The 57,671-nt window shown below is 35.7% G+C and carries 55 protein-coding genes, 2 pseudogenes and 1 other annotated feature (1 of these 58 cut by a window edge); of the genes and pseudogenes, 27 read left to right on the top strand and 30 right to left on the bottom strand.

Annotated features, from left to right (window positions below):
• Together ACMZ42_RS12085 and ACMZ42_RS12090 are read right to left on the bottom strand one after the other, a co-directional pair.
• Positions 1–3,843, bottom strand: a 3,843-nt coding sequence (locus ACMZ42_RS12085; protein ID WP_415731623.1) for a S8 family serine peptidase, incomplete at its 3' end; no start/stop codon positions are given.
• A 347-nt stretch (positions 3,844–4,190) separates the two neighbouring features.
• The gene (locus ACMZ42_RS12090; RefSeq protein ID WP_415731624.1) at positions 4,191–5,657 is read right to left on the bottom strand and encodes an amidase; all 1,467 of its coding nucleotides are present in this window, start codon (positions 5,655–5,657) and stop codon (positions 4,191–4,193) included.
• 131 nt (positions 5,658–5,788) lie between these two features.
• On the opposite strand from ACMZ42_RS12090, the gene ACMZ42_RS12095 reads away from it, so the two are divergent.
• From ACMZ42_RS12095 to ACMZ42_RS12105, 3 genes and pseudogenes are all read left to right on the top strand, one after another.
• Complete coding sequence (locus ACMZ42_RS12095; protein ID WP_415731625.1) at positions 5,789–6,523, top strand: response regulator transcription factor; 735 nt, start codon at positions 5,789–5,791, stop codon at positions 6,521–6,523.
• Between the two features lie 302 nt (positions 6,524–6,825).
• Positions 6,826–7,551, top strand: coding sequence for a Fic family protein (locus tag ACMZ42_RS12100; RefSeq protein ID WP_402869902.1), 726 nt, complete (start codon positions 6,826–6,828; stop codon positions 7,549–7,551).
• Positions 7,552–7,759: 208 nt separating this feature from the next.
• Positions 7,760–7,879 (top strand): annotated as a pseudogene (locus tag ACMZ42_RS12105) (LysR family transcriptional regulator); the annotation flags it as partial.
• Between the two features lie 203 nt (positions 7,880–8,082).
• Here ACMZ42_RS12105 and ACMZ42_RS12110 read toward each other — a convergent pair.
• Complete coding sequence (locus tag ACMZ42_RS12110) at positions 8,083–8,505, bottom strand: exosporium protein C (protein ID WP_370077891.1); 423 nt, start codon at positions 8,503–8,505, stop codon at positions 8,083–8,085.
• Positions 8,506–8,812: 307 nt separating this feature from the next.
• The gene (locus tag ACMZ42_RS12115) at positions 8,813–9,130 is read right to left on the bottom strand and encodes a BRCT domain-containing protein (protein WP_415731626.1); all 318 of its coding nucleotides are present in this window, start codon (positions 9,128–9,130) and stop codon (positions 8,813–8,815) included.
• Positions 9,131–9,772: 642 nt separating this feature from the next.
• Here ACMZ42_RS12115 and ACMZ42_RS12120 point away from each other — a divergent pair.
• Positions 9,773–10,042, top strand: a complete 270-nt coding sequence (locus tag ACMZ42_RS12120) for a hypothetical protein (RefSeq protein ID WP_142510053.1) — start codon at positions 9,773–9,775, stop codon at positions 10,040–10,042.
• Positions 10,043–10,301: 259 nt separating this feature from the next.
• On the opposite strand, the gene ACMZ42_RS12125 is transcribed toward ACMZ42_RS12120, so the two are convergent.
• Positions 10,302–10,793, bottom strand: a complete 492-nt coding sequence (locus tag ACMZ42_RS12125; protein ID WP_415731627.1) for a hypothetical protein — start codon at positions 10,791–10,793, stop codon at positions 10,302–10,304.
• A 270-nt stretch (positions 10,794–11,063) separates the two neighbouring features.
• Between ACMZ42_RS12125 and ACMZ42_RS12130 the strand changes: the two genes are divergently transcribed.
• The 4 genes from ACMZ42_RS12130 to ACMZ42_RS12145 all read left to right on the top strand — a co-directional run bounded on the left by ACMZ42_RS12130 (position 11,064) and on the right by ACMZ42_RS12145 (position 15,115).
• Positions 11,064–11,213, top strand: a complete 150-nt coding sequence (locus ACMZ42_RS12130; protein WP_415731628.1) for a hypothetical protein — start codon at positions 11,064–11,066, stop codon at positions 11,211–11,213.
• Positions 11,214–11,739: 526 nt separating this feature from the next.
• A complete protein-coding gene (locus tag ACMZ42_RS12135) occupies positions 11,740–12,135 on the top strand; it encodes a MerR family transcriptional regulator (protein ID WP_415731629.1) in 396 nt (131 codons plus the stop codon).
• A 262-nt stretch (positions 12,136–12,397) separates the two neighbouring features.
• Positions 12,398–13,165, top strand: coding sequence for a nucleotidyltransferase domain-containing protein (locus tag ACMZ42_RS12140; protein WP_415731630.1), 768 nt, complete (start codon positions 12,398–12,400; stop codon positions 13,163–13,165).
• Between the two features lie 468 nt (positions 13,166–13,633).
• Positions 13,634–15,115, top strand: a complete 1,482-nt coding sequence (locus tag ACMZ42_RS12145; protein WP_370077875.1) for a malate:quinone oxidoreductase — start codon at positions 13,634–13,636, stop codon at positions 15,113–15,115.
• A gap of 424 nt (positions 15,116–15,539) precedes the next feature.
• Here ACMZ42_RS12145 and ACMZ42_RS12150 read toward each other — a convergent pair whose 3' ends face one another.
• The 6 genes from ACMZ42_RS12150 to ACMZ42_RS12175 form a co-directional block, all read right to left on the bottom strand.
• Positions 15,540–15,821 carry a hypothetical protein gene (locus ACMZ42_RS12150; RefSeq protein WP_370043957.1) on the bottom strand — a complete coding sequence of 94 codons (282 nt, stop codon included), beginning with the start codon at positions 15,819–15,821 and terminating at the stop codon, positions 15,540–15,542.
• Entirely contained in the window at positions 15,818–16,474 is a 657-nt protein-coding gene (locus ACMZ42_RS12155) for a hypothetical protein (protein ID WP_370077869.1), read from the bottom strand. The genes ACMZ42_RS12150 and ACMZ42_RS12155 overlap by 4 nt, the downstream gene beginning before the upstream one ends.
• Before the next feature lie 162 nt (positions 16,475–16,636).
• The gene (locus ACMZ42_RS12160) at positions 16,637–17,050 is read right to left on the bottom strand and encodes a MarR family transcriptional regulator (protein WP_370077867.1); all 414 of its coding nucleotides are present in this window, start codon (positions 17,048–17,050) and stop codon (positions 16,637–16,639) included.
• Between the two features lie 186 nt (positions 17,051–17,236).
• Positions 17,237–18,271, bottom strand: a complete 1,035-nt coding sequence (locus ACMZ42_RS12165) for an alpha/beta fold hydrolase (RefSeq protein WP_415731631.1) — start codon at positions 18,269–18,271, stop codon at positions 17,237–17,239.
• A 422-nt stretch (positions 18,272–18,693) separates the two neighbouring features.
• Complete coding sequence (locus ACMZ42_RS12170; RefSeq protein ID WP_415731632.1) at positions 18,694–19,425, bottom strand: response regulator; 732 nt, start codon at positions 19,423–19,425, stop codon at positions 18,694–18,696.
• Positions 19,395–20,564 carry a sensor histidine kinase gene (locus ACMZ42_RS12175; RefSeq protein ID WP_415731634.1) on the bottom strand — a complete coding sequence of 390 codons (1,170 nt, stop codon included), beginning with the start codon at positions 20,562–20,564 and terminating at the stop codon, positions 19,395–19,397. Before ACMZ42_RS12175 ends, ACMZ42_RS12170 begins: the two co-directional genes overlap by 31 nt.
• 784 nt (positions 20,565–21,348) lie before the next feature.
• On the opposite strand from ACMZ42_RS12175, the gene ACMZ42_RS12180 reads away from it, so the two are divergent.
• Together ACMZ42_RS12180 and ACMZ42_RS12185 are read left to right on the top strand one after the other, a co-directional pair.
• On the top strand, positions 21,349–22,479 hold the full coding sequence (locus ACMZ42_RS12180) for a CamS family sex pheromone protein (protein ID WP_370080880.1): 1,131 nt from the start codon (positions 21,349–21,351) through the stop codon (positions 22,477–22,479).
• A gap of 149 nt (positions 22,480–22,628) precedes the next feature.
• A complete protein-coding gene (locus tag ACMZ42_RS12185) occupies positions 22,629–23,084 on the top strand; it encodes a hypothetical protein (protein ID WP_415731635.1) in 456 nt (151 codons plus the stop codon).
• A 167-nt stretch (positions 23,085–23,251) separates the two neighbouring features.
• Here the strand turns inward: ACMZ42_RS12185 and ACMZ42_RS12190 are convergent, their stop codons facing one another.
• The 4 genes from ACMZ42_RS12190 to ACMZ42_RS12205 all read right to left on the bottom strand — a co-directional run bounded on the left by ACMZ42_RS12190 (position 23,252) and on the right by ACMZ42_RS12205 (position 26,396).
• Positions 23,252–23,665 (bottom strand): VOC family protein, encoded by a 414-nt coding sequence (locus tag ACMZ42_RS12190; RefSeq protein ID WP_415731636.1) that lies wholly within the window; start codon positions 23,663–23,665, stop codon positions 23,252–23,254.
• A gap of 396 nt (positions 23,666–24,061) precedes the next feature.
• Positions 24,062–24,703, bottom strand: a complete 642-nt coding sequence (locus ACMZ42_RS12195) for a 3-oxoacid CoA-transferase subunit B (protein ID WP_370080874.1) — start codon at positions 24,701–24,703, stop codon at positions 24,062–24,064.
• Entirely contained in the window at positions 24,703–25,410 is a 708-nt protein-coding gene (locus ACMZ42_RS12200; protein ID WP_415731637.1) for a CoA transferase subunit A, read from the bottom strand. Before ACMZ42_RS12200 ends, ACMZ42_RS12195 begins: the two co-directional genes overlap by 1 nt.
• 107 nt (positions 25,411–25,517) lie before the next feature.
• Complete coding sequence (locus ACMZ42_RS12205; RefSeq protein ID WP_370080870.1) at positions 25,518–26,396, bottom strand: LysR family transcriptional regulator; 879 nt, start codon at positions 26,394–26,396, stop codon at positions 25,518–25,520.
• A gap of 297 nt (positions 26,397–26,693) precedes the next feature.
• Between ACMZ42_RS12205 and ACMZ42_RS12210 the strand changes: the two genes are divergently transcribed.
• On the top strand, positions 26,694–28,007 hold the full coding sequence (locus ACMZ42_RS12210; RefSeq protein WP_415731638.1) for a short-chain fatty acid transporter: 1,314 nt from the start codon (positions 26,694–26,696) through the stop codon (positions 28,005–28,007).
• A gap of 200 nt (positions 28,008–28,207) precedes the next feature.
• Positions 28,208–28,294, top strand: a pseudogene (locus ACMZ42_RS12215) (hypothetical protein); the annotation flags it as partial.
• A gap of 289 nt (positions 28,295–28,583) precedes the next feature.
• Here ACMZ42_RS12215 and ACMZ42_RS12220 read toward each other — a convergent pair.
• The 3 genes from ACMZ42_RS12220 to ACMZ42_RS12230 form a co-directional block, all read right to left on the bottom strand.
• On the bottom strand, positions 28,584–28,805 hold the full coding sequence (locus ACMZ42_RS12220; protein ID WP_415731639.1) for a TM2 domain-containing protein: 222 nt from the start codon (positions 28,803–28,805) through the stop codon (positions 28,584–28,586).
• Between the two features lie 205 nt (positions 28,806–29,010).
• Positions 29,011–29,142, bottom strand: coding sequence for an NINE protein (locus ACMZ42_RS12225; protein WP_415731640.1), 132 nt, complete (start codon positions 29,140–29,142; stop codon positions 29,011–29,013).
• 287 nt (positions 29,143–29,429) lie between these two features.
• Complete coding sequence (locus ACMZ42_RS12230; protein WP_415731641.1) at positions 29,430–30,068, bottom strand: LysE family translocator; 639 nt, start codon at positions 30,066–30,068, stop codon at positions 29,430–29,432.
• Between the two features lie 173 nt (positions 30,069–30,241).
• Between ACMZ42_RS12230 and ACMZ42_RS12235 the strand changes: the two genes are divergently transcribed.
• Positions 30,242–30,667, top strand: coding sequence for an SRPBCC family protein (locus tag ACMZ42_RS12235; RefSeq protein WP_415731642.1), 426 nt, complete (start codon positions 30,242–30,244; stop codon positions 30,665–30,667).
• On the top strand, positions 30,664–30,984 hold the full coding sequence (locus tag ACMZ42_RS12240; protein WP_415731643.1) for an ArsR/SmtB family transcription factor: 321 nt from the start codon (positions 30,664–30,666) through the stop codon (positions 30,982–30,984). Before ACMZ42_RS12235 ends, ACMZ42_RS12240 begins: the two co-directional genes overlap by 4 nt.
• A gap of 38 nt (positions 30,985–31,022) precedes the next feature.
• On the opposite strand, the gene ACMZ42_RS12245 is transcribed toward ACMZ42_RS12240, so the two are convergent.
• A complete protein-coding gene (locus tag ACMZ42_RS12245; protein WP_415731644.1) occupies positions 31,023–31,802 on the bottom strand; it encodes a YqhG family protein in 780 nt (259 codons plus the stop codon).
• A 17-nt stretch (positions 31,803–31,819) separates the two neighbouring features.
• Complete coding sequence (locus ACMZ42_RS12250; RefSeq protein ID WP_415731645.1) at positions 31,820–33,334, bottom strand: DEAD/DEAH box helicase; 1,515 nt, start codon at positions 33,332–33,334, stop codon at positions 31,820–31,822.
• Between the two features lie 680 nt (positions 33,335–34,014).
• On the opposite strand from ACMZ42_RS12250, the gene ACMZ42_RS12255 reads away from it, so the two are divergent.
• From ACMZ42_RS12255 to ACMZ42_RS12280, 6 genes are all read left to right on the top strand, one after another.
• Positions 34,015–34,677: a hypothetical protein gene (locus ACMZ42_RS12255; protein ID WP_415731646.1), complete on the top strand. Its 663-nt coding sequence runs from the start codon at positions 34,015–34,017 to the stop codon at positions 34,675–34,677.
• A gap of 332 nt (positions 34,678–35,009) precedes the next feature.
• The gene (locus tag ACMZ42_RS12260) at positions 35,010–35,834 is read left to right on the top strand and encodes a methyl-accepting chemotaxis protein (protein ID WP_415731647.1); all 825 of its coding nucleotides are present in this window, start codon (positions 35,010–35,012) and stop codon (positions 35,832–35,834) included.
• Positions 35,835–36,029: 195 nt separating this feature from the next.
• On the top strand, positions 36,030–36,617 hold the full coding sequence (locus ACMZ42_RS12265) for a dienelactone hydrolase family protein (RefSeq protein WP_415731648.1): 588 nt from the start codon (positions 36,030–36,032) through the stop codon (positions 36,615–36,617).
• Between the two features lie 3 nt (positions 36,618–36,620).
• The gene (locus tag ACMZ42_RS12270) at positions 36,621–37,577 is read left to right on the top strand and encodes a LytTR family transcriptional regulator DNA-binding domain-containing protein (protein ID WP_415731649.1); all 957 of its coding nucleotides are present in this window, start codon (positions 36,621–36,623) and stop codon (positions 37,575–37,577) included.
• Between the two features lie 148 nt (positions 37,578–37,725).
• A complete protein-coding gene (locus tag ACMZ42_RS12275; RefSeq protein WP_415731650.1) occupies positions 37,726–38,574 on the top strand; it encodes an ABC transporter ATP-binding protein in 849 nt (282 codons plus the stop codon).
• Positions 38,571–39,278, top strand: a complete 708-nt coding sequence (locus ACMZ42_RS12280; protein WP_415731651.1) for an ABC transporter permease — start codon at positions 38,571–38,573, stop codon at positions 39,276–39,278. Before ACMZ42_RS12275 ends, ACMZ42_RS12280 begins: the two co-directional genes overlap by 4 nt.
• A gap of 30 nt (positions 39,279–39,308) precedes the next feature.
• Here ACMZ42_RS12280 and ACMZ42_RS12285 read toward each other — a convergent pair whose 3' ends face one another.
• Positions 39,309–39,905 carry a GNAT family N-acetyltransferase gene (locus tag ACMZ42_RS12285; RefSeq protein ID WP_415731652.1) on the bottom strand — a complete coding sequence of 199 codons (597 nt, stop codon included), beginning with the start codon at positions 39,903–39,905 and terminating at the stop codon, positions 39,309–39,311.
• 96 nt (positions 39,906–40,001) lie between these two features.
• On the opposite strand from ACMZ42_RS12285, the gene ACMZ42_RS12290 reads away from it, so the two are divergent.
• Positions 40,002–41,378, top strand: coding sequence for a PLP-dependent aminotransferase family protein (locus ACMZ42_RS12290; RefSeq protein ID WP_415731653.1), 1,377 nt, complete (start codon positions 40,002–40,004; stop codon positions 41,376–41,378).
• Between the two features lie 113 nt (positions 41,379–41,491).
• On the opposite strand, the gene ACMZ42_RS12295 is transcribed toward ACMZ42_RS12290, so the two are convergent.
• The 3 genes from ACMZ42_RS12295 to ACMZ42_RS12305 all read right to left on the bottom strand — a co-directional run bounded on the left by ACMZ42_RS12295 (position 41,492) and on the right by ACMZ42_RS12305 (position 45,636).
• Positions 41,492–42,529: a hypothetical protein gene (locus ACMZ42_RS12295; RefSeq protein ID WP_415731654.1), complete on the bottom strand. Its 1,038-nt coding sequence runs from the start codon at positions 42,527–42,529 to the stop codon at positions 41,492–41,494.
• A gap of 18 nt (positions 42,530–42,547) precedes the next feature.
• Complete coding sequence (locus ACMZ42_RS12300; RefSeq protein ID WP_415731655.1) at positions 42,548–44,005, bottom strand: MBOAT family O-acyltransferase; 1,458 nt, start codon at positions 44,003–44,005, stop codon at positions 42,548–42,550.
• Positions 44,006–44,667: 662 nt separating this feature from the next.
• Positions 44,668–45,636 (bottom strand): quinone oxidoreductase family protein, encoded by a 969-nt coding sequence (locus ACMZ42_RS12305; RefSeq protein ID WP_415731656.1) that lies wholly within the window; start codon positions 45,634–45,636, stop codon positions 44,668–44,670.
• Between the two features lie 76 nt (positions 45,637–45,712).
• Here ACMZ42_RS12305 and ACMZ42_RS12310 point away from each other — a divergent pair, with 76 nt between their 5' ends.
• From ACMZ42_RS12310 to ACMZ42_RS12330, 5 genes are all read left to right on the top strand, one after another.
• Positions 45,713–47,347 carry an ABC transporter substrate-binding protein gene (locus ACMZ42_RS12310; RefSeq protein ID WP_415731657.1) on the top strand — a complete coding sequence of 545 codons (1,635 nt, stop codon included), beginning with the start codon at positions 45,713–45,715 and terminating at the stop codon, positions 47,345–47,347.
• Positions 47,347–47,997 carry a hypothetical protein gene (locus ACMZ42_RS12315; protein ID WP_415731658.1) on the top strand — a complete coding sequence of 217 codons (651 nt, stop codon included), beginning with the start codon at positions 47,347–47,349 and terminating at the stop codon, positions 47,995–47,997. Before ACMZ42_RS12310 ends, ACMZ42_RS12315 begins: the two co-directional genes overlap by 1 nt.
• Before the next feature lie 51 nt (positions 47,998–48,048).
• Positions 48,049–48,312, top strand: a binding site (T-box leader).
• A gap of 67 nt (positions 48,313–48,379) precedes the next feature.
• The gene (locus ACMZ42_RS12320; protein WP_370080805.1) at positions 48,380–49,627 is read left to right on the top strand and encodes an MFS transporter; all 1,248 of its coding nucleotides are present in this window, start codon (positions 48,380–48,382) and stop codon (positions 49,625–49,627) included.
• A 120-nt stretch (positions 49,628–49,747) separates the two neighbouring features.
• Positions 49,748–50,464 (top strand): hypothetical protein, encoded by a 717-nt coding sequence (locus ACMZ42_RS12325; protein ID WP_415731659.1) that lies wholly within the window; start codon positions 49,748–49,750, stop codon positions 50,462–50,464.
• Between the two features lie 17 nt (positions 50,465–50,481).
• Positions 50,482–50,712: a hypothetical protein gene (locus ACMZ42_RS12330; RefSeq protein WP_415731660.1), complete on the top strand. Its 231-nt coding sequence runs from the start codon at positions 50,482–50,484 to the stop codon at positions 50,710–50,712.
• Positions 50,713–50,716: 4 nt separating this feature from the next.
• On the opposite strand, the gene ACMZ42_RS12335 is transcribed toward ACMZ42_RS12330, so the two are convergent.
• From ACMZ42_RS12335 to ACMZ42_RS12350, 4 genes are all read right to left on the bottom strand, one after another.
• Complete coding sequence (locus ACMZ42_RS12335; RefSeq protein ID WP_370080798.1) at positions 50,717–51,901, bottom strand: NAD(P)/FAD-dependent oxidoreductase; 1,185 nt, start codon at positions 51,899–51,901, stop codon at positions 50,717–50,719.
• A gap of 50 nt (positions 51,902–51,951) precedes the next feature.
• Complete coding sequence (locus ACMZ42_RS12340) at positions 51,952–52,380, bottom strand: DUF1641 domain-containing protein (RefSeq protein WP_079563022.1); 429 nt, start codon at positions 52,378–52,380, stop codon at positions 51,952–51,954.
• 853 nt (positions 52,381–53,233) lie between these two features.
• Complete coding sequence (locus tag ACMZ42_RS12345) at positions 53,234–53,872, bottom strand: hypothetical protein (protein ID WP_415731661.1); 639 nt, start codon at positions 53,870–53,872, stop codon at positions 53,234–53,236.
• 550 nt (positions 53,873–54,422) lie between these two features.
• The gene (locus tag ACMZ42_RS12350; protein WP_415731663.1) at positions 54,423–55,937 is read right to left on the bottom strand and encodes a DHA2 family efflux MFS transporter permease subunit; all 1,515 of its coding nucleotides are present in this window, start codon (positions 55,935–55,937) and stop codon (positions 54,423–54,425) included.
• 157 nt (positions 55,938–56,094) lie between these two features.
• Between ACMZ42_RS12350 and ACMZ42_RS12355 the strand changes: the two genes are divergently transcribed.
• Entirely contained in the window at positions 56,095–57,000 is a 906-nt protein-coding gene (locus ACMZ42_RS12355; protein ID WP_370080794.1) for a TetR/AcrR family transcriptional regulator, read from the top strand.
• A 132-nt stretch (positions 57,001–57,132) separates the two neighbouring features.
• Here the strand turns inward: ACMZ42_RS12355 and cydS are convergent, their stop codons facing one another.
• Both cydS and ACMZ42_RS12365 read right to left on the bottom strand, forming a co-directional pair.
• Positions 57,133–57,231: a cytochrome bd oxidase small subunit CydS gene (gene cydS, locus ACMZ42_RS12360; protein ID WP_376077107.1), complete on the bottom strand. Its 99-nt coding sequence runs from the start codon at positions 57,229–57,231 to the stop codon at positions 57,133–57,135.
• Positions 57,232–57,242: 11 nt separating this feature from the next.
• Positions 57,243–57,671, bottom strand: the 3' portion of a protein-coding gene (locus tag ACMZ42_RS12365; RefSeq protein ID WP_415731664.1) for a cytochrome d ubiquinol oxidase subunit II. 600 nt of this gene lie beyond the right edge of the window; the window shows 429 of its 1,029 coding nt (coding positions 601–1,029); its start codon lies beyond the right edge, outside the window; its stop codon occupies positions 57,243–57,245.

Raw genomic sequence — 57,671 nt, forward strand, 5'->3', positions numbered from 1 at the left:
ATTGCCATTGCCATTGCCATTGCCATTGCCGTTGCCATTACCATTACCATTGCCATTGCCATTGCCATTGCCATTGCCATTGCCATTGCCGTTGCCATTACCATTACCATTGCCATTGCCATTGCCATTGCCATTGCCATTGCCATTGCCGTTGCCGTTGCCATTACCGTTGCCATTACCATTGCCGTTGCCATTACCATTGCCGTTGCCATTACCATTGCCATTCCCATTCCCTGGCTTTACAACCAACACATCAAATGTTAGTGTATGCTCACCATACGTTACCGTAATCGTCGTTTTACCTTGACCTTTTCCTTTTACAGCCCCCGCTTTTATAGTAGCTATTTTATCATTCGCTACTTCGTAGGTTGCAAGCTTTGTAACATCTTTTTCTGTTGTTTTACCATCAAAAATAGTTACTTCAGTAATCTTAACTGTAACTTCTTTACCTATTCTAGTTTCAACCTGAGCTTGGTCAATTTCTAGTGTTACTATTGGTTCTTTTACAACAGATGCTTTAACTGTCACATTTACAGTAACTTTATTATCACCGTATGAAATAGTAATTGTAGTCGTGCCCTCACCTACTGCAGTTACTAAGCCATCTACTATTGTTGCAATATTTTCATCTCCAACAACATAAGTAGCTTTTGAAGTTACGTCTTCCTCTGTTGCCTCACCTACTGCAGGCGTTGACGTTTCTGTTACCGTAAGTTGTGCAGTTTCTCCAGCTGTTAGGTCTAGCTTAGTTGGATTTACAGAAAGTGCTACTACTGGTTCTACTACTTCTTTTTCATATATCAATGCTTCACCAACATTCCCGGCAGCGTCATTAATTATTACTGATACAGCATTAGTTTCTGCTGTTACTGGGAATGTGAAGCTACCGTCTTGATTTAATTCAAAAGCAACTGGCGCTTGTACTTCGCCATTTACCGTCGAAATATAGGAAGCTTTTAATTTATCATTTAAATTGTAATTTAAACCGTATAAATATAACTCTTCATTGTAGTCGATATACTTATCTGTTACCTGTCCTGTAGCGACACCTTTAGCTACTGAACCAGTAATTTCTGGTTTAGTTGTTTTCACGAAAATTGGTCCAACATAACCGGAAACTACTCCTGATGCTGCAAGACCGGTGAAGTCAATTGTATACAGGCCATCTGGAATCGTTGTGGCAGGTTCTGATCCCCATGGTTTGTACTGCCCACCAACATTCAGCGTATAAGAGCCTTTTCCTAGCGCAGTACCTGCATGTAGATAACCAATGTAGCCGTCTCCGTATTCGCCACCTTCAGGATTCATAATATCCCAAAGCTCGATATAGTTAGTTGTTACATCTCCAGTTAATGTGAATGAAAGTACAGCTGAGTCTTTCACTCCATCTCCGTTAAAGGATAGGTCTGTTTCTGTAATCTTAAAATCTTTAAGTTCAGTTACTGCTGCGCCACCAAAGTCAGCTGCAAATGGCAATGAAATTTCTGTATCTCCACCGCTGATGTAAATATACCCTAGTATTTCAGAGCCTTTTGGTGCCGTAGCTTGTGAAGCAGTTAATGTAATATTTAAAACTTGCTCACCAACTAGATTAAATGTCGGCTGATCTACTGTAACAGTTGCATCACCAAATGTTTTTGTCACATCAATTGATACGTTATAATTGCCGCCGTTCCCTTTAATATCTTTTACTAAAACTTGTTTCGTTACAGAAATATCCCGGTCTTTAAGTGATTGTGGACCGAAAGTAACTGTACCTTTCAAGTTTTCTGTAACTGCACCAGTTCCATCTAAAATTGCGCTATCAAGTGCATAGGCAAGAATTTCTGGATGAACTGCTGCATAAGCATTTACACGCCCTGCCCCCTGAGAAAACACATCGTATGTTGTTTTATCTAAAACCTTTGCGGTGTTAGAAAGCGCCACTTTTACATCGAACGCGTTCCAATCAGGGTTTGCTTGTTTAATTAATGCAGCAATACCTGTAATATGTGGTGTTGCCATAGAAGTTCCTGTTTTACGATCATATGCTTCCCCATAATCTGCATCAGGGAAATCTTTTTTATACATTGGAATCGTTGACATAATGTTTGTTCCAGGTGCACTTACATCTGGTTTAATATCAAAGTTTGGTGTAGATGGTCCACGTGAACTTGAAGAGTTTACATCATCTCCTAGTGTCTTTGTGGAAGCAAATTTACTAAAGCTTACTTTTCCGATTCCGCCTGCTAATGCAGCGCGAATTGCATCGCCATCTGTTTGGGACATATCAAATGTTGGCAGAAAATCAAATGAATCACCAAGGAATGTGCCTGAAATGTTCGGTGCATTCGTTCCACCAGCAAAGTTATGAATAATTGTTGCGACTGCTCCATTTGCCTTTGCATTCGCAATTTTATCAACGAATGCGATACTGCCACGAGAAATCAATGCCACTTTACCTTTTACATCAATTCCTTCAAAGTCTTTTATTTCCCCGTTTCCAGGAACAGCAACTAGGTCAAATTCTCCTTGAAGCTGTGTTGCTAAATTTTTCGCAAAAGTGGTTCCCATTAATGGAAGCTGTTTTGTTAAGTTGTAGTTGCCAACTGTAACATTCACTTCCCCGTTATACATTGTTTCAGGATTTGATGTGTTACCAACAGCAATTCCTAAACGAGCGGTTGCAGGCGTGCCCATTGTTCCGCGATTTGGACCATCGTTCCCTGTTGCAATTACTCCGATTGTTCCAGCCATCATTGCATTATTAATAGCAAATGAACCAGCATCCGTTTCAGAGTTAGCTCCCCCGCCAAGTGAAAGGTTGATAACGTCCATTTTTTCTATTACAGCAGTTTCAATTGCTTTAACAATACCAGATGTAGCTCCACTTCCGTACGCCCCAAGAACACGGTAAGCATAAAGGTCTACTTTTGGAGCTATTCCTTTAATACCGAATTCGTTAGCTCCGATTGCTGCAATTATTCCAGCAACATGTGTACCGTGAGAAGTATAGAAAGAGCTTCCCTTTTCATTAAATTCAGGTGTCCCTACTGGACGCTCCGAGGGCAATGTTTCCGATGCATCGTTATCTGCCCGAGGCTTCGTGTAAGTTGCTGAATATGGAATGAAGTTTTTCCCACCCTTGTAAACCCCAGCAAACTCAGGGTGATCTGCATCAATACCAGTATCTAATACTGCTACTTTTATTCCTTGTCCTTCAATACCTTCCTTCCAAAGCTGTTCGATGCCGAGGAAAGAATTACTTGTATTCATTTGAGCTTCTAATTGATCTTCCTTAATAAGTTCCGATGATTTCATCGTATTATCTTCTGATGCATAAACAATTGCATCAGGTTCGATTAATGTAATTCCTTCTACTGTAAGCAGTTTCGGGAGATCATTTGCTTTCACAGTTGCCGCAAAACCGTTTAAAACAGTATCAAATGTGTATCCTTGAGTCATCTGAACTTTTTTAGTAGCTAACTCTTTTTTAACTTTTGCTTGTTGTGCTTTTACGTTTGAACGAACTTCATTTGCGCGGGCATTAGAGAATTTTTGGCCTTTGACTTGGCTCATTCCTTGCTCTAGTGCCACAGGCTTTTCAGATAAATGAATGATGACTGCAACATCTTGATTGCCTGATACATTTTGTAAGCTTTCGTGAAGAGTTGGACCATCTTTAGACAAGCTTAGCTGTTCAGCGATAGCAGCCTTTAGTTGAATTATACTTTCACTTTGACTATCCTGCTTGAATGGTTTCGATTCTTCAGCACTAGCACTCGACAATGGAACCAATAGAGAAAGCACCATAACGAAAGTTAGAATACTACTTAAGAACTTCGTAAAATTAAACTTTTTCAAATCTCATTTCCCCCTCTGCTTTTAGTTGTCACACTTTTGGATTTAGTGTGATATTTCCAATTTATCACAAGGGGACCAATCCGAATATCCTAATATTTAAATATTCTGAATTATTGATAATTAGTATCAGGTTATCAAAGATAGATTAAATCTATCTTCCTAGTAATTTAATAAAAAAGTAGAACTTTCAAATGAGAAATGACTTATAGGAATTCATTAATTTTTTCAATTAATCCTATCAAGGCAGCAGTTTAGGTACAGTCGGTGGTGTAGTTGCTTATAGAAAATTCATGTCCGTAAACTAGCAAAAAAGAAGGTACAAGAAAAAATCCTGTACCTTCTTTTTTTTATGTTGTCGCGATTTCCGCAATTTCTGCACCCACATGTACGGGTGGTTTACGATCTTTCCATGGAGCAGATTCTTCTAATTGTTTCCCAAGCTGTAGAAGGGTTAACTCATCTGCGAAGCGTCCTGTAAATTGTAGCCCGATAGGTAAGCCAGACGCACTCATCGCAAGTGGCAATGATAACGATGGTTGACCTGTTGCGTTAAACAAATTGGTAAACGGCGCGTATGTGAATAGTTGCTCTGTCCATTCAATCGCCGAGATGTTTGGATTATTCGCATTTAGCTCACCAATTTTCGCTGGTAATGTGCCGATTGTTGGGCTTAAAAGCACATCATAATCTGCAAAGAATGTCGCTACTTGACGTGATACAAGTGCATTCGTATTAATGGCTTCTAAAAGTGCGCTAGCTTTTAAGTCTTTGCCATATTCATAGCATTGCCAAATGGCTGCTTCGATATTATCGCGTGAAGGTGTTTTACCTGTTAATTCCGCTGCCCCCACAATCATTTTATAAATATTCGCTGTCCAAATATCTACCGTTGCACGTGAAAATGGTGCTTGGTCGTAAACTGGTCGAGCTTCGACTACTTCATGCCCTAATTCTTCTAATAATTTTACGGCCTTATGTACGGCCTCGATACATTCCGGATCAACGAATGCACCAGAATTTGTTTCTGTTGTCCAGGCGATCTTCAGTGGAAGTACCTTTTGCTGAATTGCTTTACTGTACGGCATTTCTGGACTTTGAATAATCGAGTAGCATCCTAAGTCTGGTCCAGCTACTTGGTCCAGTAATGTAGCGGTATCACGAATGGTTTTTGTCAACGCAAATTCAATGGCTAGTCCATTTAATGCCTCACTATTATAAGGCCCCATTGGCACGCGACCACGTGAAGGCTTTAAGCCAACGACACCACTGCATGATGCAGGAATTCGAATGGATCCGCCTCCATCATTACCATGTGCGATTGGGACGATACCACTTGCGACAGAAGCACCTGCACCGCCACTTGAACCACCAGGGCTATGGTTTAGATTCCATGGGTTACGTGTTGGACCATAAATGACAGCTTCCGTTGCTGCATTATAGCCGAACTCTGGTGTTGTGGTAGTACCGCTTAACACAAAACCAGCGTTTTTAAAACGTTTCATTAATTCACTATCGACAGACATTACAGCATTTTCTGCAACACGACTGCCCATACTATGTGGCACACCTTCTGCATGGAGTACAACTTCTTTAATTAAAAATGGGACACCTGCAAATGGTTGATTATCATTTAAAGTTGAAATTGCTTTTTCAGCTTGTTCCTCTAACACGCTAACAACGGCATTAATCGAAGGGTTAACCTTATCAATACCTTGTAGCGCTAATTTTGTAAGTTCTTGTGGTGTCACTTGCTTTGTTTTTACTAACTCCGCTAATCCAAGACCGTCATATGAAGCATATTCTTGTAATTTCATCTGATCACCTCATTATAGTTTTGACTTACAAATTCATTTTAAATTGAGATGAAAAGAATTGATATTACCCGAAAGGATAATTTGTTTTTAACGAGAATATATGGATTTAAAATAAGGAATTGGAGGAATTGATGTTGTGTGAGCAAAAAGAGGTGAAGTATTTATTAGAAGCAACGTTTAAGATTTCGAATATGAATATGCAACAAACAAGTGAAGACTTTAAATTGAATATGTTGCAAGTATTGAGTGAATGTTTTCAATATGAGCATACGGTATTTTGGGAAGTTACGGATGGGGAGTTAAATGAACAGCCTATCTGTTTCAATGTAGAAACAGATACGGTACAAAATTATCTACATGAATATAAATATTATGATCCTTTACACCCAGTGAATATGCGAAACCAACCCGATATTCAATTAATGCAACGAAATGAAGTAATATCGATGAAGAAAAAGCGGTATTATGTTGAACGCTTTTTACAATTAAATGATTTTATAGATGAAATGGTTATGTATTTGTACAATCAGCAAAAGCCAACAGCGGCTATTGGCTTTTTGCGAAAAAAAGGGGAAACACCATTTACAGAGCAGGATAGTCAAAAGCTATTGTATGTAAAACGGACGATTGAAAATGTATATTTATTACATCAATATGTTCAGCCAGACGAGTCATTGCAAACTACACAACGTGAAAAAGAGTTGTTAATGTATTTATGTAAAGGATTTAAAAATGCAGAAATCGCCAATTATTTATATGTCAGCGAAAATACAGTAAAGAAGCATTTGCAAAATTTGTATCGAAAATTTCAAGTAACTTCCCGAACGCAGCTTGCATTAAAATACACAGAAAGCTTTCGAGCATAAAAATAAGATGTTGCCAATCGATAAAAACCAAGTGCTATTTTAACCCGAACAATCCACCACTTTATTTAGCAGATTTTTCGCATCCTATGTTAGAAAAATTTAAAATGATTATTTATAGCCCTATCCTGATATACTATCGAATTACACGAAAGATTGTTCAGCCCGTTCCAATTTAGTTATCTCCTTTAATGTTATTTAACCGACCGTTTACTTAAATGAAGTGAAAATGTAAATAGGGTTTAAACTATAATAAATTTAACTTTTCAAGTAAGATTTAATTAACAAGAAAAGGTGGTGAGCTTGTGTTTGAAAGAATAGATGAAAAGAAGGCGGCATTGGATGCTAAGCGACCATTACCGAAATATACGGTGCAAAGTTTGCGTGAAAAGTTGTTTTTAGAATGGACGTATAACTCCAATGCAATCGAGGGTAATACGCTAACGATAAACGAAACTAAGGTAGTGCTTGAGGGGATTACTGTCGGAGGCAAAACGATGCGAGAGCATTTAGAAGTAATTAACCATCGAGATGCAATATCGTATGTTGAGGATATTGTGCGAAAAGAAGAGCCATTTTCAGAGTGGCAAATAAAAAATTTACATCGATTAGTGTTAAAGAGAATTGATGATGAGTATGCGGGCGTGTACCGAAATCAGCAAGTATTTATTTCGGGGGCAGTCCATACACCACCAGAGGCGATTAAGATTCAAGAACAGATGGATCAATTAATGAAATGGTATGAAGGGGATGCGCAAAGTTTACATCCAATAGAACGTGGTGCGATGCTGCATGCGATTTTTGTCGGTATCCATCCATTTATTGATGGTAACGGTCGAACTTCTAGATTGTTGTTAAACCTAGAGTTAATGAAATCAGGATATCCGCCAATTATTATTAAAGTAGAAAACCGACTAGCTTATTATAATGCTTTAGATAAAGCACATACGACTAAAGATTATCGTGATTTTATTGAACTAGTAGCTACGGAAGTAGAATCTTCATTAAACCTATATCTAAGCGCAGTATAAAAATAGAGCACTTTCATTTTATAGAGTAGACGATGTTATACAAAAAAACACGGAAATAAGAAAGGAGTCTTTCTAAAAAGTATGTACTTATTAGACAGATGGATCTTTATGCTGGATATGACTTGAAATCCAGCCGACGATGAGAGCGAGTAAAAGGTAAATGAGTAAAAACAATCCTTGTGCGGCTAAGTTTGACCAGCCCCCAAGGGAACCAGCTTGTCAACGAACTATTGGGTTAACCTGGTCCGAAAAACGCTACTTTACACCAATTGCTAAGCAGTTTCGCCAATTTGTTGTAGAATACTTTTTAACAATTTCTCAAAATTGATGAAATGACCTCTAATATAAAAGAAAAAATAAGCTGTATAGAAAGTTTGATTTTTAATAACTTCTATACAGCTTATTTTTTTAAATCTTTATATAAAACATGCATCTCATTCATCGATCAACACGCTAAAAAAATGATCGTGTATGCCACAAACTTTTACTGGGCATAAACATAATCAAGATGCATGGTAAGAGCTATTATCGTTAACTTTTTATTGCTAAGCCACTAAAAGAAATCGGTCCAACAATATTTGCTTGTGTGTTAGGTGTAATGTTCTCAACAAAAACCTGATAGAAGCTAGTGCCAGCTGGTAAGTTGGAATCAATAGCTTGGAATGTAAAGATATAGTTTTGTTCTGAACCAGCTGATTCTGCGCCATTTTGAGTATTATAGATTTCTTTCCCGTTACGGAAGATTCTAAATACAAGTTGAGAAATATTTGTAACTCCCGTCACACCAACGCTTGCAAGTAGCTCAACGTTATTATTTCTTGAAGCGGTGCCTGGGATGTTTATTTGAATCGAAGCTAAAAGAACTCTAAATGGAGCCTGTGGAATTGGAAAAGCAGTTTCTGGGTTAAACGTACTTAGAGGTTCAGTTGCTTGGTAATCAAGAACTTGCGCCATTTTATCACCTCCTTTTGCTAGGATACTATAAGATATGTTCTATATTAGAGCTCCGATTGTGTAGTAAACTAAGCCGTGCTATTTTTTTAAACTTTGTTTAGTTAATCCGTTTTAGCCCTACTGAAATTTGTTGTGTGTAAGCTCTCAAATTAAACTCATGTAGATTTATTAGGGAGAGTTTTTCATAAGTTTGAGGAATAAAATATGTGAAAAGGTATGTGAACATAGTTGTTTTGCATACCTTTTTAGATGAGATGAATTTATATTTGAGGCAAATCTTCTTTGAAAGATGTGGTAGATATTCTTTTTACATTGAAATGAGCCAAATAAAATCATCCTCAATAATAATCTGAACGTCTAGACCAAGGCTAATCAATTTCTCAGCTTTTAATTGTTTCGTACTTATACCGCGACGTTTGTCCCCAAGAATAAGGAAATCTGTATCTTGCGTAACTGCCCCTTGCATAATCCCTCCATAAGCTCGTACTTTTTTCGCAGCTTCTGAACGTGTCATAGTGGAAAGGGCACCAGTAAAGACGATTTGTTTATTATAAAACGGATGCATCAAGCATTCGGATGGGTCAGAAAGTAAGATGACTTCTGTGTTGTCCTTATTGTTGTTCATGTTTACTCTCCTTAATTGAAATGAAAGATTTTTACCTGAATTCTAGGTGAGTTTGATTGATAGGATGTAGGTAACAAAGGAATGTCTCTCTACATTTAAACTATTCATGAAGAATAGTATCATATAGATCCGTTCTTCATGAATATTTGTACCAATAGATAAAAAAAGGTATGTGAATTTAAATTGATTTCGCACACTTTTTTTCCAAAAGAAGGATTTTATAAATATTGCCCGTACTAAGGAATAGAGAGAGAAAAGTTCTTGTCCAAAAAGCTAGCCTATTAGCAAAGGAAAAATAAGGGCAAAAGGATGGAAAGCAATCATACTGCCAATAAAAAGATGGCTAAAGAAAATTTGTAGTCGATACGCTTTAGAGGAAATGTACTTGAAGGACCGTATCGAGTGCGATTAACTCTAGAAAGTGAAGTAAAAGGCTTTATTAAAGGAGACTGATCATTTTAGACGGTCTCCTTTTCCTTAAACTTGTTCTTCACTCATTAATGCATGAGTATTACTTTCTAAAAGGGGAGCATTCATTTGATTACATAGATATTCATTAACTTTTCCGTACATATTTTCTGCACATTTTCCAATACTATATCTAGATTATTTATCAAATTAGCACGAAGGGAAGAGGCAAAATTGGCTAAGCACTCAGATATGAGCTGGAAACAGGATCATCCAAGCACTTTGTTTGGGAACTCTGTCCAAAAGGCAGAGCGTTTGTTGAAGCATGCAAAGTCACATCCGGAGGAGATAGCGATTGAGCATGCTTTCAATCAAATCGAACATGCAGAAAATGCATTCATGAATGCAAAGCAATTTGGTGAGCATTTGGATACAGTCCAACAAAATAAAGAATACTTAGAGCAAATCAAGCAGCAATTACACGAAATGCAAGGCAAACAGTAGATAGCAGAAATAAAAATATTGCTTTAAGCAGTTTAAGCCCTATAATCTAAAGGACTTAAGCTGCTTAATTTTATTCCTTTTGTTTGCTTACATATAATGCACTGTTGGTCAATTTTATATGTGAAATGTTGTACAGATGAGGAAACATAATGTTTTGAATAACAGAATGTAATCCGTCGATTTGAAAAAGTATAGTTAGTAAAGAGCGTAACGTGGAAGATTGAATCCTTTCCTGGGAAATATTTTCTATTGTTTTTAGTTAACACCAAACAATTATTGTATACGGTGTAGTTTGTGCAGGAATGCTTCTTGTAGTAGGGCCATAGATAACAATTAGGTTTCGATTTGCCGGGCTTTTTGAAAAAGGTTGCCCATTTTTAAGCAAGATAGGCGTATAAGTAGAAAGATTTAGTTGTAATTGGCCATCACTACTCACTAATTGGCTATTAAAAAAGTCGACTTTGACATTTTGATAGTTATTTTCCTTTACGACGACGAGTGCTCGATATTGAGGCGGATATATCAAAGGGACAGGCGCATCTCCATCATAATATCCAGTAATCTGATCACCGATTGTTACAATTTCTTGGTTTACAAAATAAGTAGAAGGTGAGATGACAAAATTGACGATGCCACGAGTACTATCTTCTATCGTCATTAGTTTATAACAACCTTCCTTTTCTCCGTTTTGTCCGATTGGAAAATCATCCATCTGAGTGACGACCCCTCGAAATGATTTAAAATTTACCATAGCCATTCCTTTCTTTATAAAATCTAAATCGATCATTGGTGAGACAATAGCTTTGATTATTGTTTACCCAAAGGAACTGATTTGAAATCAATTACTAAAAGAAAACCAATTTTATAATATAGTACAGCGTCATATTAATTTATGTAACATCTCTAATTTGGGTGACAGATAATGATTTTATTTATCAAAGGTTAGGTTTCTATATGACATGAATCAATATATACTTAATTTGCAAACTATAATGTTCATTTTTCAAAGGAGGGGAGCCTATTGAAGTGGATTTCTAAAAATAAGAAACCCCTTTTACTATTCATCATTATTATTATTGTCATTGCTGGGATACTCGATATCAAATATGAAGGATTGTTCTTTCAACTATTACCAGAGTCTATTCAAAACCGTTTAGATGATATTTTCTAGGACACAGAGGCTAGCTATAAAACTCTTTTATTCATAGTTGGAATTGGCTTTATAACTTCATTAGCAACAGCAGTATATTTCTTGTACTAACGATAGGTAGTAGATCCAGAAGATTGATTGTGGCTCTTTTGATTAAAATCTGTTGACATGGAGTTAACTCCATCTTTTAAAGTGAAAGTATTAAAAGAATGGGGTGATGTAAATGGATATTATTGTTTATGTATTGATAGGGGTATACGCATTATTAACAGGGATTGCAGGCTTGTATCAATGGAAAGAGCACGGATATCAAATACGAACATTCTTATTTGTAGTTTTATCTATAGGTATTCTTGTAACGATATTTATACCAAACAAAGCTCTGGTACTGGTGTTGCTAATCCTTGAATTTGTATTGTTACATGTATTCGCAGTTGCGGAAGGGCTATTGACAAATAAACAACTAAGATATAGTCACCATATCGTTCGCTTCATATTCCATTGTATACTGCTATTATTGGTTTATAAATTTATAGTGTAGTAGGTGATGATCATAAAAATTGGTGAATTTGCTACATGTACGGATCTTAGTAAAGATACGATTCGTTATTACGAAAAAATGGGTCTATTACATCCGGAAATAAAAAACAAACATCGTGAGTATAACGAGGAACATATTGAAATCATTAGTGCAATTCTTAAACTAAAGCAATGTGGTTTTTCACTTCAAGAAATTAAAATGCTTTTTGAATGGTCGCAAAATACTGATGAAAATGATGAATTGACAGAAGCGGAAATTCAGAACGTTCAACAGCTGAAAATATTATTTCAAAATAAGTATAAGCAAATGCTTCAAAGAGAAAATGAGATTAAACAAATAAAGCAAGTCTTACTACGTGCTGATCATAAAATGGAGCAACTACTAGAAAAAAATAAAGGTTAGATGGGTGTTCTAATTAGAATAACGGCATCATTTTAGAAACAATTGAGATAATCATCTAATTGAACAAAAGATCCTGAAAACGACGGATATATTTCTTTATAACTAAAGGGAACATCAATAAAAAAGATAATATTTTTTATAATTTAACACAGCTAATAATGCTGTGTTTTTTTCATTTACAAAGTTAAAGGTTTTTTTTGATAAATATTGAATATATGAGATATTCCAAAGCTCAATTTTTAAGAAAGGTGATGATAGTTTTATGGAAGAATGGCAAATGGCACTTGAAGAGTTTTTAAAAGATTGGAAGAACCGAAATGATGTTGTAGGGGCACTCGTATGTGGGAGCTATATAACGGGAGATCCTTCAAAGCGTTCTGATATAGATGTACATATTATTTTATCTGAAGATGTTGATTGGCGAGAGAGAGGGAATAGAATTGTTAAAGGTTTTCTTATAGAATATTTCGCTAATCCACCAAAACAAATTCGCAAATACTTTCAAGAAGATTTTCAAATCCATAGAACAATGTCCATGGTTCAATTCATTACAGGAAAGATTCTATTTGATAACACGGGAATACTTAATGAGTTAAAAATCGAAGCGGAACATTGGATAAACAATGACTATGATGAACTAAATAAAACAGTTTTAGAAATAAAAAAATATTCACTATGGGATTCACTAGATAATTTAAAGGATTGTTTTGAACAACAAAGAGTGGATTTCCCTTTTGTGTATTTTAACTCATTAGCTAATTTATTTTCTGAGTACTGTCAGTTCTTAAAGTTAGAAAGCATTCCATACTATCAAGTACATTCTTATCTTATAGAGCCAGCATTTATTAAAAAATATCTAAAAAATGTTTTTCCTGATTCGATATTTAAAGAAATGTTTTTAAAAGCATTACTTGAAACGGACAAACAAAAGATGATGGAGGCATATGAAGAGGTAGTAAACCATGTATTTAATCAGATGGGTGGTTTCAAAATAGATGGTTGGAAAATAAAAAGCCCTGTCGAAAAATAGGATGAGATTTGGTTTTTTGGTTAGAATAAAAGAAATAAGTTTACGCTAGAAAGTATTAAGAAAATTCGGTGTGTTTTTATATGTAGTGGAGCTGGTGCAAAAACAAGACTGGTTCCATATTTTTATGTTATTATATAGATATAATATTAAAAAAATCCTCATTATTATATGAAAATGCTAGCTAATTTTAGGTCAATTATTCCATAAAACTTAAATAAAGGTTAGGTTTCTTTGTGGTGGAATAGGAGGTTTTTCTCTTGATTTATTAAGGGAAAGGCTCGAAAAATGCACATAACTCTCATATAGATAGTTGATATTTTAATCTTTATGTAATTATGATACACTGCAATAAGGTAATAATTGATACAGAAAAGGTGTACTCCTAGGTTACTCCTAGGCTTACTGAGACATCTAAGCAGGAGAGCTTTACATCCTTTCTGCAAATCTTAATATATAAGGAAGGTAAAAATGAGTAACAGACAAATTAAATCAGATGTTATCTTAATTGGTGCCGGAATCATGAGTGCTACTTTGGGGACAATGCTCAAAGAATTAGCGCCAGATTGGAAAATTACAGTGTTTGAGCAGCTCGATAAAGCTGGTGAAGAAAGTTCTCACGAATTAAATAATGCGGGAACTGGGCATGCGGCACTTTGTGAGCTTAACTACACTTCAGAGAAAAAAGATGGATCAATCGATATTAGCAAAGCGATTAAAGTTAATGAGCAGTTCCAACTTTCAAAACAGTTTTGGTCTTATCTTGTGAACAACCAACTGATCAGTAATCCACAAGACTTTATTATGCCTTTACCTCATATGAGTTTAGTACAAGGTGCAGACAATGTAGAGTTTCTAAAAAAACGTCATGAAACGATGACAAAAAATCCTTTATTCCAAGGTATGGAATTTTCTGATAACCCAGAAAAACTAAAGGAATGGATTCCTCTTATTATGCAAGATCGTCCAGCAGATGAAGCTATCGCTGCGACAAAAATTGACACTGGTACAGACGTTAACTTTGGTGCATTAACACGTATGTTATTCGACCACTTAAAAACTCAAGACGTTGATATCAACTACAATCATAGTGTTGAAAGCATGAAACGTACTAGCGATGGTTCATGGGAAGTACGAGTACACGACAAAAATGGCTGTAAAATGGAATACCATACAGCAAAATTTGTCTTCCTTGGAGCTGGTGGAGGAAGCCTAGAATTACTACAAAAATCAGGTATTCCTGAAGGAAAACATATTGGTGGATTCCCAATCAGTGGATTATTCTTAGTATGTAAAAACCAAGAAGTTGCTGAACAACATCATGCGAAAGTATACGGAAAAGCTAAAGTTGGTGCTCCACCAATGTCTGTTCCGCATCTTGATACACGCTATATTGATAACAAAAAATCTTTATTATTTGGACCGTTCGCAGGTTTCTCACCTAAGTTCTTAAAAACAGGTTCAAATATGGATTTATTTGCTTCTGTAAAACCGCATAATATTACAACGTTATTAGCGGCAGGGGTTAAAGAGATGGGATTAACAAAATATTTAATCCAACAACTTATGTTATCTAAAGAACAACGTATGGAAGAGCTACGTGATTTCATCCCGAATGCTAAGAGCGATGATTGGGATATTATTGTAGCTGGTCAACGTGTACAAGTTATTAAAGATACTGAAGCTGGTGGTAAAGGAACGCTTCAATTTGGTACGGAAGTTGTAAGTGCTTCTGATGGCTCAATTGCTGCATTACTTGGAGCTTCTCCTGGTGCTTCTACTGCCGTTCACGTTATGCTTGAGGTAATCAATAAATGCTTCCCTCAACATGTTAACGAGTGGGAGTCAAAACTTAAAGAAATGATCCCATCATACGGCAAATCATTAGTAGAAAATCCAGAGCTTCTTAAAGAAATTAACGAAACAACAGACGAAGCGCTTCGTTTAAAATAAAATTAGATGTAGAAACAAAGGATTTAAGCGTTTGTTTCTACAAAATAAAATAGAACCTTCATTCTAATTTTGGATGGAAGGTTCTATTTTTTTATTTCACAAATGGAGTTGCAGTGGGAATTTTCATCCATATTAACTAATATATTAAAATAGGCATTAATTAATGACAAATACACGAGGATTGAATGAAAATAGTTGAATGGACAGCATGATGAGAAATACTAATGAAGTATATGGCGAATATTCGACTCTTAATGAAGAACAACAACAAGCAATTGTTGAAGAGATAGCAATTGAGGAATTTGAAAAAGTTTGAGGGAGCTCCATTTTTGGGAGATGAATTAGACCCTCGCGTACAATTAATGATTATTAAACAAATAAGAAACACACCTTTTATTATCAAACAAAAGGTGTGCTTCTTATTTTAAAATTTAAGCTTGGAAAAACAAAATTGGATAGAGCGTTTGATATACATTGAACAAAAGAACAGCAACAAAGAAACCAAGAGTGCTAGAGGAATGCTGAAAGCGATCGGAAGCTCAACACCGTTCCAAATGCTCATTTGTATTTGTTCCAAGCCGAATGTTCGCAAAATGCCGGCTACTATTGATAGTAATGCGCTTAAGACTAGCCCTGCATAGAGGATAGATAATACGAGAAGGGCTAATGAGCAAAAAAAGCCTTGAATGATTTTTATGAATGTCATTCCTTTTCCCTCCGTATAATTTGCTGCACCTTGGCGTTTTTAGCAATCGAATAGCTTTTTGTATAATAAAGTGTTTGTATATGACAATTATCGCCTACTGCTACAATATCTCCATCAACGATTTCTGCATCTGTATAGGAAAGATGTATTTGTTCACCTTTAATATATTTACAATTCAGCTTTTTCTTTAGAAAAGATATAGATAACGTATCTTTTTCTACATGTATCACATCTGCAATAAGCTTTCCAATCTCATTTCCACCAGACATTTTTAATTGAAAATGTTTAGCCTCTATTTCATTCGCTTGAACAAGACCGATTGCATGAAACTGTTCTGCTTGTAAGTTTTGTTCAATGGTCAACTTCCCAGAACTATTCAATTTTGTTACTCGCCCATTGCGCATATTTAAGCTCCCGGCATTTTTAATCTCATTAATTTCACAAAAATCTTTTATAGAGCATGATCCTGTACTATTTAAAATTTGTGCTTCAACGTGGGAATGAAAAGAACTATGACCATGAGTAGAGATTTTTTTTACGCGTACCTCTTGATGTAAAGTAACGAATCCACGGATATTTAATTGCTCACAATCCGCTGCTAAATCTGTAATATTGCCATTAGTAAGGGTTACTGTACGTAGTTTTTGAATCACGGATAATCACCTCATGTTAATTTAATTAATATATATTTTAATAATTGAAATATATATTAATTAAAGTATATGTCGCTTTGTTTTGTCAAGAACAAAAAATTTGCCATGAGCTTTTTATGTATTTTCTGGGCAATAAAAAAAGGACTTCAATTTTATGAAATCCTAAAAAATTTTTTTCATTAACTGATTAACCTCACGCAATATTTTTGCCATGTCTATCAGTTTTTCCTGTGGAAACTTTAAAAATAAATCTTGAACCTTCAATTCGCCGTTATTAGTTAAAATCATTTTTACAACACGACGATCTTCTTGCTCTCTAATTCGCTCTACCAATTCTAATTTTTCCAGCTTATCGCACATCGATGTAACGGCTCCTGGTGTCACACTAAAGAATTCAGCAATTTCTGTTGCTTTCATACCACCATTAATCTTTAGCTGAAGTAGGAGGATTAGTTGATTTTGAGATAATGATTCTCCCTCAGATAAAAGATTTACAAACATTTTCGATGTATGCTGTATTTCAAACATCTCTTTCATAATGATTTCCACATTGTGCAATTGATCATTTTTTGACATAGTATCACAGCCCATTAAAATATTTAATAACTAAATTATATAGTAAATAAATAATGTGAGCTACTATCGATATCCTTAAGAGAATTGATTTCTTGTCATTGTAAAACACAGAAGCGACTCATCGGGCGCTCCCATGAAAGCACTCAGTTGGAAGGAAATCAACCCCATGTTTTGGTGAAGAGCCAATTATTTCACAAACGTATCGTACATCCATTCATAAAATTTTTCCTTCTCTTCAAATTGTGGATAATGAGCTGATTGTTCAAAAGCAATAAATTCCTTTTTATCGGCTTCAATCATATCAAAGTATTTTTTTGCTGTGTTAGATGAAGTTTGATAATCATATTTACCCATAACAAAATAGCATGGTAATTCAAGTTTTTTTACTTTAGTAGGTAATGGGTTTTTCATTACTTCATCTAATAGAGCTTTTTGAGAATAGGATAGCCCATAGTTGTAACGAATCACATCTAATAAGTTATACTCACGACTGAATAACATAGTATTTATGATATTCCCATCTGGGTTATCAATAAGTCTCGAAGATCCACCATATTTTGCAACATAATTCCGTGGAGTAAGCAGCTCACCATTTTTAATTTGTTCAGTTAACTCTTGTAAATATTGAACATCATCTGTATTGCCAGCTTTTTCTGCTTGCTGAATAACGTAGTTCAAACCGTCAATTTCGCTTCCTACTATATCACTCATCTGTCCAATTCCAACATATGCTGTAAATTTTTCAGGAGCTTTAGAGGCAGCTTGCGTTGCAATATACGTACCATAAGAGTGGCCAATTAATATTACTTTTTCTTTGCCAAGACGATCTGATATATAATCCGTCAAGGCCAATAAGTCATCTACGAGTAAGTCTGATGAAAGATTAGAATAATCCTCAAAAAAATGATATGATTTTCCGCTTGCTCTTTGGTCATAATTCACGACCGTAAAATTGTTTTCCAATAAGTTTTGATACTTACTGGCATACGGTATTTCTGAATATCCAGGCCCCCCATGTACAAAAATAATAACTGGATTATCCTTATCTTTGCCACGTATCATAATTTCATGATCACTTCCATTTATCTCTACTTGTTCTAATGCCCTTATGCTGTTATTACCTTTTATATGAGGGGTCCATGTAGGAAAAAAAAGTGCTACTATTAATGCTATTATAATAAATACTCCTGTATATTTTATTAATTTCTTTATATTTTTCATCTTATTCCTTTAATTCCTTTCTTGCTTAATGCAATCTGCAATCCAAATATAAGATTGATCAAAACATGCTTTTATTTAATGTGATAGGTATACTACAATTACCTTTTAATTTATCTTTATTTACGTCTTCTCCAACTTCATTAAATAAACAGTTTGCAGTTTGAGCATGCACTTTTTTACCTCCTTTTTAAATTTCATTTCATACTTTTACTCTACAAATGAAAAGTAATATACGGTAGTGCCTGTAAGTCATTAATAAGTAATAACTATTTAAAAAAAACGACAATTTATGACCATTGGCTAATATATATTACTTCTTAAAAAAAGTGGCTATTGAAAAGCTATTGATTCTCTCTTTTATTACGAAAATCAAAAGACGTTCCAGTTCATCACAATTAAAAAAGAATGTAGTCAAAGTCGATTTAACTTTGTCTACATTCTTTTATTTCAATGCTACTTTCTACTAGACTCTCTTCCATTGCTTTAATAATAGCAGCAGATCTGTTTTTTACATTTAACTTCGAATAAATGGTGGAAATATAATTTTTCACAGTTCCAATTGAAAGAAACATCTTTTCTGAAATGTCTTTATTGGACAATCCTTGAGTTATACATTTTAAAACTTTAAATTCTTGATTATTTAAATCATATGGATGATTCATGAAGTTATAGTCAAGTTGTTCCGAATGTTCGTTATTATTTGAACGTATCTGACCAAAGACCTCTTTTGCTAATTGTTGAGGAATGAGAGAACCTCCGTGATACACCATTTTAATCCCTTGAACTAAAAACTCAGGATCAACTGCCTTTAATATATAACCCTCTGCGCCAACATTTAAGGCATTCAAAACATGTGTAATATCTTGAAAAGTAGTAAGTATTATAACTTTTATATCGGGCCAACGTTTTTTAATTTCATCTGTCGCCCTTACACCATCCATCACCGGCATTTGAATATCCATTAAAAGAATATCAAGGTTTTCCCTCTCGCATAAAGCAATTGCCTTTTCTCCATTTTCCGCAGTTCCAACAATTTCAATGTCAGAAATACTTTCAATCACAATTTTTAAGCTTTTTCTTAAAATCTCTTGATCTTCAACTATTGCCGCTTTAATCATTATAACTACACTTCCTTCACCATCGGTATGCTGCACGTTATTCTCATGCCATTATTCAATTTAGAATATAAGTCAACTGTACCCGCTAATGCCGATATTCTGTCTTTCATTGAACGTAAGCCAAATCCTAAATTCAATTCATCACAACCGTTTCCATTATCTTCAATAAGAACAATCAATTCTTCTTGTTGAAAAGAAATATTTACTTTAATAAAAGTTGCCTGACCATGCCTTTTCGCATTTGTAAGTCCTTCTTGTATACAACGAATGACGGCAAACTTTATCCTATCACCGACTTTGATCTCTCCTCCTTCGACATCCAGGGTTATATCCGTTGATGTATGTTTCATAAAATCGACAATCAATTCTTTAACAGATTCAACAAGAGTTTGATGATTCGTTGGCGACATCTGGTGAATTGTTCTTCTCACATCGTTCAATCCATTTCGTGCTAAATCTGAAATCTCTTTTATACTTTTTTCTGCTTCTTTTTTATCTGCCCGATATAGAAAAGGAAGAGCATCTAAACTTGTTATGACCGATGTGAAAATATGGCCTACTGTATCATGTAAGTCTTGTGAAACTCTATTTCGTTCTTCCTTTATTGTTAGTTCCTCAATCTTTTTTGAGTAATATTCCAAATCCATGTTTTTATCTTCAATAGAAGCAATTAACTCTTTATTAGCGTTATTGACAATGGTCATCCTTCCTAAACATAACCCAATACCATAAATAATAGTTGTGTCAATAAAGCGTGCAAAGATATCCTCATAAAGATTGCCGGCCCATATACCAGCTAAAAAAATTGAAATGTATAAGAAAAGTCCTACCCATATTAATGGCTTAACTTGACAAGCATATGCAACAATAAGGATAGGCACGAATAAAATACTGTAAGTTTCTGATATTTCATATTGACTCGATATATAAATAAACAAAGAACCCGTTAACAACATCTCGGCAATTAAATAATATTGGAATTTTATAAGCTTAGGCCGATAAAATAGATGAGGTATTATACAAGAACAACTAGTCCATAAAAGTAAGGTCCATTTTTCCAAACCTGTTGTATTAACGAATATCGAGTAGCCATTAGAAGTAATCCATATCATACGAATAAGAGATAGAAAATAGTCCAACCAATGCCATTGCCTTTGATCCATTACTGCTTTCATACTTTTATCCCCCATTTTCACTGTCTATATCATCGTTCCTAAAACTTCTCATTTTCAAATCAAGGCTAGAGAAAATAAATTAAATTGCACTGCAGTTTTTGAGGGAAACTACCCATTCATTTCATTAACTATCCTCGTTTAAATTGCGATTAGCATCCCATGTATAATTCTCTATCACTATATGATGCAGGGATGATATTTCCTTCTTGTCTATATTCAAATAGAGTCAATATAGAAACTTTCAATTAAAATATAAATTTACGACCTTTATATTTTATCATATTAAGCTACTTCCCTTTTACATTTTTACCAAATTATATAATTCCCTTCTTCAACTAAACTGCACCGTTAGCCATCCATGAAGCGCAAAAATCAGCTCTTCACCACAAAAAATGAAAGATGATTAAGTTCTTTCATGGGAGTTGAAGAGCAACAATCTTTACGAAAACAGCCAAAATTAAAGCGATGATGTAAGGCGGATTTTGATTTTATGACGTACGAAATAGATATCAGTTTTTTTATTATATACTTTTACCAGAATCAAACTTAAAATGTAAATATACTGTTATATTACCAAAAGTTTGAGGGGACATCCTGGAGCGAAGTGGCTCATAGGATACGCAAAGTGGAACGAAATCAACTCCACGTTATTGTGATGAATTCATTTTTATAGGAATACTTTGAAGATTTATCGGAACAATTTCAGTTTTGATTAGCCAAACTGAAATTAGCGTACCTTTTGATACGCGATTAATTACATAAGAATCAGTAAGGAGTATTTTAAATGAAAATAAAGAAGAGTATGTTGTTTTTTATATCACCACTATTTCTATTAGCTTCTTGTAGTGATGATGATCCAGTTATTAAAAATAATGAGAAAATGTATGCATCATCAATTCAACAAAAGGAGATATATGAAATTAAACAACCTGCAAAATCTAATGTTTCAAGAGGGTTGATACTTAGTAATATGAACAATTCATTAAACGTCAGTGAAATTGAAGAAGGATTAATGGATTTATCAGGCGATTACTTTCCTACAAAGAAGTTTTATATGCAGGAAGGTCAATATCTAGATGGTGAGATTATAAATAAATGGTTAGATAGAAAATCAAAAGAAGGTTTTGGTTTAAACCCACCCATTAAAAAAAGTACTGGAGATGTTTTAGAGGATGAAAAAAATAATCCTAAAATATTATCTCATGTCTTAGAACAAAATTTTATTAACAAAGAAAACGGAAAAGTAGAAGGAATGTCTTTAGCCATATCCTTAAATGAATTTTATGACATTAGAGTACATGATGATAAAGGCTTAACTTATACAGATCAAGTTAAAGTCGATACGAACGAAGATGAGGTTAATGACGTAGAAAAATACGGTAAGGAAATAGCCGGAACTATAATAAAAAATATAAGAGAAAATAATAAAATACCCAATGTCCCTATTTATTTAACTTTATATCAAGAATCCAATAAAAACGATATAATTCCCGGAATATTTTTAGCTCAAACATTTATTCCTGAAGGCGAAGATAAAATAGATAAATGGGCTGGTATAGATATAAAAAATTATACATTCCCTTCAGATTCACTTTATAGCTTAGACAAAGAAACTTATAGTAAATTATTAATTTTCAAAGAAGATATCCAAGAAGGCTTTAAACATATAAATCCTAAAATAGTTGGTAAACTTCGATATGAAAACGGGAATTTAACCGAGTTAAAAATAGAGGTTAATGCGCCTTTAATAAATGATACTGAATTGATAGGTCTTTTACAGTTAACTAGTACTAAATTGAATACTATTTTATTTGATTATATTCCTATTTCTATTCGTATTAAAGATCAAAACCAAGATATCGGGATTGTCCTCTGGGATCCAACTGAAAAACAGATTTATGCAGCTCCATTATAATTTAACTTCTTACATTGTTAACTGCGCGAAAGCATAGCGTCGGCGGTAATTACGCTGGGGCATAATTGATTTTTTTATTACCTTCCTTCTTTTTGTATAATTCACCTCCATTTTGCGCATATATGGTAGTAACAAGGGAGGTTATTACATTGAAGAAGTTATTTTATTTGTTTTTACTAGCCACACTACTATTATCCGCTTGCGGGAAAAATACCGCTCCAAAGGAAGTTGCAGTCGATAAAAATACTTCCGTTGAAGATATAGTAGGAGCTATCGTTAAAAACAAATTTACTGTTGAAGAAAAGAATGGTATCGTATCAATCTCTATACAGGATACTGATGTGAAAAAAGGTATGAAAAGCCAAATGCTGAAGGATTCCACAAAAATATTTGCAGAGCTGTCTAAGCTTCAAAGTGTTAAAACTCCAGCTATTAGTTGGTATGCACCTTTAACGGACCCTAAGGGGGATAAATCTATGACGGAGCTATTGAATATTTATTTTAGTGAAGAAGATTTTAGAAAGGCTAATTGGGCAAACTATACCCAGCTAGATATTGAATCCATTGCTACTCATTATCATCAAAGTGCTTCTTTAGGACAATAGAATATTCTAACAACAAGATACCCCTCCGTGTATAACGAAAGGGTATCTTTTTTCTATTTACTAATTGCTTCAGACAATTTTTTTTGCCAGATACCTTTTCCATCTTTCGATATTAAGGGTCGCAATCATATACTACTCAGGGTATAAAATTATAGGCTCCTACCGATTTAAATTCCCTCTGTATTCATCAATACGAGACGCCAGCCATCAGGATCTTCAATTGTGACACCTTTTTCGGTCCAATATTGATTTTCTGGTTCCACTTCAGGGTAGCCCATTTGCAATAAGCGTTCAGCAATACGCTGTATAGTTGAACGCTTCGGGATATACAATACGAGCAAATTATCTTTTGTTGGTGCTGGGCAAGGGCTTCCTTCAATATGCTCTGTAAACTCTAAATGATAACCAGCATTCGGAAGACCAATCATGATACCAATGTAGCCCCGATGTCCTGAAAACGAACCGATTTTTTCTAACCCTACGCCTTCACAGTAAAATTTTTCAATTTCCTTTATTTTATCAGTCGGCCGTGCAACACGTACCTGCGCTACCTGTAATTCATCTGACCATTGTTGTCTCATTGTTATTTTTCTCCTTTTCAACCATTGTACAATCGCAAAATAGAGCTAAGGAACAGCCAATAGTCTGAAAAATCGCAATCAACCTTAATGCTCTTCAGAAATACCCGCGAAGTCCATGTAAATACCTGCAAAGTGACAAAAAATTACATATTTATCCTTTGATTGACATTCTGAATGAAAAATAACCAGCCCTATTCAAAGAACTGGTTACATTCAATCACTTTACCCCGCATTAACGACCAGTAATCGTGTACCGAAAGAGAAGCGTCGGGTATAACCTGGAGATTAATCAGAAGCAAAAAAGTTATAGGAGGTTTAACTGCCCGTAAACGCCCGATTGGTGAAGACTAATAATCAGTGGGGATGAAGAAAATCCCCACTGATTAAAGTTTCACTTTATACTGTTAAGGCGACACTAAAAGAAGCAGCTGTCTTCTCTTTTACTTCTTCTAAAGTTACACCCTCTGTTAATTCTATAAGCTGCATCCCTTCATCGGTAAAATCGAAAACAGCCAAATCTGTAATTAATCTATGCACAACTCCCTTTCCAGTTAACGGTAGCTCACATTGTTTTTTTATTTTGGACTCGCCGTTTTTATTGACATGCTCCATCACGACGACTACTCTTTTTGCCCCGACTACAAGATCCATGGCGCCTCCCATACCTTTCACCATTTTCCCTGGGATCATCCAGTTCGCAAGGTCACCCGTTTCAGATACTTCCATGCCACCTAAAATAGCAAGATCAATATGACCGCCACGAATCATGGCAAATGATTCGGCACTATCGAAGAAGGAAGCGCCGGGAACAACTGTAACCGTTTCTTTACCTGCATTAATTAAATCAGGATCGACTGCGTCTTCTACTGGGTATGGTCCAATGCCAAGAAGTCCGTTTTCTGATTGTAAAAGAACGTCATAATCAGACGGAATTGCATTGGCCACTAGCGTTGGGATACCAATACCTAAATTGACGTTCATGCCGTTCTGTATTTCTTTTACCGCTCTATTTACGATTCTTTGTCTTGTATCCGCCATCACGCATCCCCCTTTTTCACTGTCAAACGCTCGATACGCTTCTCATAATTGCCACCTAGTAAAACGCGTTGCACGAACACTCCCGGAGTATGAATATGATCTGGATCTAACTCTCCTACTTCAACAATTTCCTCTACTTCTGCAATCGTAATTTTTCCTGCCATTGCAGCGAGAGGATTAAAGTTACGTGATGTTTTTCTGAAAACTAAATTTCCTAGCTTGTCTGCCTTCCATGCTTTGACAAGAGCAAAATCTGCAACAATACCTTTTTCTAAAATATATTCCTTGCCATCAAAAACCTTTACTTCTTTTCGCTCAGCAATGGGTGTTCCAACTCCAGTAGCTGTGTAAAAGCCCGGAATTCCAGCTCCTCCAGCTCGCATACGTTCTGCCAACGTACCTTGTGGTGTCAATTCTACTTCAAGCTCCCCACTTAAAAACTGCTGCTCAAAAATTTTATTTTCACCTACGTAGGATGCGATCATTCTTTTGATTTGTTTATTTGCTAATAAAAGCCCTAAACCCCAATCATCCACACCACAGTTATTACTTACAACTGTTAAATCCTTTATTCCCCTTTGGACTAGTGCCGCAATTGATTTTTCCGGGATACCACATAGCCCGAAGCCCCCTACAGCTAATGTATCTCCATCTTTAATGTCGGCGACGGCTTCCTCAAACGAATTCCACACTTTCCCCTTCTTCATATCGAAACCCCCTAAAATTGCTCAGTTATTAAGAAAAATTCTACCTCAATACTATTTTATAAGTAAAGGAATAAATTAGAATACTATTTATTCTAAAAGTGCATAAATCAATTTTCTGAACGTATTGTATTAAGTAACTGCTTTAAGGCAAAAGATTGATATGTATTCTTTTTCGTAATAACACCTAAACGCCATGGCATGTCAAAATTAAGTAACGGAATAATTTTGACATTTTTATTCGTCTGCTTTGCGGCTATTGAATATGGTAAAAGTGTCACCCCTAAATTCGAGGAAACTAGCTCCACTATTAAATCCCATTGCGAGCTTTTATAGCCGATTATTGGTGTAAATCCTGCGCTTTTACATGATTTAATAACATAATCATGCAGTGTGAATTCCTCTGTGAAGATAATGAATGATTCATCTTTTAAATCTTGTAATAGAATATGTTCTTGCTGAGCCAATGGATGGGACTCATTAATAAAGACAAAAAATTGGTCTTCCACAAATGATTGGACCGTAAATTTTCTTTCATCTGTAGGTATGACAACAATCCCCATATCAACATCGCCATTTTCTACTAATGTTCCGATCATTTTAGCTCCACGTTCCACAAGCTCTAAATGCACCTTTGGATATTGCTTATGAAACTTTCGCGCGATTTCAGGGAAAAATAGTGTGCCAATTAATGGGGGTATCCCTAATTTAATCGTACCTGTCTCGATGTTCGATAAATCACCCAATAATATATGTAAATCATGTACAGAACGTATTATTTTTTGTCCTTGTTTATAGACGATACTACCAGCATCTGTTAACTCTATATTGCGTGTAGAGCGGTTTAATAACTCTACATGAAGAGCATTCTCCAACTTTCTAATGCTTTTGCTTAATGAAGGTTGTGATACAAAGGATTCATTAGCTGCCTTTGTAAAGCTCCCATGTTCAACAACAGTCATAAATGCTTTTAAATCTCGCAACTCCATATACATTCCCCCTATTTATTCTAAATTGTTATAAATAATATTCCTAAAACCCCTATTTAGTAATATATTCTCCTCATTTTCTACTAATCCTTCTTCTTAAAAATAAGTAGATAAATACAATAGAACTAAGGCTTTGCTATGATTTCAATAGTATTTAATCGGGCAATAACGATCATGATTTCATTTCTACATTACATCCCGCTTATTGTGCTTAATACCATTTTTATCTTCCTTAATTCGTTTTTCTATGTACAATTAGCAATAAGGGATGGCAGAAAAGGAAGGGGGATTTCTAACATGAAAACGTTAACAAGAATTTCAAATGCTATTATGGAAAAATATTTACCTGATCCATACATATTTGTCACTATCCTCACTGTATTAACGTTATTATTAGGGGTTGCATTAACAGATTCTTCTCCGCTCGATATGGTGATCTATTGGGGAGATGGTTTTTGGGAACTATTAGCATTTACAATGCAAATGGTGATTGTCTTAGCTGCAGGTCACATTTTAGCGAATAGTCCTGTGTTCAAGAAAGGATTAGCAGCCATTGCAAGTAAAATAAAAACACCAGGCATGGCAATTATCGTTATTACATTCGTATCATTAATAGCTTGCTGGATTAACTGGGGATTCGGGCTTGTCATTGGTGCTCTCTTTGCAAAGGAAATTGCTCGTCATGTTAAAAAGGTAGATTATCGCTTATTAATTGCTAGTGCCTACTCAGGCTTTGTAATTTGGCATGGCGGATTAGCTGGCTCCATTCCGTTATCCATTGCGACGGAAGGTCATAAGTTTGCTGACATTATGGGTATCATCCCAACAAATGTTACACTTTTTTCAACATATAACTTATTTATAGTCATTGTTATCGTCTTCACTTTACCGTTGTTTAACCGTTGGATGATGCCAAAGGAAGAAGATACGGTTGAGGTTGACCCCACTTTATTAGTAGAAGAAAAAACAGAGTTACCTAAGCCTGAAAACAACTTTGCCAGTCGCTCTGAACGAAGTTATATTTTAACGATTTTAATTGCTATTATCGGACTTGTTTATTTAGTTCATCATTTTATGACGAAAGGCTTTGTTCTTGATTTAAATGTGATTAATACGATTTTTATTGTGTTAGGGATCATTTTCCACGGGACACCACAGCGTTTCCTCGCTGCTGCACAAGATGCCATTAAAACAACTACAGGCATCGTTTTTCAATTCCCGTTTTATGCAGGGATTATGGGTATGATGACCGCTTCTGGTTTAGCTGCCGTATTTTCAAAATGGTTCGTTAATATTTCCAATGAACATACATTCTATTTGTTTACATTTTTCTCAGCGGGACTCGTTAACTTCTTTATACCGTCAGGCGGTGGACAATGGGCGGTGCAAGCTCCTATTATGCTAGATGCTGCAACCACTTTAGGTGCCGACTACGCTAAAACCGCTATGGCTATCGCGTGGGGTGATGCTTGGACGAATATGATTCAACCATTCTGGGCACTACCAGCCCTTGCGATCGCTGGCTTAAAGGCTAAAGATATAATGGGCTTCTGTTTATTCGTTTTAATCTTTACGGGCATTATTATTAGCATTGGCCTCCTTTTCTTCTAACCGAATATAGAGTTTTAAACTTCACGGGATGTTTATCCGTGAAGTTTTTTATTTACCCTCCGAGCGTAATCCACTAACGCAATCGTTAGTTCAAGATGCTGTTAAGTGGAATGTTGCACCAATCAACTCGTCCTCCTGATTGCGGATTCGTTGACAACAAAGTAGGAAAGAAATGTATCCACCCAACTTAAGAACAATTCAAATGTATCAACTGCAAACACGAAGCTAACGCAGACTTAAATGCAGCCGGCAACATTGCTATGGACGACATCGAAGAAATCATTTAAAAACAAATCGAAGTACAAAAATAACAAGAGGAACAAGCCAGCAATACGAGGACGTTTAACGCCTAAACAGCCAGCATTGAATGTCCTAGCCAGTTAACCGATACCCAAAGCCGTTTATTTATAGAGTAGCTTTTATTATTTATTCCCAAGGCATTTAAGAGGTATATAAGGGGCCTGACACATAGGGCGCATATCAACTCTCCCGGACATCTACGATTTATTAAACAACATTTCTCCATTAAAAAAAGCGCTAGGTAACCGCAGTTAACCAACGCCTTATTCATTATTGTTAAGAAGGTTTTACTTCCAGTCCTTCTTTATCTTTGAATTTGCCGATAATAATCATAATAAAATCGATCAATGTCCAGATACCTAGTCCACCCAAAGTTATAATCATTAAAATACCAGTACCTATTTTACCTGCGTAGAAGCGATGTATTCCTAGACCGCCTAAAAAGAAACATAGTAAAATCATTGCTATGTAGTTTTTTTCAGAAGTTTGTTGTTGCATTTTTATCAATCACCTTTCTTTTTTATGGAAGTAATTTACTTCATTTCCACCAAAAAGTCTACCATTCTTTTACGTTTTTCTCAATACCTTAATCTATCTTTTACGACTAAAAAAGTGCCAATCAATCATAGTTGATCAGCCCCTTATGCATTGCTGTTTATTATGTAGATCTTATGATAACAATCATAAACATATTGATTAATACCTAGATACCCAAGCCTTCTAAAGTTACATTCATTATTATCTTTGTAGCGTAGAAGTGGTGAGCTCCGAAATAACCTAGAAAGAAGAAAAGTAACATCGTTACTATATAGCTTCTATCTGATGAGTAATCCATTTTTCAATCGCATTAGTTATACATAAGAATGGAAGGGGTTTCTCTATGAGAACTTCTTGTACCACATAGCACTTCACAAAAAAATATTTAACGCTCGGTCTAAAGACCTCACTACGCCTCCCGCCGTGGGCTATATCTTTCACCGAAAACAAACATACGTTCTATCATATTGTATACATATTAAACGATATTAACAACACCTAATTAACAATCTAATATATAAGAAAAGAGGATATATGCTCTTATATTGAACATAATATCCTCTTATTAGTTTAGTCTATTTAACTTTAGTGGGCTTTCTCTAATACTAGCTTAATACCAAAGCCAATTAACACTGTACCCGTCAATCCTTCGATAACAGTTTTCGTCGTTGGCTTTTTCATAAATGCACTAATTTTATCTAACAAGTAAACATAGAACACAAACCAAAATCCTGTTAATGCCGTGTAAATAAGCCCCATTATAAGAAAAGGCATAAATGTACCACTTTTGCCATCTACAAACTGAGGTAAAAATGTTAGAAAAAATACAGCTACCTTTGGGTTTGTAACGTTCGTTAAGAAGCCTTGTTTAAAGCATGATTGCTCTGAATATTTGTGATCAATTTGGGTTTCGTCTTGTACAACTGGAGGCTGCGTACGTATTGCTCGTAATGCCCATAAGGTTTTGACACCTAAATAGCATAAATAGACTGCGCCGACGTATTTTAAAATGGTAAATACATATGCTGACTTTACAATAATCGCGGAAAGTCCGATAACCGCTGCAAAGGTATGGATCAATAATCCACAGCACGAACCGAGTAAAGTCTGTAAGCCTCCCTTTCTGCTTACGGTAAGTGTATTTTTTGTTGCGATCGCAGTATCCGGGCCAGGCAAAATAATTAATAAAATGCACATTAATAAAAAAACAGATATGTTCACCACTTTAACGACTCCTTTTAGTCAGAAAATTATAAAAATAATTTTAACATAAGTGAGGCTACACAAAAAGACATGGTGAAAATTTATCCAATGTATTTATAATTGACATATAACCTTAAGGTGTTATATATTCATAACACCTTAAGGTTATATTTTTGTGAAGGAGTTCATTTTAAATGACTGGAAAATTAGAGAATATTGTTAAAACGGTTACACTCAATGCACCGATTGAAAAAGTATGGGAAACAGTAACGGACGCTGAAAAGATTGCTTCTTGGCTTATGCCAAATGATTTTAAGCCAGTTGAAGGTCATGAATTTACAATACAATCACCATTTGGTCCTTCACCATGTCGAGTAGAACAAGTAGATGCTCCACATTTTGTTCGTTTTGCATGGGATACAGATGGATGGTTTGTCACTTTTGAACTGAAAGAAATTGGTGAGCAAACTGAATTCACGTTAACACATGGTGGCTGGAAAGAAGCTTCAAATATCATTCCTAAAGCCAACATGCCTGCTGAAGCCATTCGTACAACAATGGAGGGCGGCTGGACAATGCTTGTCGGCAAAAAATTAAAAGAAGTTGTGGAATCACAATGACACAGCTTGCTGTAAAGTATGATGTTTTTCAAGCAATCGCTGATCCGACAAGACGTCATGTCCTACAGCTACTTGCCTCAAGTGATAAACCGATCTCACTGATTTCTGAGAATTTTTCTATAAGCCGAACTGCTGTCGTAAAACATTTAAAAATTTTAGAACAGGCTGAACTAGTGTCTGCTCAGAAAAAAGGACGAGAAAAAATTTACACATTACATGCCGAAAAACTAAAAGAAATTGAAGACTGGCTACAATACTTTGATTTATTTTGGGATAATAAATTGGCACAATTACAAAGTATTTTTGAAGAAAATTAAATGTAAAGGAGCTGTCCCTAGTAAAGACAGCTCCTCGTTTAATAAAGATAAAATAACCCACCATTAATAATTTCTATTTTAATTTTTGTATCGTATTGTTCCTCTAATGCCTTCTTTTCAATGTCATAGCATTCCGGCTTATCTTCTTCTTCCTCATAAAAATAATCAAGTACTCGCTGATCATGCTGCCATCGTTTTTTTGCTTCAGTAGCCCATGAATGGTCATCACGTTCAATAATCTTTTCAATAGTAGCATGTAATCTTTCGAGTGCTCTAAGAGGCTTAATGATATATTGTACGTGAAAAGCATTGTCTGCTGGAACAGCGTCAAATTCAGATGTACATATCGTCTCTTGAAAATCCTCTTTTATGATCCCAGTTAGCAAGTTTATGCCAAATGAATAGAGCGTTTCTTTCGTTCGATCGCAGCAATACGACACTTTAAAATTAACACCAAGCCAAGGAGTTAAGATAACTTGCCCTATTTCATTATCCACCTTTTCAAAAAGCTGAACATAAGCTCCTAGCTCCCTTGTTGCTTGAAAAAGCTGGTTCATTCTCGGAGAACCAAAATGAATAGCTTCGCCATAAAGGCTCCCAGTTGATGCTGTTTGATTTGTAATGAAAGTTACTTGAGCTGGATTTGCCTCACTGTTTGTAGCTTCTACGTATTGCCAATAAAAAGGGCGATTCATTATTCTTTTATCAATATCAACGGTTAATTGTACAGTAAGATAATGCTGATCTTCTCCTAATATAGGGCAATCATTTTCATTAAAAAATTGGCGTAAATAACTATGAACTTGCTGTGGATACATGGTCCTTCTCCCTTACATTATACAGATTCTTTAAAGTTAGATAGAATCGCATCTAAATCGCCTACTACCTTTTCGAACACATCAATTTTCGTATGAAGTAATGCTAATATGTTCTCTTCAATCGTATTGGCAATAGCCAGATTATAAATATGAACATCATGCTCTTGTCCTAATCGATGTACACGCCCTATTCGTTGCTCTAGCTTCATAGGGTTCCAGGGCAAATCATAGTTAATGACATGATGGCAAAATTGAAGGTTAATCCCTTCGCCACCTGCCTCTGTCGCGATTAGAACCTGTGCCCTTTCCTTAAAAAGATGCTTCATATAATCACGTTTACTTTTATTATATTTACCGTTGAATAGGACACTCGTTATACCATGAGAATGTAAATACCATTGCAAGTAAATTTGAGTAGCTCTATACTCTGTAAAAATAATCACTTTATCCTTGGCCTGTTCGACTATTTCAAGTGTCTTTTTCGCCTTTGAATTCACTTCTAAGGCCATTAATTTTTCTAGTATTTCTTCAATTTCTTGTGGTTGCTCATTGTCTTCAAGCATTTTAGATAATGTTAAACCTGTTGCTTCCTTGCTACTACACATTTCCTTCTGCAATGTAATCATTGAAAATGAGGCTGTATTTTGAAGCATTCCGAGCAGATTATAAACTTCCTCTTCTTCCTTCGTAAATTGGATCGGAATAATTTGAACACGGCGATTTGTCCATTCAATACCCGTGTCCTCTCTCCTATTCCTCACCATCACCTGATTCACTAATTCCTTTAAATAATCATCATGCTCTAAATCATGCTTACTTGCTGAGAATGCAGTTTGAAATGTATCATAATTGCCAAGATGACCAGGCTTAAGTAAGGAAATAAGATAAAATAATTCAAAGACATCGTTTTGAATCGGTGTAGCCGTTAATAATAAACAAAACTTTTTCTTTAAGCTTTGTACGAATTCATAAATTTGTGTTTTATGATTTTTTAGTTTATGAGCCTCGTCGATAATTATCATGTCGTAATCCTGCTCATAAATACGCTCTTTGTGAGGACTTTTCTTTGCCGTATCCATACTCATAATAAGGACATCATGGCGCTCAATCTGAACATTTTTCTTATAAGCTACTGCCGGAATGTGGAACTTTATATTTAACTCTTCAACCCATTGATTAATAAGAGACGCTGGAGCTAATACTAATGCTTTTTTAACGAGGCCTCGAATCAAATATTCCTTTAAAACTAAACCTGCTTCAATTGTTTTACCAAGACCTACTTCATCAGCTAAAATCGCTTTACCATTCATACGTTCAATGACTGTCTCTGCTGCTTCCAACTGGTGCTTAAGCGGCTTTAAATTTGGTAAATACTTTGTCGCCTGTAAACCTGTGAAATCAGGAATTAGCTTCATTTTCACAATGTCATAATTCATCTTGTACAATGTCCAACTATCCCATTTTTCAAGTTCATTTAGTTTATTGATAAAGCCTTCTTCCCATTCGGACGACCTTTCAATTTTCATGATCATCACCTCATACCATTATTTCTAAAGTTTAGGTTGTCCAAAAAAGAGAAAGCTATGTCAAGGTTTTGCGAAAGAATCACTAGAAAGTAAGCTATGCTCCGGCAAAGCGAGTAGTTGATAGTTGATTTCCGTTCCGGCTAGGCGCTTTGTTGCTGACGCTTCGCTTTCGCACAGATAAAACTTTTGTTGCTGACGCTTCGCTTTCGCACAGATAAAACTTTTGTTGCTGTCGCTTCGCTTTCGCACAGATAAAACATTTGTTGCTGTCGCTTCGCTGCAGGGTCTCTTCTGGGACGCTCCTGATCCCCAAGGAGTCGCCCAGCCTTCACTCCAATCAACTTATTCACATTACTTACATTTCAAAATGACATTTCAACCTTTCCGTGATAAACTTTCTCTTTTTTAAATACAGCTAAAGGAAAAAATTCATATTATCTAATACCGTATTATTTTCTGCAAAGTTCTATTGCATATACTCCATGATTACCGCGCATGCAAAATTTATAACTTACAAATCCGATCCCTGTAAAAAACTTAAATATAGGCTGTTTTCTCAAAGAATGTTGTTAATCGAACGAGGGGCCCATATTTAAAAGAGTATGTTATATTTTGGATTGCAAGAAAGGTCGAATGAAATAGTATAATTAAGCGTTATTTAACTTATTTCGTAAGAGGTGCTTAGTATGTTTAAAAAGAAAATATTGATTGGACATTCAGAAGATACTGCCCAGGCAATTATTGAACACAGAGAAAAAGGGAACGTTCCGTCAGAAGATACCGCTCAGGCAATGATCGAATACTTAGAGACAAGTAACATTCCGTTTGAAGATACTGTCCAGACAATTATCGAATACTTAGAGAAAAGCAATGTCCCATTTGAAGCAGGTATCGAAGCCGTTTTAAAGCCGTCGTCTGAAGTATACGAGCTTTTTTATACGGTCAAAGTTCAAAAAAAATATGCAAAACAAGTGGAAGCCTTTGTTACGCAGTATGTGTCGCAAGAAGATCTGATGCATCGGTATAAAGTGGCGAATAAGAAAAGTAGAAAATTAGATAGGAAAGAAAGAGCCCCTTATTTGCTTGCAGCCTTTATATATTTTAATGCAGTAGCGGCTTTCCAAACGAGTAAAGACTTAGGAGCGTACAACGTTTCGTTTATTGTTGGCGCCTTTTTATTAATGTGCGGCATGTTTATGACGACAAAATATTACAAAGCGATGAAAAAAGAATCGGGTGATTTAAGAGAGAATAATAAGACGTTGATGATGATCGGTATTTGTATGATATTTCAGCCGTTACTTTTTTTATATCTGCACTTCGACTTTTTAATTACTTCTTTTAGATAGAGACCTTGTTCTAGTGTCTTAAATAAGGTTTTTTGGTCTGCATTCTTTATTTCCATAACCACTTCATAAACATATCTCTACAATATCAAACGCTTCCTTGAATCTGCATTATATTCGACATTTATCAAATTCGTATAAGCAACAATCTATACGAAAACAGCCTAAATATAAGACCTCTTACAATTTAAAAGGATAATGGTATTAAGATAGTCTTTTTATTTCCTTCCTTTTTTCATACAATTAAAGAAGTATCACTTTTCCAAAAAATTACGTTTTTAAAAAAGGGATTATGCCCCGATTTAATAGGACTTATATATACCGAGGAGGTTACTATGAATATTCTTGAAGCATTATCAATGTCAATGCCTTACATTCATTTAGCTATGAAGGGCGAGGCCATGATGGCGGTAGTAGAAAAAGAGAGTGAGAGCATTATTACTTATTTACCCGGGAAACGCTTAGATGCTGGGTATAAAAATGGACAAAAAATCCATCCAGATGATGCAATTTTACATCTTCCACTTAAAGGAAAAAATACTGATGAACCTGTACCAAAAGAGGTTTACGGCGTGGACTTTAACGCATTTTCTTTTCCTGTTCGTGAAAATGGGCATATCGTAGGCGCGCTAGCCTTTGGATTACCTATTGACCACGCTCTCCAAATGGATAAATATATAGTTACTATGAATGATATTATTCAAAACCTACAGGATAAAGTACATACAATTGCCTCTCATTCGGAGGAGCTAGCTGCAACTAGTGAAGAAATTAATAAGCAGACACAATTTGCTTTAGAGGATGCTGAAAAAACAAATGGTATTACGGATTTGATAAAAAATATTTCTCGTCAAACCAATTTACTCGGACTAAATGCATCGATTGAGGCAGCACGTGCAGGTCAGCATGGTGCCGGATTTAATATAGTTGCACAAGAAGTTCGCAAGCTTTCTACTGAAACAACTACCGCTACTGATAACATTGAATCCTCACTTCGAAGCATCAATCATAATCTTGAAAATTTAAAGCAAAACATGACTCAAATAAATGGTGCCACAAACGAACAGGCTCAACTTGTTCAGGACTTTAGTGAAATCATTGATGAGCTTAATATGCTTAGTATGGAAATGAAGGGTTTTATGTCTAACGTAATGAAATAAAGGCATATATCAACGTAAAAATCCGCCTCGCTTTCTGTGGTCAATACAGAACCACATAAGTCTGCGCGGATTTTTTACTTTTGGGCACTGTTAGAAATAATTACCGAAACAACGAAGTCGATGACAAAGATTTACAAAATATACTGTGTGATTACTTTTTGGTACACTATTGAAAAAAGCGAAAATGAGGGCAACATGAAAAGGAAAATATTCATTCTACATGAGATTTATGGCGTCAACGATTTTATAAAAGCGCAAGTTGAAGCATACAGTAACGCCAACACTACTGTTGAGTGCATTTCTTTATATTCAGACGATAGAATATTTCCATATGAACAAGAACAGGAAGCCTATGAATATTTCATAAATGAAGTTGGCTTTGATGCTCCTCTCGATAAACTATCCGAAAAGATATTGGAAGCTAGAACATATTTTGATGAAGTGCTGTTAATCGGATTTAGTGTAGGTGCAACATTAGCTTGGAGACTATCAACGCTACCATTACAAGGTATCGTTTGCGTTTATGGTTCACGCATTCGTCAATACTTGGATGCAATCCCCTCCTGTCCGACACTCGTTATTTTACCAAGTCATGAGAAAAGCTTTAATGTCCATGAATTAATGGAAACACTCGATACATTACCAGCTGTTCACACGAGGCAATATCTAGGTCAGCATGGTTTTATGGACTTCAACAATTCAAACTACAATCATGGAAGTTATTTACAATCTCAGGCTGAAATCTCGCAATTTTTCGAAATTAAGAAAGTCAAGGAGGACTAAGGAATGAACCAAACCGAAAGCATAATTATTGACCCTTATATAGAAGGAGGAAATGTAATTTATCCTAACTTTCACCTATCTATGCAGCCTGGCATTATTATTGGTATCCATACAGACGTGTCAAAAATACATACATTAATACAGTGGTTTTCGAAGCGAAGCAATACGTATACACATTTTCGTGAAAATGCCTTGTATGAGCGACTGACGGTTCGAGAGTATATCAAATTTTGCTTAAAGCTTTTCAATGCTTCTTCTGAAAAGATGGAGGATCTATTAACATTGTTCGCTTTAACGGAGCAAAAAAGCATTAAAATCAGCAAGCTCTCAAATAGCGAAAAGCAACGCTTAAAATTAATTCATACATATCTTAATCAGGCACAGATACAAGTTTTAGAAGAACCATTCCAAAATCTAGATGAGTTTTCCAAGCAAACAGTCATTCAATTACTGGATATCCTTCAAATACAGAATAAAACAGTCATTTTATTATCTAACAATCTTGAGGATTTAATTATTTCGAGTACAGAAGTACATAGACTAGATACAATGGGCATACATGCATTAGATGTTAAAGAGGATGAAACAGAAACGACTTCCCCCTCTCAAGAAAACGTACCGATTCGACTTGATAAAATCCCTACAAAGAAAAATGATAAGATCATTTTATTTAATCCCCCTGAAATTGATTTTATCGAAAGTGTTGAGGGTGTTGTTTCACTATATGTTGCAGGTGAAGCCTATCCATGTACATTATCATTAAATGATCTTGAGCAAAAATTGACACCGTTCGGCTTCTTTAGAAGTCATCGCTCTTATATCGTTAACTTACAAAAGGTACGGGAAATCATTACGTGGACTCGCAATAGCTACAGCTTAGCCCTGAATAGCACTGAAAAGACCGTAGTACCTTTGTCGAAAAATAAACTCGCAGATTTAAAGGAAATACTCGGAATTTAGTAGATTTCCCAGGAAATAAACGACTCCTGTCAGCTGAAATATTTCTCCACTAATGGTCATTTTACTGCCTTTCACCTGTAATTTAATGTTGAGACCCTTATTGTCCCTTATAGTGTAGATATCAACAACAACACAGGGAGGTTTTCAAATGAACGCAGTGATCGATGTTCAGCATTTGAAAAAAACATTTAATAAGGAAGCAGCATTACAGGATGTTTCATTTACCATTCAAAAAGGAGAAATATTCGGCTTTCTTGGACCTAGTGGTTCCGGAAAGACTACTACTATTAAAATATTAACAGCACAAACTGAAAAAACTGCTGGCGATGTTTTATTGTTTGGCCGTCCAGCAAATGAGATGAAGCAAAGTAACAATCGTAAACGCTTCGGTATTTTAACAGATAATAGCGGACTATATACGCGACTTTCAATCGAGGAGAATTTATTACTATTCAGTAATTTATATCAATTGCCTAAATCAGCCGTCAAAGAGGCATTGGATTTTGTTAACCTATACGGTGATCGTAAAAAGAAAATTAGTCAGCTTTCTAAAGGAATGATGCAACGTGTTACGCTTGCACGTGCCATCATGCATAAACCAGAACTATTATTTTTAGATGAACCAACTTCTGCACTCGATCCTGTTAATACACAACATATATATAATGGCTTGCGTAAATTAAACGAGATGGGTACGACAATATTTTTAACAACCCACGATATGAGTGAAGCAGAAATACTTTGTGATCGTGTGGCCTTCTTACATAAAGGGAAGATTCGAGCAATTGGTTCGCCAAAAGATTTAAAAAAAGAGTTTGGTGATGAGTCTATTACAGTTGAACTAAAAAATGGTGCTAGCGAAGTCATTCAAAATGGAAAACAGGATGCAGAAAAACTGTTTCATTGGATGCAATCTAACGAAGTTTCTCGCATTTATACAAACGAGCCAACACTAGGTAATATTTTTATGCAAATAACAGGGAGTGATTTAGTATGAACCTTTCAATGACACGAATTCAGGCTATTTTAATGAAGGATTATAAGGAATTTTCACGTAACTATGCGGTATCCGTTATGATACTTATGCCACTTATTATGGCATTTTTTATTAATAAAACAGGTGGAAATAATATCAACAGCTATATCATTACAGTAAATATGGCATTTTCTATGGTGACTGCCTACGTACAATGCTGTCTAATTGCAGAGGAAAAAGAAAAAAATACGCTTCGTAGTCTCATGCTTTCCCCTGCTTCACTTGGCGATATATTAATTGGTAAAAGCTTGTTTGTCTTTATCCTTACAATGGTAATTGTAGCATTGACTATTTTCATTGCTGGCTATAGCCCAGCTAATCTGTTCATCTTAGCTATTGCTTTAATACTTTCGACTGTGTTCTATATTGCAATAGGAACTTTATGTGGATTATTCGCTAAAACGGTTATGGAAGGATCTCTTATCATTCTACCTGTTATCCTTATTTTCACGTTTGGCTCTTTTGCCTTAGCATTATCGTCTGCCTTTCCTATTTTAAAAATCGCAGAGTGGTTACCAAGTTCTCAATTGGTGCTATTAGCAGAGGCTCTAGAAGGCACATACACAACAATGGACGTCATTATTCCAATGGCTACAATTATCGTTTGGTCACTAGTTACTTGGATTGTAGTAGGATTTATTTATAAAAAAAGAATGGTCGACTAATGACCATTCTTTTTTTGTATAATAATTTCTTTATCCCAATTTCTCTGTAGCATCAACTAGCAACTGCTGCAAATGGTTTTTCACTTGTGGCCATTCTTGTAGAGTAATGCTGTACATCACTGTATGACGAATTGTACCATCCTTCCGCACCATATGATTACGTAAGACCCCCTCCTTTGTTGCTCCTAAACGTTCAATCGCTTTTTGAGAACGTAAATTTTCGTGGTCTGTTTTAATTTGAACACGCTGTAAATTGAGTACCTCAAAGCAATATTGTAATAATAAATATTTACAATTTGTATTAATGGCCGTACGCCAAAAAGCAGGTGTAATCCATGTAGTACCTATTTCAAGCCGTTTATTCGTTTCATCAATATCCATAAACCGAGTCGAGCCGATGATTTGTCCGGATTTTTTATCCACAATTACAAATGTGAACTCAGTTTTTTCACGTTTTGTTGTTAATGCCTTGTCCACAAAGTTATTCACACCGACCATTTTCTCAACTGTTGTGGACATATGTGACCAAATCTCTGGATAACTACCTGCATCCAATAATCCTTGCGCATCCACTCGTTCTAACGGCTTCAGTAATACTACCTCATTTTCTAATGCTTTAAAATTCATGTTGCTTCACTCCTTTTTTTACTATTTAACGGTATTTTTGATACGATAGATAGAACCAATTTTCAAAAAACACACCGTACCAGGAGGTGCAATGTTTTGGAGTTATCAATCTCATTTACTGGAGATACATCGAAATACGTGCAAATCTACGAGGAATTAAAACATACAATTTTAAGCAAGAAACTACTGGCCCATGAGCAATTGCCTTCTAAACGAATACTTGCTAAAACGCTTGATGTTAGTGTCCATACGATTAAGGAAGCTTATGAACAATTACTAGCTGAAGGCTACATCTATAGTAAGGAACGTTCTGGCTATTTTATAGCACCTTTTGAATTTGAATGGGAACAGCAGCAAAATCAGCACATATCCACAGCTATAACATCAACTACATATACTATAAAATTCGATTTTAATAACGGACATGTGGATAAGGAAGCTTTTCCATTTTCGATGTGGCATAAGCTATTGAAAAAGCACTTTAATGTGGATAATTTAACAACAAGTCCTTGGCCAGGAGAAGCTATATTGCGGACGGAAATCGCTCGCTATGTTGAACGATCAAGAGGAGTTACTTGTGAAGCTTCACAGGTGTTTGTTTATAGTGGTACTCAAAGTCAGCTTCAAGCCCTATGTCACTTTTTTGGCCAAAAAGTACATGCTGGCATAGAGGAGCCTGGCTTTAAAAGAGTACGTGCAACATTGCAACAATGTGGATTAACGACTCATGCTATTCCTGTTGATAACTTAGGGGTAACAATACCGAAAGAATCCATCCACATGTTATACACAACACCCGCACACCAGTTTCCGCTTGGGATGGTCATGCCTGTTGAACGGCGCGCAGAACTTCTACAATGGGCTACCTCTGAGAAGGCATATATTATTGAGGATGACTATGACTCAGAATTTCGTTATAAGGGGCTCCCTATTCCCTCTTTAGCAAAGATGGATCAGCTTCAACGTGTTATTTATTTCGGAACCTTTTCTAAAACACTTATCCCATCGTTGCGTATTAGTTATATGATTTTGCCTAAATCGTTAGTCGAAGAATTTATGCTATTTAATCACGAGCAAAAATCTGTTGTCTCAAAAATAGACCAGCTTGTATTAGCCGATTTTATTGCTCAAGGTTCATTCGATAAGCATTTAGCCAAAATGCGCACTATTTATCGTAAAAAGCAACAGACGTTACTAGCAGCTATTAACACCCATTTTTCTGAGAAATTCGAAGTAATTGGTGAAAAATCTGGGCTACACATCGTTATGAAGTTACCAAAAAGGCTTTCTGAACAGGATGCGATTAGGCTTGCCAAAGAGGTAGGGATCGAAGTTTATCCATGCTCAACCTCCTATCAGCAAGGCTCTAAACATACTATGATCATTATGGGCTACGGTGGGATAACTCTTGAGCAAATCAATGAAGGCATCGCGTTACTTGCAACAGTTTGGCAATCATCCATGCCAGCATAATTTCAAATTTTAAAAACCTTTTAATAGACAAAAAAGATGACTCCGACAGTACATATCAGAGTCATCTTTTCATCACTTAGTCAATATTCATGCCGCATTAACGGGCCGTAATTTCACTTTATATCTACCACTACATTTTTAAGGTACTCATTAAGATTCCCTTTATCTACAGTCTGCATAATAGTTGATTGTTCTTCCCTGTTTTCTAAAGCTTTAATGACTAAATCCCCAACGTTTGGATAGTAATGCAACCAGTCGAAAAAGTCGTTCTCATTCGTCGTTACTTCATTCACACCATGGAAGCTATACACGGTACCAAACACATCTACCATATCATTCATCCATCTACTATAAGCCTCGTAACGATTTTCATTATGCAAAATTGTCTGAAGCCGTTTAGCAGGCATTAATTCTGTAAAGACCACTAGTTCTGTATTTGGGAATGCATCTTTTATAGCTTGAAGCCTTTTTCGATAGTCGGTATCGTACATAAAAGGCTTGGCTGCCTCTGCTTTAAAATTCTTCTGGAATTTTTGCCATCCTTGCTCCATATCATCATTTGAATACGTAGTTTGTGCAATATTATTACGTGTGTAACTGCGAGCACCGTCGTAATGATTTGCTTTTGAAATATCATAATTAAAAAGAGCATAATGCATCGTGCTTGCTGAAAATAAGGACTTTATTGCATAAAAAGGTGCCTCCGATGACTCGATATAAGTTTGCGGCGGATTCGATGTACTAGGTTTGCCAGCATTCGCTGAATCAAAATATAACTCAATAAAAATTCTCTTAAACGGCTTACCATTTTTCTTTTCAGCATATTTCATGTAAGGCAAATATTCTGTGATATGCAGTCCACTTAATGAATAGTTATAAACATTTTCTTTTGTAAAAGCCCTCTCATCGAGATACGTAATCCTGCTCGTTCCCATTAACAAACTATCATAGTTAAAATCATGGCTATTGATATAATTAGTTTTTAATTGTCTTTCATCAAAGCCAAGCTGATAGTCGTTAAAGTCATTCGCATGTGTGTAATTCCAAAGAGGGTCAATATAATAATTGAAACCCATAATTCCGAAAACAGGCAATCCTATTACTATGAAAGATGTGGCAAATAATTTTACTAACCATTTCTTCGGATCCAAGTTCATTCACACCTTTATTTAGAAATTAAAATATAAGAATATACTATTTTTTTGCATATAGTAAATCGATACTAGCACTAGTGCAATCATAAATTGCGTATAAATGATTGCTCCCCAATTAAATTTCATCTTATCCATTAATTGAATAGAATTTAATGCTGTAAATGCAATAACAAGTGTGATTAAGAGTCCTACAACAATCACTATCGGATCACTGAATGATAGTCCCAAAATATTAAAGGCTTCCGCTTGAGCAAAATTAGTGTGCGGCTCCGTAAAGAAATTAGTTATAGCTGTCATGTTTGGCGTAAACATTTTGGCTATAATAGTATTCGCTTGCTCAAGACTTGTTGCACGGAAATATACCCAAGCGATATTAACAAATTGGAAAGTCATAAACCATGAAAGTAAATACGGAAGCTTAATACCTGTTTTACTAAAAAGTCTCACAACAACAGACGCAAAGCCATGCAGAAGTCCCCATAAAATAAAATTCCATCCTGCACCATGCCAAAATCCACTGATGAAGAAAATAATTAATATATTAATATAGGTTCTAAATGCCCCTTTACGACTACCACCTAATGGAAAATAGACATATGTAGTTAAAAACCGGTTCAACGTCATATGCCACTTTTTCCAAAACTCCTGAATATTACGTGCTTTATAAGGAGAATAGAAATTTACTGGCAGTTTAATATTAAATATTAATGCTAAACCAATCGCCATATCAGAATATCCACTAAAATCATAATAAAGTTGCACTGTATACGATAATGAGGTAATCCAAGCTTCTATAAAACTTAAGTTACTATAATTGGCAAAGCCTTCATTCGCCCATATGCCCACCGTATCAGCAATAACAACCTTCTTAACTAAACCAATTGCAAAAATAAATAAACCTCGTGCAACATGTTCAGGAATAATTTTACGATTTTCCTTCGTATCATACTGCGGAAGCATTTCATCATGCTGAACAATTGGTCCTGCAATTAACTGCGGGAAAAACAAAATGAACAACGCATAATGACTAAATTTATAATGAGCTGTTCCATCACGATAACTATCAACAATAAAAGCAATTTGTTGAAATGTAATAAAACTAAGTCCTAACGGTAGCAATAATTGCAACAGTGCAAAATTTGTACCAAATAAACTATTTAAATTGCCAATAAAGAAATCTGTATATTTATAGTAACAGAGAATGATAATATTGAAGACGACTCCAATTATCATATACGTTTTTCTCCAACGACTATTGGTATTACTAATCACCCGACTTAGAGCAAAGTTCACAACTATTGAGATTGTGATGATTGCTAAATAAGATAACTTAAAATAGCCGTAAAAAACCAAAGAGCTCAGTACCAACCAATAAATCGCATATTGCTGGTTTCTGAAACGATTTAATAAAAAATAGATAATAAATGTTATAGGTAAAAACAAGAAAATAAATTCAAAGGAATTAAAAAGCATTGCACCACTCCCCTAATAGCCATTCCTTTATATTCAAAATTTAAGACTCCTCACCACAACATTTCCGTTCCGACTAGACGCTTACCTGAAGGCGTTCACTTGCGCTCCAGGCATCTCATCTTTGACGTTTCCAAATGCCCTACAATCAACCTAAAACACGGCATACGTTTAACAAAATATTTAGTGAAGAGCCTATTAAATTTAATGTTTTAATATTATATTTACATCACTTAAATTAGCCATATAACACTTTAACATTGATACACTCGTAAAATCTAAATGAAATAAATACCACAGTTAGATTCAGTATGTATTTAAAGAGACCAAATATAATATTATACTAAAAAGTTAACCTAAAACAAATAACAATATCAAAATAAGGTAGAGAAAGACAAAAACCTATATAATAATACCTCATTTTAACAATTGTTTAAAGGGAATTCCTGTTTGCTGTCGAAAAATGAAAGTAGGTTTAGTTAGGATTATCCCTACAGATTCTTAGAAACAAATATAAGGATTTTTACTAGTTTGCTTTCATTCTATTGATGGGTGAGCTTGATTTTGGATCAACCACTCACAACAATGCTGTTTTCGAGCTACAGGTTCTAAAATAAAAGTAACCTCTGTATAGCGTGTTGATCACTATACAGAGGTTGTTCATTTTATATTTTAATTAAAATCTTCCCTTGATGCTGACGACTTTCCATCAAATCATGGGCTTTCTGCATATCTTCTAATGCAAAGATATTAGCAATTGGTACTTGGAAACTTTCATCCTTCAACAAAGCAAACATCTCCTGTGCAACTTGTTGTAGCATTTCAGGCTTGGAAGCTCGAGTCGTTCCAAGGCTAAAGCCTTTCACATTGCGACAGCTACTATGTAAATCAGATGTTTTTATATTCCCAGCTTTACCACCACTATTTCCAAATTGCACTAGCGTACCATACGGGGCTAAACAGTTAAAACTCTCTTCCGTAATATTCCCGGCAATGGAGTCAAAAATAATGTTAACACCATGACCATCCGTATATTCATTGACTTGCGCACTAAAATTATCGTATGTCAGTACATGATGTGCACCTAGTTCAAGGGCAATTGTCGCTTTCTTCATATCACCAACTGTGCCAATAATCTTCTTGGCGCCTAGCTTTTTCGCTATTTGAATCAGCATTGTCCCTGCCCCACCAGATGCAGCATGAATTAATACGCTATCATCTGAGCTAATTGGAGCGATTTGATGTGTCAAAAGGTAGGATAGAAATAAAACTGTTGGCACAGCGGCCGCCTTTTCCAAAGAGACATCATTCGGAACTTTAAAGACGAGCTGCTCTTTGGCCACCACATATTCTGCATAGGCTCCATTTTTCGGGAATGCAATAACTTGGTCTCCCCTTTTAAAATTACTGTTCCCCTCAAAAACCTCTTCAACTACACCAGCTACATCTAAACCGAGTATCATTGGAAAATTTGCTTTTGCTTTATTACCTGTTCTATTTTTAATATCAGCAAAATTCACACTCGTATATGTCGTACGTATTAATACTTCCCCCTTTGAAATGGTAGGCTTTGGACATTCCACATACTTTAAAACATCAGAAGTGCCAAACTCATTAATGATCACAGCCTTCATAAATTTCCCCCTCCTTGTTATAGTAAAAGTATAAAATAGAATAATTTCCATAAAAAGAGACAAAAGGAGATATTAAATGTCCACCTTTCTTTCAAAAAATAAAACACTATTTTATTTACTTTCACTCTATTGTCAACAGAATGGCGGCACCTTTCATCTACAGCAATTAGCTACCTTATTAAAAATAAGTCCTAAACAATTGAATCGTTATCTTAAATTATTTCAGAAACACAATTGGCTACTTTATAAAGCTGGGAATGGGCGAGGACACTTGTCCAAAATTCAATGGCATGGAGATATTGAACAAATTATTGTAGATCAGCTTAAATCCCATCTCTCTACAATGACTATGATGGATTGGGGAGAATTATTTGCATTTCCTAATTTAACGGATTCTTTAGCAATGAACTTAAAGCATCTTTATCAACAAAATATAAAAAACAATATCCTATATAATGAGCGTTTGATTGTACCTATCTACCACCCTATTTATACTTTACAGCCTAATCAAGTAAACGATGTTTATAGTGCTGCACTTTTATCCAATTTAACAAATCGTTTAGTTGAAGCAGAAGCGAATGGTAATATTATTCCTTCTCTTGCACACCATTGGAATGTTAATGACAAAACATTGCGTCTTTATTTACGAAAAAATATTTCCTTCCACAATGGCGATTTACTAACAGCACATGACGTAGCTTGGTGTTTGCGCCAACTACTACATCTTCCTTTATGGCAGCCTATTCGAGAAATTATCATTGTTGATATGTGGACAATTGATTTTATTTTTTCGGAGTCTTGCACATATGCACTACACTTACTAACAGATATACAAGCAAGTATCTATAAAATTGAAGATAATGTAGTTTTCGGAACAGGTTCATTCGCAATATCAAAACACACACCCCATCAAATTGTTTTAGAAGCAAATGACAATTATTTTGGCATGCGAGCATTATTGCATACGGTAGAATTAAACATACTTCCAAAAGGATCTAATTCGTTTTATCAAACTAATTTATCAAATGACATTAATCGTAAAAAAATAAATATCCAAAACGGGGTTTGTGCAATAATTTTAAATAAAAACAAAGAGGCTTGTTCAACTAAAGCGCAAAGGCAACATATTAAAAACATAATACATAAGTATTTATATAAAGCTATTCAAAAGGATTCTTCATTACAAAATCATTTAAGTGGTTTTGATAATACCATCTCACCACTATGTAAAAAAGAGGTTTTAAAAATCGGTGCGCCTAAAGGGAAAATCAATCTAAACCAATGCTTAATTTCATCTTTAACAAAGTATGGTTATCGCCCTCAAATAGAAACATTAACACTATCTCAATATATTAAAGATAGTATCCAACCTCTCAAGTACGATGCATTTGTTTATACGAATGTCACAACTGTAAATAGTGCTTTTCATAAATTGCATGCCGTGTTCAACCCCGTTTCTCCAATTTATAAAGTATGCAAAGAAGATGAATATTTTATAAATATCTTTGAAAAATTTAAATTAGCCACGATTGCAGAATGGCCGTTACTTTTCGATTCTTTAAACAACTATTTAATTGAAGAAGCTATTTTGATACCATTATTTACACATCTCGATGATATACCATTTGCCCACGATATTTTAAAATTGGACTTCAACCACTTAGGGCACATCGACCTTTCAACAATTTGGTATGACAAGGAGGAATTATGATGAAAATCAAACCGAGAAAAGAACAATACAATGATGTTACATACAATTACTTTGATTTAAAAAGTAACAAAGTATGCTTTATGTTCTCTGGCACAGGCTATACGTTTGAAAAACCACTTCTTTATTATTCCACTCAGCTGATGCTAGAGCTTGGCTATGATGTAGTACAAGTATGCTATGTATTTGCCCAAAAGCAATTTGAGCAGGAGCCAGAAGCTATTTCAGCAATGGTTTATAATGCCGCGAATCCTATTGTGGAATATGTTTTAAGCACAAAACCTTATACAGAAGCTGTATACATTGGAAAATCACTCGGAACATTGCCTATCACGGATTTTTATATGCAGCAGTCTCCACCTGTTCCTTCTCGTTATGTACTTTTAACACCCCTACTGTCACTTGAGTATGTTATGAAAAATTTGCTTGGAAAGCAGGCATTTCTAGCAATCGGTACAGCTGACCCTCATTACTCTAAAGAAAGTTTAGAACAACTTTCTTCACATGAACTTGCTATTGTAGAAAATGCTGACCATTCTCTTGAAATAGCAAATCATACAGTTGAGTCGATGATTCTTTGTCAGTCACTATTAACGGGGCTTAAAGCTTATCTTCAACAAGAATATCGGAACCTTTTTCAAAGTTCATCTTAATATTTTTAAAATTCGGTCTTTACCAAAATTACAAACATATGCTACACTATCAAAAATACATTGAAGAGAAGAGTAAATAAGGCTGTTCTTCCCAGAGAGCTCGGGTTGCTGAAAACGAGTAAGAACGAATTATTGAAACAAGCCTCGGAGTAGCGCATTGGATTCTGCTTGAATGATGGTGCGACGGGAACTCCCGTTACAGAGTAACAGTATAAGCATAAGGGTTTATGCCGTACTGCAAAGGCTATTATGGCGACATAATAGTGAACTAGGGTGGCACCACGTGAGTATAAATTCCACAATCTCGTCCCTAAGACAAATCGTCTTGGGGGTGGGATTTTTTTGTTTTAGTTACTTGGCATAACTACAAGGAGGAATTTATATGAGCATGAAAAAATTTTTAGAAGCGTGGCGTTATCCGGCTATATTATTGTTTAGTATTGGTGTTTCCAGCGTTGGAAGCTGGATCTATTTTATAGCTTTAAATCTTATCGTCTTCAACCTCACAGGGTCAGCTATAGCTGTGTCCGGTTTGTATATCGTTAGAGCGTCATCTACACTTTTTGCCAGCTTTTGGTCAGGTAGTTTGGTAGATCGTTTAAATAAAAAATATCTCATGATTGGTCTCAACCTTTTCGAATCTTTACTAATTGTCATACTACCTTTCTTCTCTACGCTGACTTGGATATATTTCATGGTCTTTGTGATCACAATGGCTAGTTCTATGTATCATCCAACTTCCATGACCTACATTACGAAATTAATACCAATTGAACAAAGAAAACGTTTTAACGCCCTTCGCAGCTTACTTGATTCTGGCGCATTCATAACCGGTCCAGCCATTGCAGGACTGCTGTTTACGATTGGAACGCCTAATATGGCGATTTACTTGAATGCGATTGCTTTATTTATTTCAGCCTGTATTACATTAGGTATGCCTAATGTCGAAGCCAATCAACAGCTGGCTAGTAAAGCAGATGAGGAAATTTCCTACAAGGTATTATTCAACGATTGGAAGCTTGTTATAAGATTTAGCCTTAAAAATCCTTATATTATGATGATCTACTTTTTATTTAGTGCGATACTTGTCATGATGACAGCAACGGATTCTTTAGAGGTTGCCTTCGCTACTCAAGTACTTTCATTATCCGAAGGTGAATACGGTGTTTTAGTAAGCGTAGGAGGTGCTGGTATATTAGTTGGTTCTTTAATGAATACAGCAATCGTTGGAAAAATACCAACTGCTTGGCTTATAGGTTTGGGATCACTTATAACAGCTTTAGGCTATTTAATTTCTACATCCTCTTATACATTTCTTATAGCTTCTTTAGGATTTTTTATTATATCCTTTGCAACAGCCTTTGCCAATACGGGCTTCCATACCTTTTATCAAAACAATATTCCTGTCGATAGTATGGGGAGAATAGGAAGTATTTACGGCTTTGTAGAAGCCTTGTTCATTATTATCATAACTGCCATCTTTGGAGTTGCAGCTGAAATTATATCTATTCGATATGTTGTTGTATCTGCAGCCATCATCATGTTTGTAGTAGCAACGATACTGTTAATTTTTAATGTTCAACCTTCGAAGGCCAGATTTTATAGCAATATTTCAGAACTCAATGACTAGAAGAAGGTTTGATGCTATCGCTTCGCTTTCGAGGTAATAGCGAGATAAAAATAGTAGCACCTCCTATTATAAGAGGTGCTACATAAATGTTGGGATAAGACATAATGGTATTCTGCTGTCGTGCCGATTGCTCTGTTCGTCGCTTCGGCATTTCTTTCCGCCGCTCTAGCTCTTCTATCCAACGCTTTGACTAATCTTTCCGCCGCTCTGTCGGGGCTATCCACGATTTTGGCTGTTCTATCCACGATTTCGATGGTTCTATCCACGACTTTGGCTGCTCTATCCACGACTTTGACGATTCTATCCGTCACTCCGGCTCTGCTTTCCGTCTCTTTGACTGGTCTTTCCGTCACTTTGGCTCTTCTTTCCGCCACTCTGTCGGGGCTATCCACGATTTTGGCTGTTCTATCCACGATTTTGGCTGTTCTATCCACGATTTCGATGGTTCTATCCACGACTTTGACGATTCTATCCGTCACTTCGGCTCTTCTTTCCGTCGCTCTGACTGGTCTTTCCGTCACTCCGGCTCTTCTTTCCGTCGCTCTGACTGGTCTTTCCGTCACTCCGGCTCTTCTTTCCGTCGCTCTGATTTCTTTCCGTCGCTCTAGCTCTGCTATCCGTCACTCTGACTCCGCTTTCCGTCGCTCTGGCTCTTCTTTCCGTCACTCTGACTCCGCTTTCCGTCGCTCTAACTCTGCTATCCGTCACTTTGGCTCTTCTTTCCGCCACTCTGTCGGGGCTATCCACGATTTTGGCTGTTCTATCCACGACTTTGACGATTCTATCCGTCACTTCGGCTCTTCTTTCCGTCGCTTTGATTCCTTTCCGTCGCTCTAACTCTGCTATCCGTCGCTTTGACTGGTCTTTCCGTCACTTCGGCTCTTCTTTCCGTCGCTCTGATTTCTTCCCGTCGCTCTAGCTCTGCTATCCACCGCTTTGACTGGTCTTTCCGTCACTCCGGCTCTTCTTTCCGTCTCTCTGACTCTTCTTTCCGTCTCTCCGGCTCTTCTTTCTGCCGCTCTAGCTACCCTAATAAAACAAAAAAAGGGCATGAATTCAATATTACTATTGATTCATGCCCTTAAAATATTAATACGCTAAGCCGAATAGCGCTTTAATGTGTGTAAGATAGCGAATGTTAGACGCTTCTTTCATAAGTGTTGCTGGAAGACCTTTAAGTTGTGTGTTGCTAGCACCGATAGTCGCAACAGCGTCTTTACGGCCTAAGCTTGCAAGTGTACCCGAATTAATTGCAGAGAAAGGTTTCATCTCTTGGTTTTTGTATTGTGCGAATAGGTTGTAACCAGCGCACTCACCCATTTGCCATGCAACTTGAGCAGTTGGTGCGTATAGCGGACGTCCGCCATCAGCTGGTAATGCTACAGATGCATCACCGATTACGAATACATCATTATGAGATGTAGATTGTAAGAACTCGTTAATCGTAGCTTTACCGCGGTCAGCAGCAAGGCCCGACTCACCTACGATCGGAAGCGGAGCTACCCCACCTGTCCAAATAAGTGTATTGGCAACGATTGATTCGCGATCTTTAAGAGAGATGACGTTACCATCAACACCTGTTACAGGAGTACCAGTGATGAATTCAACACCACGTTTTGTTAAGCTTTCAGTAGCACGTTGGATAAGTACATCTGGAAGTACTGGTAAGATTTTTGGACCAGCTTCAACAAGCTTGATTTTAAGGTCAGCAAAGTTAACACCGTGTTTTGCTGCGATTTTCGGGAAGTTGTCCACGATTTCACCAACAAGCTCTACACCTGTTAAACCGCCACCACCGATAACGATCGTTGCATCTGCTTCGTCTTTTGTTTGTGCATATGCTTTAATACGGTCTTCGATGTGTTTGTTAATTTTGTTTGCTTCGTTCACTGATTTAAGTACCATTGAGTTTTCTTCTAATCCAGGGATACCGAAGAATCCAGTTTGGCTACCTAAAGATACTACTAAAGTATCGTAATTTAAAGTATAACCATTGTCTAGGTCCACTTTTTTAGTGTCTACATTAAATTTTGTTACTTTAGCAATTTGTAAATCAATATCTAAACCTTTAAAGATTTTTTTAAGTGGTAAAGCAACAGCACCTTCAGCAATAGTACCACCAGCTAAACGGTGAAGTTCAGTGATGATTTGGTGTGTTGGGAATTGGTTTACAACAGTAATTTTAGCTTCATCAGCTGATAAATACTTGCGTGCAGTTAATGCAGTTAAAACGCCAGCGTAACCAGCACCTAAGATGACGATTTCTTTTGACATGATTAATTAATCCTCCGTCCTTACGTTTTGAATATATCTCAAGTCGAGTCTTATTTAGCTTTACGTTCAGCGCTTACTTGTAAGAAAGCATTAACAAAACGGAAAACACCTTGAACTTGTGGGTCTTTTAACATTTTCATAAGACCGAATAAACCAATTACTTCTTGGCTTTCAGACGCACGGTCTTTCGCTTCAATTGCAGTAGCTGCAAGGTTTTTAGCTGAGCCTACTACTGGGCCTGCCATTTCCGTTACCGCACCAACAGTATCATTTTTCAGTACTTCGTCAGTTGCAACAGCTTGAGCAAACTCATATGATTTTGTTAATAACGTCATCATTTCAGTTAACTTAGGTAATTGTTCAACTAAAGTTGTAAGTGATTCCTGAACCTCAGGCTTTAATAATTGATCTAGCACATCCAATTGTTCTTGACTCACAGTTAATTGTTCAGACTGTGTTTGGTTATTCGTTTCTGACATTTTGAACTCTCCTTTGCCATCACTATCACTATTTTAATTTTATTGCTTCCATGTAAAAAAGACCATTAAGGCACTTCTTAACAGTCGTTACAGCGCGTATATCTTACAAATCACCAGTCTCAAGAGCTGGATAGCAATTTGTATAATTTGTTATTACAATGTTAACTTTATTTCGCAAAAAGTGCATCATAATTCCATCCTTATCTTGTCTTGGTGACGTTACAACCTCCATTATAAGGTTGTTTGTACATTATTTCAATGAGCTAAATCACAATTTCGACAATCTTTTCAAAATTCATTGATTTGTAACTATATATCGTAGTTAAGTTTACTTTTTGTCCCTACTGTTAAAAAATATATTTTTGTGCTCGAAGGGTCATTACCATAATGTGTGGTTGATTTCCGTAGGGGTTCATCTGTGACGCTAATCCCCAATCAACTTATTTAAGTCGTACGTTTATCAAATATCATCCACAGTTTTAAATATCTCTGTCTAACACTTGATTTTAATTTGGTCTTAGCTTCCCCTGCATCCTTCATGTAATACTTAATAAGTAAAAATTTATCGACTACATTTTTTGATTTATCGACCAACTTTTTAAGATTACCCATTTACAAATAGTTAGTTGTTATTTTTCAAAAAATAAGCAGCTATATTCCGCTTTGCTCGATTTATTAAAAGTAAAAAAGGCTAGCTTAAGCTTTAATTGCGGTAGTTATTGAAGCTGTAACTACATATATATGTTTTTGTCTTATTGAAGTGTTGTAGCTTAAAGGCGAAATAAAAAAGACGATTAGCCGTTATTCAGCGTCGTCTTTTTTTGCTGTTTCTATTATTAAAACTTCAGTGATGTTAATTTTTATCCTTTGCATAACGTAGAATCTCAGCAGCAGCTTTGATACGGCAAATTGAATCATCAGAGTCTAGCTCTTTTTCTAAAACGTTCAATGATTTATTTACTAACTGCTCTAAATTTAATTTAAATTCATCAGTTTCCCCTATAAACTTATCTAATTCAGACTTTTCGTAAGGGTATTTAAATTGTGTAATAGTGCCTCGGTTCCGCAGTAATTCTTGAATTTCTAGGTTTAAATCTGATTTGGCAACAATCATGAGTAATTCAGCTTTTCTTTGATGACACATACCATCAATATCATTGTCAAATTTCTCTTCATACCGATAGTCATCAACCTCAAAAATATAAACATGATCATGATTGTTTGAAATTAAAACTAAATCACCTTTTTTCACTGTATTTACAAATGCATTAACAGCACCTAAGTATGTCGCTAATTGTTGACGCTTGTAATCGTATACTTTTTCTAATAGTTCTCTGATTTTATCTTTACTTGCGTTGGTCAAATCCCCAATACCAGGCCAGCCAATAGCAATAAATGAATCGTCTGGAGCAGTACCGACAAATTCATTCAGTCTTTCCTTTCCGTGAGGTTTCGATTTCAATTGGAAAATATTAATATTTTTACGCATCATCATATTCCTCCTTATCCCTAACGGCACCGTGAGGGATTTAATGATTTTATTATATGTACTATTATTTCTAATGTCAACTCTATTTATCCGTTACGGTATCGTTAGGGGTAAATAGGGTTTTTGGCGATGATTACTCCGTTAAATAAAAAAACGAACGCACACGACGCTAAAAGGATGTGTGTTCGTTTTTTATTATGAATGAAGGACCTAAGGTTTATCCTTGTCGTTACTACCTTTAGTCTAAAATGATATGAACAATAGGAATGTATAAAACTTTTTTCAAAAGAGGTTGTTAAATCGAATCGCAATTCCCCTTTATAGGATGTTAGGTTAGACAACTCTAACAACTAATAAAAAACAGGAATCTTCCGTAAAAATCAGCTTAAATTTAGCCAAGAATGTGAAGAAAAACTGATTGGATTGATTGATAAAGATTCCAACAAAATCTATTTATCACCCCAATTGCCTCATTTATCGATAAATCATCCTTCTCTTTTATCAAAAAGACCTGTTAGAAGAAAAATTCTACTAACAGGTCTATATATCAAAATTATTTAGTTGGTTTTTTCATATCCATAGAAGCCGCTGAGCTTTCAATTTTTACACGTTTTAGAAAGAAGGCAAGCACTAGCGCAAGGACTGTAACACAAGCTGCTATTAAGAATGAGTGTGTAATACCATCTAATAAAGCAGTTTGCGTAATGTGATCCTGCATTTGTTGCATTTGTTCTGGCGTTGCTGCAACACCTGATTGCGCTGCATTGGCTTTTGCTTCTGCAATTAAATCTTCGGCTGTTGCTTTTGTACGGTTATTCATGAACGTTACCATCACAGCACTACCAATCGCCCCTGCCACTTGCTGTAAAGTATTATTAATAGCTGTACCATGTGGGTTCATCATTTGTGGTAATTGGTTTAAACCGTTTGTCATAATTGGCATCATAACCATTGACATACCGAACATACGAATTGTGTACATAGACACGATAAATGTATAGCTTGAATCTAATTCTAACTTTGTTAAACCGAATGTCGCAATTGTTGTAATCGTTAAACCGATAACCGCTAATAGGCGCGGTCCAAATTTATCAAAAAGTTTCCCTGTAATCGGCGACATAATCCCCATTACAAGTGCCCCAGGAAGCATCATTAAGCCCGCTTTAAATGGATCAATTCCACGAATCGATTGTACATAAGCAGGTGTTAAAATCATCCCCGAGAACATAGCCATTGACACGATAACTGAGATAGCTGATCCCAATGCAAACATTGGATATTTATAAATACGTAATTCTAGTAAAGGCTGATCCATACGTAGTTGTTTAAATATGAAGATGATTAAAGCAAGAAGGCCAACTGAAATTGTGCCATATACCCAAGGACTTGACCAGCCCTTATCCCCTGCAGTACTGAAACCATATAGAATACCACCGAACGCAACTGTTGATAATAGTACTGATGGGAAATCTAACTGAACTTTGCGTGTCTCCATCACGTTTTCCAATTTCCAAATACCAAATAATAAACTAATAACCGCAAACGGAATAATCATTTGGAATAGCATGCGCCAATCATGGTGCTCAACAATATATCCTGATAATGTAGGACCAATCGCTGGTGCAGAAATCATAACTAAACCGAAAATCCCCATCGCTGCCCCACGTTTTTCTTTCGGGAAGCTAATTAACATTACATTCATTAGAAGTGGTGACATACTTGCGGCACCTGCTGCTTGCACCATACGACCTGCAAGTAACATACCGAAGTTAGGTGCAAAGCCAGCCATAATTGTACCGATTGTAAAGACTGACATCGCTACAATAAATAAATGTCTATTTTTAAAGCGTGTTACGAAGAATGCTGAAGCAGGTACTAAAATACCACTTACAAGCATATAACCTGTTGCTAGCCATTGTACCTTTGAATACGTTATGTCAAAATCTTTCATGATTGTTGGTAACGCAACGTTTAACAATGTGTTATTAAGAAAAGCAACAAAAGCACCCACAAATAAAATACCAATCATGCCATAGGGGGGCTTTTGCAGTGTTTGACCATTATTCATTTATATCCCTCAATTCTTTCTTGTTTTTTTCGATAAAACTTATTTTATACTCGCAGTCTACTTTTTTCAAGAATTAAGATTATATTTTTTAAAAACATTGATATATAGGCGTTTTATCTATAGAATAAGAGTATAATATTTTAAAAAAGGTGAGGTTATGAACAAAAGAAAAAGACAAATCATTACTGCTGCTCGTGCTCTTTTTATTGAAAAAGGATTCGTGGATGCGTCGATTAACGACATCATTAGTGCAGCTAAAATTTCAAAAGGTACATTTTATAATCATTTTTCTTCTAAAAATGAATGCTTAATCGCCATATTAGATGAAGGGCGTGAGGAGGCAAGTAATCGCCGCCACGAACTTCTTTACGGCAAAGATCCTACTGATTTGGAAGTATTAACACAGCAAGTTGCGGTACTCATGTATGTCAATCGAGAACATAATTTAATTCAAATTTTTGAATCGGTTTTCCATTCTCGTGATAATGAACTGAAAAAAATTATTTTAAACTATCATTTACAAGAACTGGAGTGGCTTGCCAATCGACTTGTTCAAGTTTTCGGAGAAGAAGTTAGTCCAATTAGCTACGAATGTGCTGTGCAAACACTTGGTATGATTAACCTTTCAATACGTGCTGTCTTAATTGCTGATTATAAATATATAAATCGCGAAGCCATTGTACGTGTAGCATTACGCAATATTAGCGTAATTATACCCGTTATGCTTGAATCAAAAGAAATCCTCATTAGTACGGAAATGATCAACACGATACAAAACGTCGCGAACTATAAAACTGTAGATAAGGGAACGGTCATCGAGCAATTAACAGGCTTTAAAAAAGGATTGTCTAAGAATGAAACAGCGGAAGGCTTAGAGTATGTGGAATTCTTATTAGAGGAACTACAGCGCGAAAAGCCAAAGCTCTTTATCATCGAATCACTTCTGACACCTTTCCGTAAAGCATTCGTTGGAACCGAACACGCAGAAGAGGCACGTGATATCGCTAATAGCTTATGGCGCTATGTAAAAATCGAGCGACCATCAGAGCGCTGCATCAAGTAAATTATCCACACTAACAAAAGGAGCTATATAGAAAGTCAAACACTCACGACTTTCCATATAGCCCCTTTTTTTGAGCTTCTATCCTATTTAATTAATACGATAAAACAGACTTCTTAGGATTAGCGTCTGCCATTACTTAACTTGACGATCTTTCGGTCCTATCCAAAAGCCAATCATAATGCTAATAGCTACTACAAGAAAAGGTGCATACAAAATAATAAATTGATTCATTATAGTTCCCCCTATGCATGGTGATCATGTTTACCGCAAGCATAATCACGATCAAACACAAACCATTTCATTACTAAATAAAGTGAAGGTATGAGTAGAACCAATCCTCCAACAAACGCTATCACTAATGCAATTGCCATTGTTTCATTTGTAAAGCTATCATAGACTGATATATACGGATACAGTAAATACGGATAATGTGAAATACCATAACCGAAGAATGCGAATCCAAATTGGGCAACCATTAAAAAGACAGCTATGCCATAGTTTTTCTTTTTAAATAAAAGAATTAGCGTTATAAGAAATAGCACACCTGAAACCGCGAAAAGCCACCACAGATCTAACATATTTTCGTAATGCTCAGGCACATGTCCCTTTAACTCCACCATAATCCCTATTACACTTATTATGAGCGGCAAAGACCAACCGAGTGCATACTT

The organism is Lysinibacillus sp. NPDC056185, assembly GCF_047737915.1.
GTDB lineage: Bacteria > Bacillota > Bacilli > Bacillales_A > Planococcaceae > Lysinibacillus.

Excerpts from the sequence above, each read along its gene's own strand:
- ACMZ42_RS12090 (WP_415731624.1), bottom strand. The coding sequence starts at position 5,657 with ATGAAATTACAAGAATATGCTTCATATGACGGTCTTGGATTAGCGGAG.
- ACMZ42_RS12095 (WP_415731625.1), top strand. The coding sequence starts at position 5,789 with ATGTTGTGTGAGCAAAAAGAGGTGAAGTATTTATTAGAAGCAACGTTT.
- ACMZ42_RS12110 (WP_370077891.1), bottom strand. The coding sequence starts at position 8,505 with ATGGCGCAAGTTCTTGATTACCAAGCAACTGAACCTCTAAGTACGTTT.
- ACMZ42_RS12115 (WP_415731626.1), bottom strand. The coding sequence starts at position 9,130 with ATGAACAACAATAAGGACAACACAGAAGTCATCTTACTTTCTGACCCA.
- ACMZ42_RS12125 (WP_415731627.1), bottom strand. The coding sequence starts at position 10,793 with ATGGTAAATTTTAAATCATTTCGAGGGGTCGTCACTCAGATGGATGAT.
- ACMZ42_RS12135 (WP_415731629.1), top strand. The coding sequence starts at position 11,740 with ATGATCATAAAAATTGGTGAATTTGCTACATGTACGGATCTTAGTAAA.
- ACMZ42_RS12140 (WP_415731630.1), top strand. The coding sequence starts at position 12,398 with ATGGAAGAATGGCAAATGGCACTTGAAGAGTTTTTAAAAGATTGGAAG.
- ACMZ42_RS12145 (WP_370077875.1), top strand. The coding sequence starts at position 13,634 with ATGAGTAACAGACAAATTAAATCAGATGTTATCTTAATTGGTGCCGGA.
- ACMZ42_RS12150 (WP_370043957.1), bottom strand. The coding sequence starts at position 15,821 with ATGACATTCATAAAAATCATTCAAGGCTTTTTTTGCTCATTAGCCCTT.
- ACMZ42_RS12160 (WP_370077867.1), bottom strand. The coding sequence starts at position 17,050 with ATGTCAAAAAATGATCAATTGCACAATGTGGAAATCATTATGAAAGAG.
- ACMZ42_RS12165 (WP_415731631.1), bottom strand. The coding sequence starts at position 18,271 with ATGAAAAATATAAAGAAATTAATAAAATATACAGGAGTATTTATTATA.
- ACMZ42_RS12175 (WP_415731634.1), bottom strand. The coding sequence starts at position 20,564 with ATGAAAGCAGTAATGGATCAAAGGCAATGGCATTGGTTGGACTATTTT.
- ACMZ42_RS12180 (WP_370080880.1), top strand. The coding sequence starts at position 21,349 with ATGAAAATAAAGAAGAGTATGTTGTTTTTTATATCACCACTATTTCTA.
- ACMZ42_RS12190 (WP_415731636.1), bottom strand. The coding sequence starts at position 23,665 with ATGAGACAACAATGGTCAGATGAATTACAGGTAGCGCAGGTACGTGTT.
- ACMZ42_RS12195 (WP_370080874.1), bottom strand. The coding sequence starts at position 24,703 with ATGGCGGATACAAGACAAAGAATCGTAAATAGAGCGGTAAAAGAAATA.
- ACMZ42_RS12200 (WP_415731637.1), bottom strand. The coding sequence starts at position 25,410 with ATGAAGAAGGGGAAAGTGTGGAATTCGTTTGAGGAAGCCGTCGCCGAC.
- ACMZ42_RS12205 (WP_370080870.1), bottom strand. The coding sequence starts at position 26,396 with ATGGAGTTGCGAGATTTAAAAGCATTTATGACTGTTGTTGAACATGGG.
- ACMZ42_RS12210 (WP_415731638.1), top strand. The coding sequence starts at position 26,694 with ATGAAAACGTTAACAAGAATTTCAAATGCTATTATGGAAAAATATTTA.
- ACMZ42_RS12220 (WP_415731639.1), bottom strand. The coding sequence starts at position 28,805 with ATGCAACAACAAACTTCTGAAAAAAACTACATAGCAATGATTTTACTA.
- ACMZ42_RS12225 (WP_415731640.1), bottom strand. The coding sequence starts at position 29,142 with ATGGATTACTCATCAGATAGAAGCTATATAGTAACGATGTTACTTTTC.
- ACMZ42_RS12235 (WP_415731642.1), top strand. The coding sequence starts at position 30,242 with ATGACTGGAAAATTAGAGAATATTGTTAAAACGGTTACACTCAATGCA.
- ACMZ42_RS12240 (WP_415731643.1), top strand. The coding sequence starts at position 30,664 with ATGACACAGCTTGCTGTAAAGTATGATGTTTTTCAAGCAATCGCTGAT.
- ACMZ42_RS12245 (WP_415731644.1), bottom strand. The coding sequence starts at position 31,802 with ATGTATCCACAGCAAGTTCATAGTTATTTACGCCAATTTTTTAATGAA.
- ACMZ42_RS12250 (WP_415731645.1), bottom strand. The coding sequence starts at position 33,334 with ATGATCATGAAAATTGAAAGGTCGTCCGAATGGGAAGAAGGCTTTATC.
- ACMZ42_RS12255 (WP_415731646.1), top strand. The coding sequence starts at position 34,015 with ATGTTTAAAAAGAAAATATTGATTGGACATTCAGAAGATACTGCCCAG.
- ACMZ42_RS12260 (WP_415731647.1), top strand. The coding sequence starts at position 35,010 with ATGAATATTCTTGAAGCATTATCAATGTCAATGCCTTACATTCATTTA.
- ACMZ42_RS12265 (WP_415731648.1), top strand. The coding sequence starts at position 36,030 with ATGAAAAGGAAAATATTCATTCTACATGAGATTTATGGCGTCAACGAT.
- ACMZ42_RS12270 (WP_415731649.1), top strand. The coding sequence starts at position 36,621 with ATGAACCAAACCGAAAGCATAATTATTGACCCTTATATAGAAGGAGGA.
- ACMZ42_RS12275 (WP_415731650.1), top strand. The coding sequence starts at position 37,726 with ATGAACGCAGTGATCGATGTTCAGCATTTGAAAAAAACATTTAATAAG.
- ACMZ42_RS12280 (WP_415731651.1), top strand. The coding sequence starts at position 38,571 with ATGAACCTTTCAATGACACGAATTCAGGCTATTTTAATGAAGGATTAT.
- ACMZ42_RS12285 (WP_415731652.1), bottom strand. The coding sequence starts at position 39,905 with ATGAATTTTAAAGCATTAGAAAATGAGGTAGTATTACTGAAGCCGTTA.
- ACMZ42_RS12300 (WP_415731655.1), bottom strand. The coding sequence starts at position 44,005 with ATGCTTTTTAATTCCTTTGAATTTATTTTCTTGTTTTTACCTATAACA.
- ACMZ42_RS12305 (WP_415731656.1), bottom strand. The coding sequence starts at position 45,636 with ATGAAGGCTGTGATCATTAATGAGTTTGGCACTTCTGATGTTTTAAAG.
- ACMZ42_RS12310 (WP_415731657.1), top strand. The coding sequence starts at position 45,713 with ATGTCCACCTTTCTTTCAAAAAATAAAACACTATTTTATTTACTTTCA.
- ACMZ42_RS12315 (WP_415731658.1), top strand. The coding sequence starts at position 47,347 with ATGAAAATCAAACCGAGAAAAGAACAATACAATGATGTTACATACAAT.
- ACMZ42_RS12320 (WP_370080805.1), top strand. The coding sequence starts at position 48,380 with ATGAGCATGAAAAAATTTTTAGAAGCGTGGCGTTATCCGGCTATATTA.
- ACMZ42_RS12335 (WP_370080798.1), bottom strand. The coding sequence starts at position 51,901 with ATGTCAAAAGAAATCGTCATCTTAGGTGCTGGTTACGCTGGCGTTTTA.
- ACMZ42_RS12340 (WP_079563022.1), bottom strand. The coding sequence starts at position 52,380 with ATGTCAGAAACGAATAACCAAACACAGTCTGAACAATTAACTGTGAGT.
- ACMZ42_RS12345 (WP_415731661.1), bottom strand. The coding sequence starts at position 53,872 with ATGATGCGTAAAAATATTAATATTTTCCAATTGAAATCGAAACCTCAC.
- ACMZ42_RS12350 (WP_415731663.1), bottom strand. The coding sequence starts at position 55,937 with ATGAATAATGGTCAAACACTGCAAAAGCCCCCCTATGGCATGATTGGT.
- ACMZ42_RS12355 (WP_370080794.1), top strand. The coding sequence starts at position 56,095 with ATGAACAAAAGAAAAAGACAAATCATTACTGCTGCTCGTGCTCTTTTT.
- cydS (WP_376077107.1), bottom strand. The coding sequence starts at position 57,231 with ATGAATCAATTTATTATTTTGTATGCACCTTTTCTTGTAGTAGCTATT.